The following is a 57,671-nucleotide window of genomic DNA, read 5'->3' as shown; positions in this document are numbered from 1 at the left end:
CGGCCTGTCAGGCCGAGGCGCCCTGCCGGTCGAGGATGCGCTCGGCGCTGTCGTTCCAGACCTCCATGGAGACGATCAGGCCGTCGCGCACGGTGAAGCGATCGACGTAGCGGTTGCCCTCGAAGGCAGTGCCGTCCGGCCATGCGCCGTAGAGCGTGCCGAGGCTGTAGACCGTAGTCAGCCCGTCGCCGGGCACCACGTCGAGTCGCTCCATCCGCTTCTTGACCCAGGCGTAGCGACCCGCGTTGAAGGCCGTGACCTCGCGCGGATGCCGGAACACCCGGCCGCCGGTGAACACGATGGCGATGCCCGGCGCCATGTAGCGCGCCGCCGTCTCGGGATCGGGCACCATCGAGGCCTCCAGATAGGCCGTCACCGCCGCCGCGTCGCGCGCGGCCCCCTCGTCCTTCGCGTCCATCCGCACTCTCCTCGGTTCCTGTCTGCCGACCATGGCGGAGCCGTCGCAGCCGTGCATGCAGAAAGTGTATGCACTTTGACGGAGATTTGTGCACACTTCTTCCATGGGTCACCAGCGATTCGAAAAACCCGAGCGAAATTAACGGCGGACCGGCTGGCACGGCCGTTGCCGACATGGGTCGACCAGATACGGGGACCGGAACGCCATGCCTCGACGCCTCACTGCCGCCCGCTCCCTCACGCGGCGCCTCGCCCTCGCCGCGCTGCTGGCGGGCTTTGCCGGGTTCAGTCCGGTTCAAGCCGCGGAGCCGATTCGGCTCGGCCTCGTCACCGCGCTCAGCGGCCAGTCGGCGAAGTCGGGCGAGGCGATCTCCCGCGGGATCGGGCTGGCGATCGACGAGATCAACCGGGCCGGCGGCGTGCTCGGGCGTCCGCTCGAACTGGTGGCCCGCGACGACGAGGCCAACCCGTCGAAAGGCGTGCTCGCCGCCCGCGAGCTGATCCAGCGGGCCGGCGTCGTGGCGCTCATCGGCGGGCTCGACACACCGGTCTCGATGGCGATCGTGCCCATCGCCAACCAGATGAAGGTGCCCTTCGTCGGGCCTTGGGCGGCGGGCACCGGCATTACCCGCAACGGGGCCGCCGACAACTACGTCTTTCGGGTCTCGGCGGTCGACGCCCTCGTTGACGAGGCGCTGGTCGCCTACGCGGTGAAGACCTACGGCGCGAAGAAGCCCGGCGCGATCCTCGTCAACAACGCCTGGGGCGAGTCGAACCAGCAGGGCATTGTCGCGGCGCTGAAGGCCGCGAACCTCCCGAGTGCGGGAATCGAGAAGTACGAGGCCAACGACATCGACATGGTGCCCCAGCTTTCCCGGCTGCGGGAGGCCGGCGCCGACGCACTGTTCCTCGTCGGCAATGTCGGCCCCTCTGCCCAGGTGGTGAAGTCCCTCGACCGGATGGGCTGGACCGTGCCGGTGATCTCCCATTGGGGGCCGGCGGGGGGGCGCTTCGACGAACTCGCAGGGCCTGGCGCGGCGCGGGTCCACTTCGTCCAGACCTTCACGTTTGCCGGCAACGACAGCCCGAAGGCGAAGGCGGTGCTCGACGCGCTGAAGGCGAAGTACCCGGCGATCAAGTCCATGGCCGACGTGACGCCCGCCGTCGGCATCGCCAACGCCTACGACGCCACGCACCTGATCGCGCTGGCGATCCAGGCAGCGGGCTCGACGGAGGGACCGAAGCTCCGCGACGGCTTCTACAAGGTCCCGGCCTATGCCGGCCTGATCAAGAATTACGAGGCGCCCTTCGCCCCGGACCGGCACGACGCCTTGAAGCCCGACGACTACATCTTCGCCAGCTTCCGCAACGGCGAGATCGTCGCGGTGGCGAAATGAGCGGCCTTCGCGCGGGGAGGCGTCCATGCTGATCGGAACCCTCGTCAGCGGGCTCGGCCTCGGCAGCATGTACGGGCTCGTCGCGCTCGGCTTCCACATCACCTTCGCGGTGTCCGGCACCGTGAACTTCGCGCAAGGCAGCGCCGTCACCCTGGGGGCGGTGCTCGGCTACGTCTTCGCGGTGCAGCTCGGCTGGCCGATGCCGCTGGCGGCCGCCGCCGCGCTCGCGGGTTGCGCGCTGCTCGGGTTCGCGGTGGAGCGCCTGCTGGTGCGGCCCTTCGTGGTGCGCGGCTCCGATGCGTGGCTGCTCGCCACGGTCGCCGGCGGCATCATCCTCGACAACGTGCTGCTGTTCACCTTCGGCAAGGAGCCGCGCGGCCTGCCCTCCGCCCTGGTCTCGGCGCCGATCCAGGTGCTCGGTGCAGGGATCTACCCGTTGCAGATCGTGATTCCCGTGGTCGGCATCGCGGCGGCGCTCGCGATCCGCGCGGTGTTCCGCCGGACCGAACTCGGCCGCGTGCTGCTCGCCGTGGCGCAGAACGCCGAGGCCGCGCGGCTGATGGGCATCGATGTCGCCCGCACCGTCGCCTGCGCCTTCGCGCTCTCGGCGGTGCTCGCGGGCGCCGCGGGCCTGCTGATCGCGCCGCTCTTCTCCGTCTCGGCCGAGATGGGGGCGCTGTTCGGCATCAAGGCGTTTGCCGTCGCGATCCTCGGCGGCATCGGCTCGGCCACCGGCGTGGTGCTGGCGGGCCTGCTCTACGGCCTGGTCGAGGCCGGCGTCACCGCGACGCTCGGCTCCGGCGCGACCCAGATCGTCGTGTTCTCGGTCATCATCCTCGCCCTCGCGCTGCGCCCGAACGGGCTGCTCGGCCGCGCCGCCGTCAACAAGGTCTGATCATGCGCGCGCTTCTCCGGGCGCCAGCCGCGATGCCGCTCGCCATCCTGGGCCTGACGCTGGCCGCCCTCGGCCTCGTCGGGCTGACGAGCGGCTACAGCCACTTCGTCATCGCGCTGGTGGCGCTCACCGTGCTCGCCGGCACCGGCCTCAACGTCCTGCTGGGGCTCGGCGGGTTGATCTCGTTCGGCCATGCCGGGTTCTACGCTCTGGGCGCCTATGCCAGCGCGATCCTCACGCTGAAGGGGTTCAGCTTCTGGCTGGCGCTGCCCGCGGCGGCCGCCCTCTCCGGCCTCGTCGGCGCGGCCCTCGCCGTGCCGGCGATGCGGGTGCGGGGCCCTTACCTCGCCATGGTGACGATCGCCTTCGGTTTCCTCGTCGAGCACGCGCTGATCGAGGGCGGCGAACTCACCGGCGGGCAGAACGGCCTCGTGGTCGCCACCGGCCCGAGTTTTTTTGGGTTCTCCCTCGGCGAGCGCGACCTTGCAGGACTGGCGGTGATCCTGGCGGGCGCGAGCCTCTACGGCTTCCACTGCCTGCGCTACGCCCGCCTCGGCCAGGCTTTGCGCGCCGTGCGTGACGCGGACGTGGCCGCCGCCTCGCTCGGCTTCGATCCGGTGCGGGTGAAGACCGCCGCCTTCGCGATCTCGGCGGCGCTCACTGGGCTCGCGGGCGCGGTGCTGCCGCCCCTGATGCTGTTCATCGCGCCGAGTTCGTTCCCGTTCACGCAGTCGATCCTGTTCGTCCTGGCGGTGGTGGTCGGCGGCGCCGGCACCGTGCTCGGGCCGCTGTTCGGCGCGCTGGTGACGGTGCTGCTGCCCGAGGCGCTGGCCGGGCTCGCCGAATACCGCCTGCTGTTCTTCGGCCTGACCACGCTGGTGGTGCTCTGGCTCGTGCCCGTCGGCCTCGTCGGCAGCCTCGCTCGGCTGTTGCCGCGGGGCGACGAGGCGCGGCCCGACGCCGGGGCCGAGCCGCCGGACTTCCTGAACCGGAGCGAGGGCGAGGGGCTCACGGTCGAGGGCCTCGGCATCGCCTTCGGCGGCATCCGCGCGGCCGAGGGCGTCGCCTTCGAGGCACAGCCGGGCGCCGTCACCAGCGTGATCGGCCCTAACGGGGCAGGCAAGACCACCGTCCTCAACATGATCTCGGGCTTCTACCGGCCGAGCGCGGGCAGCATCCGCCTCGGCGACCGGGAGCTGGCCGGGCGACCGGCCCACGCGATCGCCCGCGCCGGCATCGCCCGCACCTACCAGACCACGCGGCTTTTCGGCTCGCTCAGCGTCGTCGAGAACGTGACGCTCGCCCGCGCCCCCGGCCGCCTGCTACGCCGGGCTCAAGCACGGGACCGGCAGGAGGCGGCGGCCTTGCTCGCCTTCGTCGGCTATGCCGGCCCCCTCGACCGCCCGGCTTCCGAACTGCCCCATGTCGATCGCCGGCTGGTCGAGATCGCCCGTGCGCTGGCCGGCGCCCCGCGCGTGCTTCTCCTCGACGAGCCCGCCGCCGGACTGTCGCGCGCCGAGACCGACCGCCTCGGGAGCCTACTGCGGCGGATCGCGGCCTGTGGCATCGCCGTGATCCTGGTCGAGCACGACATGCCGCTGGTGATGGGTCTGTCCGACTGCATCCTCGTCATGGATGCGGGCCGCCCGATCGCCCAGGGCACGCCCGCCGAGATCCGCCGGGATCCGGCCGTGCTACGGGCCTATCTCGGCGCCGCCGAGACGCCGGCCCGGCCCCGCGCCGCGCCCTGGAGCGGTTCGGCCGACGCGGTGCTCTCCGCCCACGGCCTCACCGCCGGCTACGGCGCCGCGCCCGTGCTCGACGACGTGGCGCTCGCGGTGCGGCCCGGCGAGACCGTGGCCCTGCTCGGCTCGAACGGGGCCGGCAAGTCGACGGCGATGCGGGCGCTCGCCGGGCTGCTGCGCCCGGTCGCGGGCTCGATCGTGCTGGCCGACGCCCCCGTCGCCGCGCTGCCGGCGCACAGGATCGCCCGGCTCGGCCTCGCCCTGGTGCCGGAGGGGCGGCAGGTCTTCCCTGAACTCACGGTCGTCGAGAACATCCGCCTCGGCGCGTGGAGTCGCGGCGGCCGGGTCGATCCGGCCGAGGTCGAGGCCCTGCTCGACCGGTTTCCGCGCCTGCGCGAGCGGGCGGGCAGCCGCGCCGGCCTGCTCTCGGGCGGGGAGCAGCAGATGCTCGCCATCGCCCGCGGGATGATGGCGCGCCCCCGCATCCTGCTCCTCGACGAGCCCTCCCTCGGGCTGGCGCCCGCGATCATCAACAGCCTCTACGCCACTGTCGCCGAACTGCGCGACCAGGGCACGACGATCCTGATCGTCGATCAGATGGCCGCCCTCGCGCTCACCGTGGCGGACCGCGGCTACGTGCTGGAGCAGGGACGCGTCGCCGCAGCGGGCACGGCGATTGAGCTGAAGGCCGACGCCGCCTTGGAGGCGGCCTATCTCGGGGCGGCGTGACCGCCCCTCAACCACAGGACCGAGACCCTGATCGTGACGACATCGGACCAGACCTCGCCGAGCCATGGCCGCTACGCCTATTCCGCCCTGCCGGACCGGCCGGTCTACGATTGGCCGGAGGGCAAGCGCCTCGCGGTCTACCTCGCGCTCAACCTCGAGACCTTCGATTTCGGCGAAGGGCTCGGTGCCGAACTCGCACCGGGCGGGCCGCAGCCGGACGTGCTGAACTACGCGTGGCGCGACTGGGGCAACCGGGTCGGGGCGTGGCGCCTGCGCAACCTGCTCGACGAATTGCGGATGCCCGCGAGCATCCTCGTCAACAGCCGGATCTACCGCGACTGCCCGGGGCTGATCGAGGCGTTCCGGGCACGGGGCGACGAGATCGTCGGGCACGGCCGCACCAACGCCGAGCGGCAGGGCGACCTGTCGGAAGACGAGGAGCGGGCGCTCATCGCCGAGGCGACCGCAACGCTGACGCGGGAGGAGGGCCGGGCGCCCGCGGGCTGGCTCGGCCCGTGGATCTCCCAGTCGCGGGTCACGCCGGACCTGCTGGCGGAAGCCGGCTACCGCTACCTGCTCGACTGGTGCCACGACGACCAGCCGACATGGTTCTCCACCCGCGGCGGCGGGCGAATCCTCTCGGTGCCCTATCCCCAGGAGCTGAACGACATCCCAGCCATCGTCGCCCGCAAGGATACGGGCCGCGCCTTCGCGGACGCCCTCCTCGACGGCTTCGAGGAGATGCTGGAGCAGTCGCGTAAGGCGCCGCTGGTGATGGGCATCGCGCTCCATCCCTACATCGTCGGCCAGCCGCACCGCCTGCGCCCGCTGCGTCGGGCCCTCGAACGGATCGCGGCGGAGCGGGACACGGTCTGGCTCACCACCGCCGGCGCCATCGCGGCCCACGCCGCTCGGATCATGGAGTAGCGTTCATGGATCGCCGCGAAGCCCCTCCAGCGATTGCGCCGCCCCCGTCGCGGCGCGCGCTTCTCCTGATCTCCGCGGCGGCCCTGGGGGCCTCGACCATGCCGACCCATCCGTTCGCCGAGACCCGCGGGGCCCTCGCCCGGTCGGCCACCGGCATGGTGACGAGCCCGCACGAACTCGCCAGCGAAGCCGGGCGGGACGTCCTGCGGGCGGGCGGCAACGCCATCGAGGCGGCCATCGCCATCAACGCCGTGCTCTGCGTCACCTACCCGCATTTCTGTGGGCTCGGCGGCGACGCCTTCATGATCGTCAGCGACCGGAAGGGCGCCGCCTTCACCCTGTCCGGCATCGGGCAGGCGGCGGCGAAGGTTCCGCAGGACGGCCGGCCGATCCCGACCCGCGGCCCCGGCTCGGCGATCACCGCGGCGGCCGCCGTCGATACCTGGGAGCAGGCCTTCACCTACAGCCAGCGGGCCTGGGGCGGGCGCCAATCGTGGAAGGGATTGTTTCAGCGCGCCATCGCGCATGCGACCGACGGCTTCCCGATGACGCCGTCGCAGCGCTTCTGGACGAATTTCCGCGCCAACGAGATCGGCCACTGGCCCGATGTCGTGCGCGCTTTCACCGCCGACGGCCGCGTGCCCGATGTCGGCGAGACTGTCCGCCTGCCCGAACTCGCCCGCTCGCTCACGATGCTCGCCGAGAACGGCGGACGCGACTTCTACGAGGGCGAACTCGCCCGCCGGATCGCCCGCGGGCTGGAGCAGGCGGGCTCGCCCCTCACCATGGACGACCTCGCCCGCTGCCGGGCGCGAAACGAGAGCGCGCTGCGCGTGCCCTATCGCGGCGGCGAACTCGTCAGCCTGCGACCGCCGACGCAAGGGCTGACCACCCTCGAAATCATGGGCATCCTCGACCGCTTCGACGTGGCCGCGATCCCGGAAGGCAGCGCCGACTACTACCATCTCCTCGTCGAAGCGGTGAAACGCGCCTTCATCGACCGCAATCGCTTCATCGCCGACCCGGACTTTTCCGACGTTCCGGTCGATCGGTTGCTGTCGCCGGCTCACCTCGATGCCCAGGCCCGCAGCGTCGACCTGAGGAAGGCCGCGCCCTGGCCGCACGTGTTCCAGACCGGCGACACCGTCTTCATCGGCGCCGCCGACCGGGACGGGAACTGCGTCAGCCTGCTGCAGACGGTGTATTTCGATTGGGGCAGCGGGGTCGTGGCGGGGGACACCGGAATCCTCTGGCACAATCGCGGCGCGGCCTTCAGCGCCGATCCCGGCAGCATCAACGCCGCCCGCCCCGGCAAGCGCCCGTTCCACACCCTGAACCCCGGCATGTATTTCGAGCAGGGCCGCCCAAGACTGCTCTACGGTACGCAAGGGGCGGACGGGCAGCCGCAGACGCTCGCGGCGGTGCTGACGCGCCTGATCGACTACCGCATGGACCCGCTGACCGCGCTCGCCCGGCCCCGCTTCCTGCTCGGAAAGACCTTTTCGGACAGCCGCGACAGCCTGAAGCTCGAACTCGATGCCGGCGAGGCGGTGTTCGCCGACCTCGCGGCGCGGGGCCACGAGATCAGCCTGATTCCCGCGCAGAGCCCGCTCGCCGGCCATCCGGGCGCGATCCGCATCGAGGACGACGGCGGCTACATCGGCGCCCACGATCCCCGCAGCGACGGCCTCGCGCTCGGTCTCTGAGGCTGCCGGCACGCGGAACGGCTTTCGGCGGCTTAGGCCATTTTTGCTTGTTCAAGAGCTCGCCAGGGCTCGGCAAGACCGACAGACATTTACCATGAATTAATCAGCATCTGTCCGTCGGAGCGACGGATACGACGCAGGCCTATGCGGTCATTATCCAGGCCTTAACACTACTTGTTCATGAAGGGCGGCGGGGGAACGAAGCACAGCCATCGTCGAGAGATCACAGACTCTCTTGAATAGCCGTCGTGTCGCGTCGCTGCGCCGAGGCGGCCGGAGGCGTCTCGCGACGCGCACCGTGGCTCCGACGGGCCCCCATGTCGTCCTCAATGGATCTCGTCGGCATGTCGGCCCTCTCTCGCTTTCCGCGCCTGATGCGCTTCCAGCCGAACGGCTGCGACCTTCTGGCGACCACCGCGCTCACGCTCGGGCTGGGCTGTCTCTGCGCCGGGCCGGCCCTGGCGCAGACGGCGAGCGGCGGGAACGCCACCGCGGTCGGCCCGAATTCGACGGCGAGCGGCCACGAGGCGGTCGCGGGCGGCTACAATGCGAACGCCCCGGGCGCGCGCTCCGTGGCGATCGGCTCCGGCGCGAACGCGGAATCGGCCACGACCAATCAGGGCATCATCAATTACCGCGACGGGTCCCGTGTCGGAAACAGGTCCGCCGGCACCGACGGCGACATCGCCACGGGCGCGAACGGCACGTCCACGCCCCCCAACGAGCCCAACGGCAGCGCGGGCGCGATCCCGACGGGCACGGCAATCGGCGCGAACGCGAAGGTCGGCAGCGGCGGCGGCGTCGCCGTCGGCATGAACAACACCGCCGGGATGACCGGCTTCAACTCGACCGCCATCGGCGTGGACAACGATGCCGCCGGCCGGTTCTCCACGGCGATCGGCTACGGCAACATCGCCAGCGGGCGCTCGACCCTGTCCTTCGGCACCAACAACCTCGCGCAGGGCGACAGCGCGATCGCGATGGGCCGCCAGTCCTACGCCATCGGCGATTTCTCGTTCGCGCAGGGCTTCGTGACGAGCGCCTACGGCACCGACGCCATCGCGCTCGGCAGCCTCGCTGTGGCGGGCGAAGCGAGCGGTACGCCGACGAAGGGCAACGTCGCCATCGGCGACCGCAGCACGGCGCTCGGCGGTTCGGCGGTCGCGCTGGGCAGCGGCGCCAGCGCGGGGAGCGCCGGGTCGGTGGCGATCGGCGCGGGCTCGGTCGCCTCGCGCGCCGTGGGCAACCGCAACGAGCTGTTCAGCGGCACCGGGCTCACGAGCGCCAACACCGAGTTCTCGGTCGGCTCCGTCGGCAGCGAGCGGCAGATCACCAACGTCGCGGGCGGTACCGCAGACACCGACGCCGTGAACGTGCGCCAGCTCCGTAGCGTCGGCGGCAGCCTCGCCACCACCATCGGCAGCAGCTTCGATCCCGTCACCGGCACCTACGCCCCCCCGGCCTATCGCTACGGCGGCGCCACCTTCGACACCGTGCCGGGCGTGATCCAGGCGATCGACGATTTCGGCCTGCGCTACGACCGGGACGGCAGCGGCAACCCCACCAACAGCATCGATCTCACCCGCGGCCGCACGGTCGGCGGCGGCGGGACCGTGGCGATCAGCGGGCTCAGCGCCGGAGCCGTGAACACGGCCTCGACCGACGCGATCAACGGCAGCCAGCTCTACGGGACGGCGAACAGCACCGCCGCCATGCTCGGCGGTAGTGCTTCGGTCAACGCCGACGGCACACTGAGCGCGCCGCGCTACACCGTTCAGGGAACGACCTATCGCAGCGTCGGCGAGGCCCTCGTGGGCACCGATCAGGCCATCTCCACTCACGCCTCCAACATCGCGACGAACACCACGAACCTGTCCGACCTGCGCCGCACCATCACCGACGGCACCATCGGCCTCGTCCAGCAGGATGCGGCGAGCCGGGCCCTGACCGTCGGCTCGGCCACCGACGGCACGCAGATCAACTTCGCCGGCACAGCCGGCCCCCGCCGCCTGTCGGGGCTGGCCGACGGCGTGGTCGATTCGGACGCCGCGACGCTGGGCCAGTTGCGGCTGAGCGGGGGCGCGCTGGCGAACGGCCTCGGCGGCGGCGCGTCCTACGATCCGGCGACCGGCACGCTGAGCGGGCCGACCTACAGCGTCGGCGGCAAGAGCTACGACAATGTCGGCGCGGCGCTCGCCGCCACCAACGGATTGGCGGTCCAGTACGTGCCGGACGCCAACGGCGAGGCGACGAACACGATCGACCTCGCCCGCGGCGGTCCTCGCGGTCCGGCGTCGCTGCGGGGCGTGGCGAACGGGCGGGTCGTCGCCGGCTCGACCGACGCGGTCAACGGGGGCCAGCTCTTCACCACCAATCAGGCGGTGGCGGCCAACGCCGGTAACATCGCGACGAACACCACGAACCTGACCGACCTGCGCCGCACCATCACGGACGGTACGATCGGTCTCGTCCAGCAGGACCCGACCAGCCGCACCGTCACCGTCGCCGCGGCGACGGGCGGGACGCAGGTGAACTTCGCCGGCACCGCGGGCAACCGCCGCCTGTCGGGGCTCGCCGACGGCGTCGCCGATTCGGACGCCGCGACGCTCGGCCAATTGCGGCTGAGCGGCGGCGCGCTGGCCAGCGGCTTCGGCGGCGGTGCGATCTACGATCCGGCGACAGGCACGCTGAGCGGGCCGCGCTACAGCGTCGGCGGCCAGAGCTACGACAATGTCGGCGCGGCGCTCGCCGCCACCAACGGGCTGTCGGTCCAGTACGTGCCGGACGCCAACGGCGCAGCGACCCGCACGGTCGATCTCGCTCGCGGCAATTCCGGCGGTGCGGTGGCCCTGCAGGGCGTGGCGAACGGGCGGCTCGCCGCCGGCTCGACCGATGCCGTCAACGGCGGCCAGCTCAACGACACCAACGCGGCCGTCGCCCAACTCTCGAGCGCGGTCGGCACGGGCAATCTCGGCCTCGTGCGCCAGGACGCGGCGAGCCGCGGGCTCACCGTCGGGGCCGGCACCGACGGCACGTCGGTCAGCTTCGCCAACGGCACCGGTCAGGCCCGCGTGCTCGGCGGCGTGGCGGCCGGCTCCGTCGCGGCGGGCAGCCTGGAGGCGGTCAACGGCAGCCAGCTCCGGGGCAGCGTGGCAAGCGTCGCCGCCGCCCTCGGCGGCGGGGCCAAGGTCGGTGCCGACGGCACGCTGAGCGCGCCCGCCTACACCGTGCAGGGCCGGAGCTACGGCAATGTCGGCGCCGCGCTCACCGCGACCGACCGCGCCGTGACGACCAACACGACGGCGATTGCCGGCAACACGGCCGCCATCGCCGCGGGCGCCACCCAGCTCGCCGCCCTGGAGACCGGCCTCGATGCCGGCACGGTCGGCCTGCTGCGCCGCGACCCCACCGACGGCAGCCTGACGATCGGCGCGCAGGCGAACGGCACGACCCTGAAACTCGCCAACAAGGACGGCCGGGGCCGCACGGTCAGCGGCGTCGCCGCGGGCCGGCTCGCGTCGGGCTCGACCGAGGCCGTCAACGGCGACCAGCTGTTCGAGACCAACAATGCGGTGGCGCGCCTCACGAGCGAGGTCGGCTCCGGCACCCTCGGCCTCGTACGCCAGGATCCGACGAGCCGCCTCATCACCGTCGGCGGCGCAACGGACGGTCGGATGGTGAGCCTCTCCAACGCGGCCGGTGACGCCCGGCAGCTGACCGGCCTCGCCGATGGGCGGGTCGCGGCTGGCAGCCGCGACGCCGTCAACGGTTCTCAGCTCGCAACGACGGCCGCCTCGACCGCCGCCGCGCTCGGGGGCGGTGCCAAGGTCGGCCCCGACGGCAAGCTCGGCGCGCCGGCCTACACCGTCCAGGGCCAGAGCTACGGCAATGTCGGCACGGCGCTCGCCGCCACCGACCGCGCGGTGAGCACCAACGCCGCCGGGCTGGCCGCGACCGGCGCCAAGGTCGCCGCGCTGACGACGGGCATCGACAAGGGCACGGTGGGGCTGGTGCGCCAGGACCAGACCGGCCGCGGCCTGACGATCGGTGCCGAGACCGACGGCACGACGCTGAGCCTCGCCAACAAGAGCGGCCAGGACCGCGTCGTCTCCGGCATCGCCGCCGGCAACCTCACGGCCAATTCGACGGAGGCGGTCAACGGCGCCCAGCTCAACGCCACCAACCAGACGATCAACAATCTGACCCAAGCCGTCACCCAAGGGACGGTCGGCCTCGTGCGCCAGGACGCCACCGGCCGCGGCCTCACCGTCGGCGCCGACACCGACGGCACCACGGTCGGCTTCGCCAACGGGACCGGTCAGGCCCGCACCCTGACCGGAATCGCCGACGGCCGGATCGCGGCGGGCAGCCGGGAGGCGGTCAACGGCGGTCAGCTCCAGGCTGGCCTCGCCGCGACCGCCGCGGCTCTCGGCGGCGGGGCCAAAGTCGGCGCCGACGGCAAGCTGATCGGCCCGAAATACGACGTGCAGGGCAAGACCTACGGCGATGTCGGCTCGGCGCTGAGCAACCTCGACGTGGCGGTCACCAACCTGACCAATTCGGGAAGCCGCTACGTCGCGGTCAAGAGCACCGGCAAGGCCGCGCAGGCGACCGGCGGCGACAGCGTCGCGATCGGCGGCGGAAGCCAAGCGCGCGCGGCGGGCGGGGTCGCCCTCGGCTCCGGCTCGGTCGCCGACCGGGCGGGCCTGCGCGGCGGCACGGAAGCCTTCTCGGGCACGCGCGTCGCCTCGACGGCGGGTGCCGTCTCGGTCGGCAGCGCGGGGGCCGAGCGCCAGATCACCCACGTGGCGGGCGGCACCGCCGACACGGACGCGGTCAACGTCCGCCAGCTCAAGTCGGCGGGCAACCAGTTGGCGACGGTGCTCGGCGGCGGGGCCGCGTTCGGTGCGGACGGGCGCCTGACGAAGCCGAGCTACGGCGTGAAGGGCAAGAGCTACGACAATGTTGGCGCCGCGCTCGGCGCGCTCGATACCTACGGGGTGACCTACGACGTCGATCCGGCGAGCGGCGGGCGCGGCCAGTCGCTGACGCTGTCGGGCGGCGATCCGAACAAGCCCGTGCTGATCCGCAACGTCGCCGACGGCGTCCTGGCGACCGACGCCGCCACCTTCGGGCAGGTGAGCCGGGCCAAGGCCGAGAGCATCGCCTACACCGATGCCAAGGCGATGGAGACGCTGAACGCCGCCACGGGCTACACTGACAAGCGGATCGCACCGCTGGAGGGCCAGATGGCGAGCTTCGGCAGCCAGCTTGCCGACCTCAACCGGCAGGTCGGCGACGTCCGCACCGAAGCGCGGCGCGGTGCGGCGATCGGGCTCGCGGCGGCGGCGCTGCGGTTCGACGACAGGCCGGGCAAGCTCAGCGTCGCGGCGGGCGGCGGCGTGTGGCGCGGCGAGTCGGCGGCCTCATTTGGCCTCGGCTATACCCTGCCCGACGGTTCGGCCCGCGTGAACGCCACCGGCGTGACGGCGGGGCGCGACTTCGGCATCGGCGCCGGCGCCAGCTTCACCCTGAACTGAGTCCCGTGACCCGGGTGCGCCCCATGGATCGAAGCCGACCGTCCCGAACCCTCGGGACGGTCGGCTTCGCCGTGGCGGCATCGTTGCTGGGGTCGATACCGGCGGCGGCGCAGCTTCGCGGCAGCCTTCCCGACGGCGAGGTCGCGGTCACGGACGCGCTTCCGCCGCGGGCGGGCTTCCGGCTCAAGCCGACCGAGGGGGCGCCGACCGATTCGGGCGTGCGGCGGGTGATCCAGACCTTCGCCGGCTGGACCCTGATCTGCGACGAGGCCAAGCGGACCCGCGTCTGCAACGTCTCGCAGACGATCCTCGACCACGACGGCGCCTTCGCCTTCAGCTGGTCGCTCGCCGCGACCTCGGGCGGCGAGCCGGTCTTCGTGGTGCGGGCGCCGGTGATGGATTTCCCCGCCCACACGGTGACGGTCGCGGTCGAATCGACCGAGACCGTGATCCGCCTCGACCGCTGCGACGCCCGCCTCTGCCTCGGCTTCCTGCCCCTCGACGCCGCCCTGGTGAAGGGGATCAAGAATCGCGGGAGCGCCGCGATCCGCTACCGGATCGCCGAGGGCGCCCGCCCGGTCACGTTCACGACCTCCCTCGACGGGCTGAAGGCCGCGATGGCGAGTCTGCGCTGATACCAATCGGCGATGATCGAGACTCACGTGGTTTCCTTTCGGTGGCGGTTCTGATTCGATGAGGCGAACCGGGAGGGTTTGCCATGTCAGCTGCCGTGCCGCTGCGGGATGACTTCAGCGCCGATGATCTGCCCGTTTGGCCCGAGAGAGCCGGGACGCGGGCCAGCGTCGTCGGTTGCTGACGCTGGCTGCGATCTACGACGGTGCCAGCCGCATGGACGCGGCCCGGATCGGGGCCGTGGGCCTGCAGACGTTGCGTGACGGGGCGCTGGCCTTCAACGCACAGGGGCCGGCAGGCCTGATCGACCGCAAGGCGCCCGGCAACCCGACCAAGCTGGACGCCGCGCAGCGGCGGGCGCTGGCGCATCGTCCTGGATATCGTATCCAGGACGATGCGCTACGTTCTTGTGCCGCATCGGCTTTTTCCGAAAGCCGGCGACCACCTTTCGTGCCGATGCTCTAGCCCAGGTCATCGAGGCTGGACCGGACCCGGATCGGGACGGCGTCGTGCGCTGGCGGTTGAAGGACCTGGCTGCCTGGATCCACGCGCGCTTCGGGGTCAGCCTGGACGAGAGCTCGCTCGGCCGCCTCGTCAAGCAGAGGGGCTTCCGCAAGCTGTCGGCCCGACCGCGCCACCACGAGCAGGATCCGGCCAGCCTGACGGCGTTCAAAAAAAATCTACCGTTCGCCGTGAGGACGATCCGGGCCGACTTGCCGCCCGGCACAGTCATCGAGCTGTGGTGGCAGGACGTCCTTCGAGAGCCTCAGGATGAGGGCCCGTGTCGGACAGAAAAACACGCTCCCGCGGCGCTGGGCCCGCAAGGGCAGTCGGCCCTGCGCTCCCAAGGATCGGCGCACGGGCTACGCCTACATCTTCGGGGCCATCTGCCCGGAGAAGGGCAACGGCGCAGGCCCTCATCCTGAGGCTCTCGAAGGGCGTCCTGCCGCGCTGCGACAGCGAGGCGATGAACCTGCACTTGGCCGAGATCAGCCGCAGCGTCGACTCGTGCGCCCACGCCGTGCTCATCCTCGACGGCGCGGGCTGGCACGGCGCCCACGACCTCGTCGTGCCCGACAACATCACCCTGCTGTCGCTGCCGCCCCGCGATGACGGTATGCGGTGGAGGAGTTCGGCCGGGAACGGCTGCCTTCAAACGATCAGACCGCGGCGCAACCCCTCGGCGACGGCCTGAGTGCGGGTGACGCAGCCGAGCTTGACCCGGGCCGAGCGGAGATGGAAGTCGGCGCCGTGCTGCGAGATGCCCATCAGCTCGCCGATCTCCCAATCGGTCTTGCCCTCGGCCGCCCATTGCAGGCTCTCGCGCTCCCGCGGCGTCAGGCCGATGCGGTGTTTCGTGGGGCCGCCGTCGATGAGCAGGGTCTGGCCGACGACGTAGGAAGCGAGCAGGGTCAGCACCCCGCGCTGGGCCGGGCCGATCTCCAGGCGCGGGCCGGCGAAGGTCAGGCCGCCGCGCTCCTCCTCCAGGGTGGCGAGCGGCACGGTGAAGCCGTCGCCGAGGCCGAACTCGCGCGCCTCGCCCATGAGCCGGCGCGCCTGCGGATCGAGCGTGTCCGCGCCCCCGACCTCGCCCCAGGCGAAGCCGGTCGTGCTGCGCAAAGTCGCCTGCACGATCGGGTCCTGGTACATGTAGCCCTTGGAGAAGTAGAGCTTTCGCCATTCCTCGGAGGTGTTCTCGAGGATGACGAAGTTCTTCTGCGCCCGGGCCGGCAGACGGTTCTGAGGGATCATCGCCGAGATGATGTATTCGATGCCGAAGCCACTCAGGCGCGGCATCAGGGCCCGCAGAATATCCTCACGGGAATGCGCCCGGTCGAGCGACTTGAGGATGTCCAACGTCAGGTCGAGTGATTTTCTGGACATGGCTTCGGGCAATCGAACGAAAATAATGCCGTTTCATCAGGATAGGTCGCGGCTGACCGGCTGGGAAGATCAGGGGAAATTTTCTTTCAGGTTGCCGCATGAGCGCGCATGAGACTGCGCGCGAGCGGGACGGTTCCGGCATGCCCCGGACGATGCTCCGCGGCAAGACGCGGGCGCTGCTGAGCCGGCGCTGCGAACGGCGCTTCTGCGTCGGTCGATGATGGATCGGACGAGTACGCGTTGCGCGACCGGCCGCCTCAGCCCTTCCAGTTCTTCAGCGCCCCGAACGGGCTCGCCGACGGATCGGGGGCAGGGGGGTTGAGCACCGGCTCGACCTGGGCGAGGGCGTCGGCCAGCGAATGGGCGCTGCCCTGCGGAAGCTTGCCGCCCGCCGCGTCGCGGTGGCCGCCGCCGCGGAAGGCGCGGGCGCCGTCGAGCGCGGTGCCGTCGATGGAGCGGAACGAGAGCGTGCCGGTCCGTTGGACGTTGACGACGCGCTTGGCCCGGCCCGTCTCCATCACGAGGTCGGAGACCCGTTGGAACGTGCCGGAATCGAGCCCGAACGAGAGCAGCGTGCCGTCCGAGAGCGGGTGGAACATCGTGTCCGAGCGGGCGAGCATGCGGGCGAGCCGCATGCGGGTGGTCAGCGCCGGGTCGTCGCCGGGCTCGTCGGCCATCAGAGCATCGACGATGGCGGCCCGCAGGCCGCCCGCGCGCCGCTCCAGTTCGGCCGCGGTCGCGCCGTCCGCGAGGCAGCGCGCCGCCGCGAGCAGCAGGTCGGACAGGAAGCGGTCGTGCCGGGGGTGGCTCACCGGCACCAGCGGCGAGACGCTGTCCCAGAAAATCTCGTCGAGGGCGAGCCCGCCGGTGAAGGCCGGGTTGGTCTTCTGCCAGAGGTCGAGCGCCTCCACCGCCTCGATCAAGGTGACGAGTTCGGCCGGTCCTTCCGCGCCCCCGGGGGCGTAGAGGGCACGCTGATCGAAGGTCATCCGCGTGGCGCAATGCGCCTCGTCGATGAGGACGAACACGGCCGGATCGCCGAGATCGGTGCGGATCAGGCCCGGACGCTCCGGATCGGGGGCGGGCTCCAGCCCCTGGCGGCGGAGCTGGTCGAGGGAGGAAGCGTGGTGGTCGAGCACCACGAGGCGGTGGCGCGTGCCCTCGTCGCGGTTGCGGTTCATCGCGGCGAAGCGCCGGAAGAAGGCGATGGCCGGTTCCTCCAGCCCGAGATCGGTCATCAGCAGCGTCTCGGGCGCGGTCGCCTTGCGCAGGCGCTTCAGCTCGTCCTCGACCACCGGGCCGACATCGCTGTAGCGGGCGACGTGCACCACACGCTGCACGGGTGCGAGGCTCGCCGCGACGGTGGAGGCGCCGTAGCCGTCGAGGTCGTTGTGGGTGATCTGGACGAGAGTCATGCGGCTTCCATAAGCGCGCCGGGGCGCGAAGGCCACGGCGATAAGGCACGCGGCTTGCCATTGAGGCCCCGGCAGGCAACACGCTTCCGCAACCTTAACACCGGGTTCAGGCGTTGAGGGCTATCCGCGGCCAATTCGACTTCGAACCGGCGAGGGCATGACGCATCCGACCGACCTCACCCGCCATGCCCGCTCCGATCTGCGGACGGGCCTGAGCCGCCGCGGGCTGATCGGCGCCGCCGCGACCGGCGCTGCCGCGGCCCTGTTGCCCGGAGGCGCCCTGGCGCAGGAGGCGGCCCCGGCGCTGCCGGCGGCGGGTTCGCCGTTCTCCGACGCGACGGTGCCGGACCTCGCCCGCGCCTACGGCAACCGCCCCTTCGCCGCGCTCGCCACCGACGATGTGCCGGAGAGCCTGAAATCGCTGTCGCGGGAGCAGTACGAGGCGATCCGCATCCGCCCGAACGAACTGATCTGGGGCGGCGAGCCGCACGGCTTCGCCCTGGAGCCGCTGGTGCGCGGCTTCTACTACACCGACCGGGTCGCGCTGTTCCTCGTCGAGGACGGCGTGGTGCGCCCGGTCTCCTACGATCCGGCCGGCTACGACAGCGGCGGCGCCTCCCTGCCCGAGGCCACCAAGGGGACGGGAACCACGCCCGGCTTTTCGGGCCTGCGCATCCGCGCCAAGATCGGCGAGGCGCATCAGGATTTCGCGATCCTTCAAGGCGCCTGCTTCTTCCGCCTCGCGGGCCGCGACCAGATTTTCGGCGTCAACGGCCGCGCCCTGATCCTGCGCCCGGCCGATTCCCGCGGCGAGGAATTCCCGCGCTGGCGGGCCCTGTTCGTCGAGCGCCCCAAGGCGCCGGGGGCGCCGCTGGTGATCCATGCGCTGATCGATTCCGAATCGCTCGCCGCCGCCTTCCGCCTGGAGATGACGCCCGGCGACACCGCGTCCGTCGCGGTCACCGCCACGCTGGTGACGCGCAAGCCGGTGGAGCATCTGGGCCTCGGCGGCATGCAGGCGCCGTTCCTGTTCGGCCCGCACGACCGGCGCGGGTCCGACGACGCCCGCGCCGCGGTCTACGCCGCGGAAGGGCTGCAGATCCGCAACGGCGGCGGCGAGGCGATCTGGCGCCCGGTGCGCAACCCCGAGACGCTGCAGATCTCGAGTTTCGTCGATACCGGGCCGAAGGGATTCGGATTCGTCCAGCGCGACCGCAGGTTCGAGACGTTTCAAGACGATGCGCATCCGTGGGAGCGCGCCCCCTCGCTCTGGGTCGAGCCCGGCGAGGCGACCGGCGTCGAGGGCCTGTGGGGCGAGGGCACCGTGACCCTCATCGAGATCCCGAGCGACGCCGAGATCAACGAGAACGTGATCGCCTATTGGCGCCCGAAGGCAGCGGTGCCGGCGGGCACGGAAGTGCGCCTCGGCTACCGCCAGGCCTGGGGCCGCGAGCCGGAGATCGGCCCGATCGCCCGGGTCAGCAGCACCCGCAGCGGGCGCGGCGGCAGCGACCAGCGCCGGCTGTTCCTCGTCGACTTCACCGGCGACATCCTGTTCACCCCCGAGGGCCGGGCGGTGCCGCTGGAGACGGTGCTGATCGCCGGCCCCGGCAAAATCGTCGAGGGCGCGACCCGCTGGTACGTGCGCCCCGAGCGGCGCACCGTCCGCGTCGCGTTCGAACTCGATCCCGCGGGCGCCAAGGGCAGCGAGATGCGCCTCGCGCTCAAGACGGAAGGCCGCCAGATCACCGAGACGTGGCTGTATCGCTGGACGCCGTGAGCGTTCGGCGCCGCGCGCCCTAATTTTTTGGACGAAGCGCCCGCTGCGCTGCCGGGCGGCGCCGAGCGGGTGTTTCGTGAGACCTGCCGAGCGCCGGTCCGACCGGAGAGACGATGTCACAGACTGCCCAGATCGCCCGGGATGTCGCGCCAGCGCCCGCACCCGCTCCCGCGATGCCCCCGCGGGCGCCGCTCGCCATGCCGGTGCAGGACCTGCGCACGGCGCAAAAGCCCGCCCGGCGCGGCGGGGGCGGGCCGCTCGCCGCCCGGCTGTTCGTGTTCGGCGGTGCCCTGCTGCTCACGGCCTACGGCGCGTGGCAGATGTACGAGGTGATCTCGGTCTCCGGCGGGGCGACGTGGCTGCAGTACGTGCTGCTGGTGCTGTTCGTCCTGAACTTTTCCTGGATCGCGCTCGCCTTCACCGGCGCGCTCGTCGGCTTCGTTGCCCTGCTGCGCTCCGGCGCTGCCGGGCCGATGCCGACGCGACTGACCACCCGCACCGCGGTCGTCATGCCGGTCTACAACGAGGGCAGCGCGCGGGTCTTCGCCGGGCTCCAGGCGATGCACGAATCGGTGGCCGCGACCGGATTGGGCGCGCATTACGAATGGTTCGTCCTCTCGGATTCGACGCAAGCAGACGCCTGGGTCGCCGAGGAGCGCGCGTTCCGGCAACTCCGTGAAGAGCTGGGGCCGGACGCCCGCCTCTACTATCGCCATCGCGAAAAGAATCACCACCGCAAGGCCGGCAACATCGCCGGCTTCGTCACGGGCTGGGGTGCAGCCTACGACCACATGCTGGTGCTCGATGCCGACAGTCTGCTCACCGGCGAGTGCATCGTGCGCCTCACCGCGGCGATGGAGGCCGACCCCGACGCCGGCATCGTCCAGAGCCTGCCGCTCATCATCAACCGCAACACCCTGTTCGCCCGGCTCCAGCAATTCGCCGCGCGCATCTACGGGCCGGTCATCGCCACCGGGCTCTCGGTCTGGTCGGGGCGCGACGGCAATTACTGGGGCCACAACGCGATCATCCGCATGCAGGCCTTCGCCGAGGCCGCGGGCCTGCCCGACCTCAAGGGCAGCCCGCCCTTCGGCGGCCACATCCTCAGCCACGATTTCGTCGAGGCGGCGCTGATCCGGCGCGCCGGCTGGGGCGTCACCATGCTGCCGCGGCTCGCCGGCTCCTACGAGGAGAGCCCGCCCTCGCTGATCGATCTTTCCGTGCGCGACCGGCGCTGGGCGCAAGGGAACCTCCAGCACGCCCGCGTCATCGGCGCGACGGGGCTCGCTCCGGCCTCGCGCCAGCACTTCGCCACGGGCATCGCCGGCTACGTCGCCTCGCCGCTGTGGCTGGCGCAGCTCGTGATCGGCCTGATCATCGTGCTCCAGACCGCCTGGGTCCGCCCCGAGTATTTTAGCGCCGAGTTCGGCCTCTACCCGGTCTGGCCGCGCTTCGATCCGGTGCGCGCGCTCCAGCTCTTCGCGCTGACCATGGGCATCCTCCTCGCCCCGAAGTTTCTGGGGCTGATCCTGGCGCTGATGGACGGCCGCGCGCGGCAGGCGAGCGGCGGCGCCGGGCGCCTGACGCTCTCGTTCCTCATCGAAATCCTGCTCTCGGCGCTGATCGCGCCGATCGCGATGGTGGTGCAGTCGGGCGCGGTGTTCCAGATCCTGGCCGGACGCGACACCGGCTGGAACCCGCAGCGGCGCGACGACGGCTCGATCCCGCTCTCGGACATCGTCCGCCGCCACCACTGGCACACGGCCCTCGGGGTCGTCACCGGCATCGGCGCCTTCGCCATCGCGACCTCGCTGTTCCTGTGGATGTCGCCGACGATCCTCGGCCTCGTGCTGGCGATCCCGCTCTCCTGGGCGAGCGGCCAGCTCGCGCTCGGCCTCGCGCTCAAGCGGCGCGGCCTGCTCGTCACGCCCGAAGAGGAGACGCCGCCGCCGATCGCGCTCCGCGCAGGCGAACTCGCCGCCCGCAACGCCGCCCGCGGCTTCGACGACGCGGATGCGCTCGCCGCGCTCCACGCCGACCCGAATCTCGCCCGCGACCACGCCGCGATGCTGCCCGAGGGCCGCTCGCGCCCCCGCGGCCAGATCGACCCCGACCACACGCTCGCGCGCGCCAAGATCGTCGAGGCCGAGACCCTGCCCGAGGCGCAAGGCTGGCTCTCCCCCAAGGAGCGCTTCGCCCTGCTCCACGACCGCGCGTTGCTCGACCAGCTCACCCGCCTGCGCCCGGCCTGAGCGACAAGCGTTGCGCTGCCCCGGCCGTCGCCCTAGACAGGGAGCGGTCGCGGATGCGGCCTCGGAAGGGTGGCCGAGTGGTTTAAGGCAGCGGTCTTGAAAACCGCCGTGGGGGCAACTCCACCGTGGGTTCGAATCCCACCCCTTCCGCCACTTGATTGACCCAAGCGCTTGGAAACGCTACGGTTTTCCTAATAGAGACCAGCAGTCACCCACAGTCTAGCCCACATTTCGAATCGGCTTGTATCGGTCGGTTTCGGACGACCATGGACCATGCTCACGCCGTCGAGAGGGGCGACGAGAGAACGGCTCCTGAGTCCGCGCTCGGGAGTAGGCCAGGATGTTGGGCTCAGCCTTATCCAACAGAGCGGCAAGCTTACACAGCAGCAGGTGGGACCGACTGACTTTCGATTATCCATCGTACTCAAGGGAGGTTTGGTAGGTCTCGCCAACGTCCCAGTGCCCCCGCCCGGCAACCGGGGACAACCTTCGGCCCTGTGGGGGAGCTGACGACGCGTAACGCCGAGAAAGCCCGCCACGTCGGCCGTTTTGCCCAGAATCGACAGTTCCTTAATTCGAATTGTTGTCGGTCGTGTCGGACATGCTCACTCCTCCGGCTGATCGGGACCGGCAAACTGGCGGGTCAGGGTCAGCGAGAGGTTGAGGCGATCCGCCGGATAACGGTCGGCGCAATCGGCAGGGCAGGCGAATGAACGGGCTCCGGTGGTGGATCGCTGCGATGGTCGTCGGGGTTCCGTTCGGTCTGGCAGCGGTCCGATCGGCAGCCGGACGGCGTACGCGCCAGGGGCGCCAAGGGCGCCTCGCAGCGAGACGCGACTGCGTCGGCGGCATCACCGTGCATGCCCGCGTTTCGGTCGGCCCCGTCCCGGATGACCGCGTGCCGGTGATCCTGGTTCACGGGCTCGGGATGTCGAGCCGCTACATGATCCCGCTGGCAGGGCATCTCGCCCCTCACCTGCGGGTCTACGCACCCGACCTGCCCGGCTTCGGCCTGAGCGACAAGCCGTCTCGGGCGCTCACGGTTCGCCAGTTGGCCGATGCGCTGGCGGCCTGGATGCACAAGGTCGGCCTGCAGCGCGCAGCCTTTGTCGGCAATTCGCTCGGCTGCGAGGTGTTGGTGGAACTGGCCGTCGTTCACCCGCATCTCGTCGATCGCCTGGTCCTGCAGGGGCCTACGCCGGACCCGGAGGCGCGTGGCATCGCCCGGCAAGTCGTGGGCTTCTTCCTCATCGCGCCCTTCGAGCGCTGGTCGCTCGCCTGGGTCGCGCTGACGGATTATGCCCGCTCCGGGATCCGGCGCTACCTCCAGACCCTGAGGAGCATGATCGACAACCATATCGGAGAGAAGGCGCTCCGGGTCTCCCAGCCGACGCTCGTGGTCTGGGGCACGCGCGATGCCATCGTCCCCTACGCGTTCGTGACGAGCCTTGCCGCCTCTCTGCCTCGGGGGACTCTTGCCGTCATCCCCGGCGCAGCCCACGGAATCAATTACTCGCATCCGGAGGCGTTTACGGCTGCCTTGCTGCCATTTCTTCTGGCCCCGCAAGAGAGGCCCTCGGTTGAAGACCGATCCATGAAGGCCGACGCAGATTGAGATGCTTCGGCCGGGTCCGACACGCTCCAAAGACGACTATCCGCCGACACTCCGTCGGCCGCGCGGCCCAGCGGGTGCGGGTGTGTTGTCACGGTTCTCATCGAGGAGCTTGCGCCAGCGGATGAGGCGCACGGGGTCGAGTCGGCCGTCGGCGACGGCGGCTTGCACGGCGCAGCCGGGCTCGTGCGCGTGCGTGCAGTCGCGGAACCGGCACGAGGGCGCGAGTTCGGTGATCTCGGCAAACAGCGTCGCGATCCCGTCCCCGGCGTCGCTGACGTGCAGCGTCCGCATCCCCGGCGTGTCGATCACCCAGCCGCCCCCTGCGATGGCGTGGAGCGAACGCGACGTCGTGGTGTGGCGTCCCTTGGCGTCGTGCTCGCGAATGCCTCCGGTTTCCTGGGGAAGCGCCTGCCCCGGACCGGCGAGCGTGTTCACCAGGGTCGATTTGCCGACGCCCGATGAGCCGACCAGCGCCACGGTTTGCCCCATCCCGCACCACGGGGCCAAGGTCGCTGCCGCCGCCGGCAGCCGGGGATTGACGGTCACGACATCGAGCCCGCGCTGCAACGCGGCAGCCTGACGGCGGTAGGCGTCCCCGTCGGCCGCCATGTCGGCCTTGGTGAGCAGGATCACCGGGTTGGCGCCGCCCTGGTTGGCCAGAGCCAGATAGCGCTCCAGGCGCGCCTGATTGAAATCGGCGTTGCAGGAGCTGACGATGAACAGCGTATCGACATTGGCTGCGACGGGCTGCAGGACCCGGCTGCCTTCGGGGCGTCGCTCCAGGACCGTCCTTCGGTTCAGACGGCGGTGGAGCATCAGGGTCTGGGGGTGAGCCAGAACCCAATCGCCCACGGCGAAATCACTGGTGTTGGTATGAACCGGAAGCGTCAGCTCGACCGATCCCGCCTCCGACAGCCCGGTCAGGCGTGAGCGGTGAACCGTGGCGATCCGCACGGGCACGAGATCCGCCTCGTGCGGTTCGCGCTGTTCTTCGAAGAAGTCGAGCCAGCCGAGGCTCGCAAGCGGCGCAGGCGGGGGGAGGTCGGGATGATCGGTCACCGGCCTGCACATGACACGGCACCGGTCGCGTGACCAGCGGCGCGTAGGGGCGTGCCGTTGAGACGCGATCGGCAGCCCCTTCACCCAGACCTCGCCCCATGACGGCTCGGAGGTCTCCTTCGAGGCGGACTTCAGGCGACCTGCAGCCTTCGGACGCGGGCGAATCCGACTAGCCTTCGTGCGTCCTCATCCCACAGTGCGAGGTTCAGGCAACCCAGGCTTTCGCGCAGCGTCAGGCGGCCGACGCGGCCGAGGATTGCAGGCGGTAGTTCGGAATGCGGCTGTTCAGATGGTGGACGTGGTGCAGGCCGACATTGCCGGTGAACCATTGCAGGACGCGCGGCAGGACGTAGTACGAACTGCCGCCCAGCGCCGCGCGGTGGAAGTCCCAGGCATCGGCCTCCTCCCAGACGGTCTCCTCGTACTGGTGCTGGACGTAGAACAGCCAGCCCCCGATCCAGGCAGCGACGCTGATCACCGGCAGGAATACCCAGAGCACCGGCCCGACGCCGCCGGCCGCGAGCGCGAGAAGCGCCAGGCCGGCGAGCAGCATCGCATCGAGCGCCAGCACCTCGCGCCACGCCGTCCGCCACGGAATCCCGACGCCGGAGGGCAGCCGCTGCAGCAGGAGGAAGTTGAGCGGAGAGCCGATCACGATCAGGATGAACGGGTTGCGGTAGAGGCGATAGCGGAGCCGACTCATACGCGGCAGGGCGAGGTACTCGCGCACGGTCAACGTATGGATGTCCCCGGTGCCGCGGCGGCTGAGATCGCCGGTGGAGGCATGGTGCAGGGCGTGGGCCCGCTTCCAGCCGTCGTAGGGCGTCACCGTCAGAAGGCTCAAGGCACGGCCGAGCCAGTCGTTGCCGCGGCGTGAGGGCAGGAACGAGCCGTGCCCGCAATCGTGCTGGATGATGAAGAGCCGGACCAACAGCCCGCCCGCCGGCACGGCGAGCGGCAGGGCCAGCAGCGCGTAGCCGTTCGCCGCCATGCCGAGCATCAGCGCGCACAGGATCAGGTACGGCAGCAGGGTGTCGGCGACTTGCCGCACAGCCAGCCTGCGTATCGGCTCGCGGAACGCGGCGCAGTGTCGAGCCACGTCCCGCGCGAGCTGCGCCGGATCGGGTCGCGATGCCGCGTCGGCGAGCCTGGACGTCGCGGGCGCGTTCGGGGTCGCTCCGGTCACGATGGTCGATGATCCTGTCTGTTGCGCGTTGTGAGAGGCGAGACCGACGAGTGGTGGGACGGCTTTAGAACGGGACCGCAGAGCCGAGAAGCATGGTGCCGGCGGCCAGTCATGGCCGGACGTCGATCAGGCCCGTCCAGGCCTCGGCCAGAATCCGCTTGCGGCGGTCGGCGCGGTCGGGAGCGGCGTCGCAAATCCGGCGCAACACCGCCTCCAACCCCTCGCACCCGCCCGCCGCGACGGCTTCCTCGCCTTTCCGACGGATCGCCGCCCGATAGGCCTTGGTGGCCGGCCCCGCAGGCAGCGTCTCGACGGCCGCGACGAGCGAGAGAAGCGCCGTCACGGCGGCCTCGATCGCGGCGCTTTGCTCAGGCTCGGCCGCGGGCGCTGCACGCGGGGGCTGCGGTTCGGCCAGATGGCCGGTGGTGCGGGAACGCTTCATCGCAGGGTCTCCGGCCAACATCACGCGGTCTCAGCCGAAACCCTGCATCGCGAGGCGCTTCCGCCGCTCCTCCAGTGCGAGCCGCCGGTCTACTCGTTCTCGGCCTCGCCCTCGGGCTTGGCGGCGACCGGCGGCTTGCTCGGCCGCGGTGCGTTGCGGCGCTTTTCCGGCGGCTTCTCAATCGTCGGCGTCTTGGCCACGGCGCGCTTCGCCCGCTCGTTGAAGTCGGCCATGGACATGGTCGCCGAGCGACCGGTCGAATTGGATCCTGCCATGTTGGGCCTCTGCTGCGCTGCCCAAGGCACGGGATGATGCAGTGGGATTGTTCGTCGTGTGCGCGTGCCGGCCGCACCCTTGGCTGCCGGCACGAACGATCGTCTAGCCGACCTTGAGGTTCTCGGCCGAGGCTTTGCCACGGCGTTGATCGACCACCACCTCATACGAGATCTTCTGGCCGTCCGCGAGGTCGCGGAGGCCCGCCTTCTCGACCGCGGAGATGTGCACGAACACGTCCTGGCCGCCATCGTCGGGCTGGATGAAGCCGAAGCCCTTGGTCCCGTTGAACCACTTCACCGTACCGGTTGCCATAGGCGTCTCTCCCTTGCCGGATGTACGCTCTACCCGATCCGGTGGCGAGCCGTCTCCTGAACAATTTTCTCCCGCAAGCGCGTAGCCGAGCCTGCACCTCCATAGGGCGGCCTCTCTCTCGCGGGATCGATCGCGCAGCGCGTGCGGCTCGTCCCCGGTGATGACGCTCCGAAGCCGATCCGCGTGCGCCGGTTGCGGATAGACCAGGGATGCCACTTCGCCGAACGCGGTCCAGACCGGAAGCGAGCCCTCGCGCACGAACATGGTGACGGCCTCGACAGCCTCCCACCGATCGAGGTCGTCGGGGCTTCGGGTCGCTCGACACACGATACGGGCGCGCAGAAACGGATCTTCGGCTGTCGGCGCGGTCTCGAGGGACAGGATCACGCCTGACCGGTCAGGCCTCAATGCGTCCGGCAGCACACCGATCTTGCGCCAGAGACAGAACCATCCGGCGCAGGCCCCCGGTCTGATACTGTGAATGCCGCAGGACATGCCGGTGTTGTGCTTGCACTCGACGCCAGCCGGTTTGGCAAGAGCCTGAACCGCAAAAGCTTGGCAGCACGCTGTACAAGAACCACAGACGCGATCCGGAACGAGGTGCTGCGCCATACGTCAGTTTCGAGCGTCCAGCTCGTGGTCTACCGTGGCCGCCTCGCCCGCTGCCTCAACCTCAGGTCGCTGTGAATTATGGATGGGGGGAAACAGCTCGGCCAGCCCACCCGCAACGCCGTGCAGAACGGCGTCGTAGTCCGAGCCGAGGTCGTGAGGATGGAAAGCCGGGGTGGTGGTGAAGGCGACGGGCATGACTTCGGGCGTAGCCTTCAGGGAAGCGAGGAGGCAGCCACTCAGCGCCGCTTGGTGTTCGTCAACGCGGACGACCGTGTCCGGTTCAGGCAGATCCTCTTTTACCGCAGCCGTCGGATCGGCATCCCCCGGCGCCGGCAGGGATGCACCGTCAGAGTTCGTTGACTTTGTTGGCTGGGCGCGGAAACGAAGTCGCTGTCGGGCCCGTCTATCGGCGGCGGCAGACCTGCGGGAGATGGTCAACGGCTGCCTGTATCTGGAGAAGATCGGCTGTCCCCGGCGCTACCTGCCGACCGACTTCGGTCGCTGGAACGCACCTGCCGCCGAAGCCGTTCGGGATCGACCGACTGGCGGAGAAGCAGCGCGTCGCCTCGACGGTTGACGGATCCGGTGGCCGGGACGAACGCCATGAAGCCCGAAGACGGGAGTGGACTTGAGCTATCTACCCATCGTCCTGAAGGCGTTCGCGGCGATGCTGATCGCGGCGAGCTTGCTTCCCCTCGTCCCGACGAACTTCGGCTTCGTCCGCACATTCGATTTCCCACGACTCCAGTTCGCGATCGCGCTGCTCGCCTGCATCGTCGGGCTCCTGTCGCTCGAACGTGATGCAGGCGCGCTGATCCTAGCCTCAGCGATGGCGGGCGCCCTTGTCATGCAGGCGAGCCATATCCTGCCGTTCACCCCGATCTGGGCCACCCAGGCGAAGGCCGCGCGATCGTGCGATCCCGGCGAACGGATGAGCCTTCTCGTCCTCAACGTCCTCCAGTCGAACCGGGACTACGGCGCAGCCCTGGACCTCGTCGCTTCGAGGTCACCCGACCTCGTTCTCCTGCTGGAGACGGACGAGGGCTGGCAAGAGGCGATGGCTCCCTTGCGGGACCGATACCCCGAACGGGTCGAGCAGCCGCAGGACAACACCTACGGCCTCCTGTTCTACTCACGCTTCCCGCTCCGCGATCCCACGGTCCGATACCTGCTGCAGGAGGATGTTCCCTCGCTCCGCACGGCGATCGTCCTGCCCGATGGCGAGCCCGTAACCTTCCACGGCTTGCATCCGCGTCCGCCCCATCCCGGGCACAGCAGCGCGCCGCGGGACGCCGAGCTCGTGATGGTCGCGCGCGAGGTCGCCGAGACGAGGGGGCCGACGATCGTGGCGGGCGACCTGAACGACGTGGCTTGGTCGCGTACGAACGCGCTTTTCCAGAACATCAGCGGGTTGCTCGATCCCCGTCAGGGACGCGGTCTGTTCTCCACCTTCCACGCGCGGTATCCGTTCGCGCGCTGGCCCCTCGACCACGTGTTCTACAGCGAACATTTCCTGCTCAGCGGAATGGAGCGCCTGGGCGACGTGGGATCCGACCATTTCCCGATCTGGGTCGAACTGTGTCGGGCTCCGCATGCCCCGGCCAAGCAGGAGACACCCGAGGCGACGGCAGAGGATCATCGCGACGCCCAGCAGGCGATCGAGGCGGCACGATGACAACTGTGGGCAGCAGCTTTGACCTTGCCGATGGCGGCTCAAAAGGAGGATGGCTGTTACAACGCCGCATGTGTCGGCGACAGCCGGAAGAAACATGACCCGCCCCCTGACATCACGGTGTTTTCGCCTCGATCAAGTCATTGCCCGCAAATATTGTCACTGATTTTTATCGCCCTTATGTCGAACGCGCGGCGCCACATCGCTGGATCCGCTACCTCGGCATGATATCACAGCCGCCTGGATCTACGGTTTTACATTCATGGCAGCTGTAGAAATTCAAGCGGCCATATTTTCAGCTTCGCCCCAAGCTCCCTCCTGTGGCGCAAAACGGCACATTTCCTTCATACGGGTCGAAACCGAAGCGGACTTGTTGCATCAGGCCTCAATTCGGGTGGATTGGCTTCCGAACGGAGCGTGAACGAGACTATTTTCTTCGCAAAGCCTGTCCGGGCACACCAATACAGCTCTTACGCATGGATGGTGTCGCAGAGGGGGGCACCATTTGTGCACCGATCGGCGCCGAAGCAGTACCCGCCTCTGTAGGCTATAAGACAAAGTCTTTTAAGCGCTTGGACACGAGCGGCCGGTGAGTTCGCTTTGGAGGCAGATCCACAGATGACGGGCCATTACGGTCGACAGGCAAGCTCGCCGCCGCGGAATGCGTCAGGGACTGCTTGAACCGTCGTGTCCGAGCGAGACGAAATCCAGGGCGCCATGCTCGCGAACACAGCCCGGATGCATCAGACGTCCATAGCGTCGGCCCCGGGGCTTCATCGGTCGGTGCGCCGGGCGAACTCGGCGAAGCGGTCGCGCCAGTCCGGGTGCCAGCGCGAGAGCGCCGGGCGGTTCTCGATGATGTCGCCCGCCGCCCAGGCGATGCGGCGCTCGTCCTGCGCGCGGGTGGTCTCGCCGTCGGGGCAGAGGATGTAGAAGTCGCCCGCCTCCAGCCGCTCCAGCAGGAACGCCACCGTCTCCTCCGGCGTCCAGGCGCCGTCCGGCTTCTCCGTCATGCCGCGGGCCTTGGCGAGCCCGGTATAGACGAAGCCGGGGATGAACAGGTGGGCGGTTACCGGCGCGCCGCTCTCGCGCAGTTCGTGCGCCAGCGCTTCGGTCGCGGCCTTCACGCCCGCCTTCGACACGTTGTAGGGCGCGTTGCCCGGCGGCGTCGTGATGCCCTGCTTCGAGCCGGTGACGATGACGGCGCCCGGCTCCCCGCCCGCGACGAGGCGGGGGGCGAAAAGGCGGATGCCGTGGATCACGCCCCACAGGTTGGTGTCGAGGATGCGCCGCCACGTCGCCTCGTCGGAGAAGAGGCGCCCGCCCGCCTCGATGCCGGCGTTCAGCATCACAATGGCCGGCGGGCCGTCCTGCGCGGCCACCTCGGCCAGAGCCTCCATGGCGGCGCCGTCGCCGACATCGGTCGGGACCGCTCTCACCGCGGCACCCGTCGCTTCGAGATCGGACGCGGCGCGCTCCAATGCCTCGCCGGGCAGGTCGGCGAGGACGACGCGCAGGCCGCGGGCCGCGAAGGCCTGCGCCGCGGCCAACCCGATCCCGCTCGCCGCGCCGGTGACGACGGCGGTGCGCCCCGCGGTGAAGGGTGTGGCGCGGTTCGGCTCTGCCATGATGGGGTTCCTCGAGAAGCGATGGTCGGCGGGTCGGCAAGGGCCCCGCTGCGGATGCGTAACGCCCAATCGCCGGGCCAGCCCGGCGTTCCCTAGAGCATCGTCCTGGATATCGGATCCAGGACGATGCTCTCTATCCTTGTGCCGCATCGTCTTTTTCCGAAAGCCGGAAACCACCTTTCGGGACAATGCTCTAAGCCGCGGATGACTGGACCTCGCACCGGATCAAATCTGCGTCGGACATGACGCGGCGGCGAACGTCAAATTTTCGCGTGTGCGCAACTCGGAAGCGGACAAGTCGTTGACGCCCGACATTCGGAGGTTCGAGATGCGGAAGTTGTTCGGCGCGGCGTTGCTGGTTCTCGGAGCGGGCTGTGGTGGGGCGTTCGCGCAGGCGACGGCGCCGGCGGAGCCGCGGGCAGTGCCCGAGGCCGCCCGCCCGGTCGAGGCCCCTGCCGCGGCCGTGCGGCCGGGGGAGACGGCGCCGGCCCGGCCCCTGAACGATCCGAACCGCACCGGCGACGACAAGATCAACGGCCTCGACGTGCCGCAGATGAAGGGCGAACCGCCGACCCCGCGCTGATCGCTCAGCGCTTGGCGAGCGGGACGACGTGGAGGCGGAAGGGGAGGGTGGGTTTGATGCCCTTCTTGGCCGCATCCAGCACGAGGGGAAGCTGCCCCTCGCTGACATAGGCCGTGTCGCCCACCTGGGCGACACCGGTCGCCCCGCCGCCGATGCCGTCGCGCAGGGTCTCGATCCGCGCCGCGTCGCCCTCGATCGTCACCCGGTCGAGGCTGCCGCCGCCTTCCGCGAGCAGGAACGAGCCGTCCGCCGTCAGCCGCATCCCGTCCGCCTGGACCAGCGGCCGTGACGTGGTCAGCCGCGTGATCGGGCCCGCCGCCCCGTCCTTCAGCGTGACGCGGAACAGCTCGCCCTTGGCGAAGGTGTTGACGTAGAGCTGCCCGTCGGCGCCGAAGGCGATGCCGTCGAGGCCCGCGCCCTTGCCCGGATCGAAGACCCGATCGGTGCTCCACACCTCCAGGGCCTGCGCGCCCGGCTTGAGCTTCAGGATCTGAGGGCTCAACGTGCTGGTGACGTAGACCGCGCCGTCCGGCCCGATCGCCATGTCGTTGCAGATGGTCGGGCCGTCGCCCGGCAGCGGGGCGCTCAAGCGGCCCTCGCCGGTCTTGAGGTCGAAGGCCTTGAGCGCGCTGCCCTTGGCGTCGCCGGGGCCGGGGATGCCGAGGAAGCTCAGGTCGTTCGAGCAGAGCCAGAGGGTGTTGGTCCTGGGGTCCGGCAGCAGGCCGAAGGTCGAGCGGGTGCCGAAGGCGCCGGGCTTGATCCAGACCTCGCCCTTGTCGGCACCGGGGGCCACGCGGATCACGCCGCCCTCGACGAAGCTGCTGACATAGAGCGTGCCGTCGGGGCCCGCCGCCACGTTCTCGGGGTAGGTGGCCTCGCCCGGCAGGGTCACGGTATCCGGGGCGGCTTGCGCGGCGCCGGCCGACAGGAGGAGCGCACCCGTGAGGAGCGCGGCGCGGACCGTTCCGCGTCGGAGCCCGATCAGGCTGCCGATCGCGGTCTTGGCTCCCGCTTCACCGACGTGTCGCATCTGTGATTGCCTCCCTGTGGTTGGTCGAACCGCCCTCGGCGCATGCGGCCGGGCAGGCGCGGGCACGCCTCCGGCCGACCGGTCGCGGTCGCTCCCTAAGCCGGCCGAGTACGGCGGGGATGACGGTCATCCATGCTCAAAAAAATCGAGCGCTCGCTCGACATATCGGCCCGACCGAGGCAAGGCAACGGCCGGACCGCGGATTCGGCGCGATGGGTCGGGGGCCGGACGGGCTCTCGACACCGGGGTATCCGGCGGCGGTCGCGAGGCGGCGGACGGCGGCGAGCACGGCGAGGAGATGGCGATGGCGCGTACGATCGACCTCAACGACGATCCGTCCTCCTGCGCGGCCTGGATCGCCCGCTTCCTCCTGGCGCGCGGGATCGACCGCATCTTCGGCCTCCAGGGCGGGCACATCCAGCCGATCTGGGACCACGCCGCCCGGCTCGGCCTGCGCATCGTCGACGTGCGCGACGAGAAGGCCGCCGTCCACATGGCGCATGCCCATGCCGAGCTGACCGGCACCCTCGGCGTCGCGATGGTCACGGCGGGGCCGGGCGTCACCAACACCGTCACGGCGATCGCCAACGCCTCGCTCGCCCGCGCGCCCGTTCTGCTGATCGGCGGCTGCCCGCCCCGGCCGCAGGTGAACATGGGTCCGCTCCAGGACATCCCGCACGTGGCGATCCTGCAGCCCGTCACCCGCACGGCCCGCACCGCGCGCGTGCCCGAACAGGTGCTGCGCGAACTCGACGAGGCCGTGGCCCGTGCCACCGGCGACCTCGGCGAGCCGGGTCCGGTCTACGTCGAGATCCCGACCGACGTGCTGCGCGAGAGCCTCGCCGCCGGCCTCGTCCTCGACGACTGGATGCGCCCCAAGCCCCCCCGCCGCCTCGCGCCCGATTCCGCCCTCGTCGAGGCGGCGGTCGCGGCCCTGTGGTCGGCCGAGCGCCCCCTCGTCATCGCCGGGCGCGGCGCACGCGGCTGCGGCGAAAAGCTCTCCGCCCTGCTGGAGGCCTGCGGCGGCGTCTACCTCGACACGCAGGAGAGCCGCGGCCTGATCGATGCCGATCACCCCGCCTTCGTCGGCGCGGCGCGCGCCGCCGCCATGGCGGAGGCCGACCTCGTGGTCACGGTCGGGCGCAAGCTCGACTACCAGCTCGGCTACGGCTCGCCCGCCGTGTTTCCGCGGGCGCGCTTCCTGCGCATCGCCGACAATGCGGGCGAACTCCTCGACAACCGCCGCGGCGACCCGGAGCTGCTCGCGAGCCCCGATCTCGCGCTCGCGGCGATCACGGCCGCGGCGGGCAACCGGGCGCCGGCCACCGACCGCGCCTGGGCCGGGCGCCTGCGCGAGCGGCATCGGGCGCGGATGGCCGACACGCCGGTGCCGGCGACGGGGCCGGACGGGCGCATCCACCCCCTGCGCATCTTCGAGGCCCTGCGGGCGGTGGCGGCGCCCGACCATATCGGCATCGCCGACGGCGGCGATCTCCTGAGCTTCGCCCGGATCGGCCTGACGAGCCGGACCTACATGGATTCGGGCGCCTTCGGCTGTCTCGGCGTCGGCGTGCCCTTCGCCATCGCCGCCGCGCTCGCTTTTCCCGACCGGCAAGTGATCGCGGTCAACGGCGACGGCTCGTTCGGCTTCAACGCCATGGAGATCGACACGGCGGTGCGCCACGGGGCCAAGGCGGTGTTCGTCGTCTCGAACAACGCCGCCTGGAACATCGAGCGCTACGACCAGGAGACCAATTACGGCGGGCGCGTCGTCGGCACGACCCTGCGCCACTCGGACTACGCGGCCCTGGCCCGGGCGCTCGGCGCGCATGGCGAGCGGGTCGAAGATCCGGCCGAGCTGCCCGCCGCCCTGGAGCGGGCGCTGGCGAACGCGCCGGCCGTCGTGGATGTCGTCACCTCGCAACAGGCGGTGTCGTCGGACGCCAACAAGGGGCTCGGCTTCGTGCCGAGCTATCAGGCGCTCACCGCCTGGGACGAGGCCGAGCAGCGCCGCCGCGACGCGTGAGCCGCCGCACGAAAGGCCGCGGCTGAGGAAGACCGCGAGAAGGATCGAAGAGGGACCATGACGGTGACGGACCAAGCGACCGGCGGCGCCACGCAACCGGCCGAGCTGCGGCGACAGGGGCGCGTCGGCGTGATCACGCTGAACGCGGCCCCGGTGAACGCGCTGGGCGCGCGCTTACGCGCGGCGATCCGGGCGCGGATCGAGGAGGCGGAAGCCGATCCCGAAATCGGCGCCGTCGTGCTCACCGGCGCGGGCCGGCTGTTCAGCGCGGGCGCCGACATCGCCGAGTTCGACGGCGCGGCCGACGGCCCGGACCTCGGCGAACTGATCGACCGGGTCGAGGACACGGAGAAGCCGGTCGTCGCGGCGATCCACGGTCAGGCGCTCGGCGGGGGCCTGGAACTGGCGCTCGCCTGCCATCACCGCCTCGCGACCCCCTCAGCCAAGCTCGGCCTGCCCGAAGTCAAGCTCGGCCTCGTGCCGGGCGCGGGCGGCACGCAGCGCCTGCCCCGCCTCGTCGGCCCGCGCATCGCGGCGGAGATGATCGTGACCGGCAAGACCGTCGGCGCGAAGGCGGCCCAGGCCGCCGGCCTGCTCGACGCCGTGACCGCCGAGGACGGGTTGATCGCCGACGCGGTCACCTTCGCCGAGGCGCTGCTCGCCGAGGGCAAGCCGATCCGGCGCACGCGCGAGCGCGACGAGCGGTTACTTGAGGCCCGCGACGAGTCTGGCCTGTTCGACGCGGTTCGGGCCGACAATGCAAAGCTGTTCCGCGGCTTTGAGGCGCCGCAGGCCTGCCTCGACTGCGTGCGGGCGGCGACCGATCTGCCGTTCGCGGAAGGCCTCGCCTTCGAGCGCGACACCTTCCGCCGGCTGATGCGCGGGGCGCAGTCGATCGCGCAACGCCACGTCTTCTTCGCCGAGCGCGAGGTCGCCCGCATCCCCGACCTGCCTGCCGACACCCCGACCCGGCCGATCCACCGCGTCGGCATCGTCGGCGCCGGGCTGATGGGCGGCGGCATCGCGATGAATTTCCTCAACGCCGGCATCCCCGTCACGATCGTCGAGGCGGCACCGGAGGCTTTGGAGCGGGGCCTCGGCCTCATCCGCAAGAACTACGAGGCGAGCGCCAAGAAGGGCCGGCTTCGCCCCGAGGATGTGACGACCCGCATGGCGCTCCTGACCGACAGCCTCGACTTCGAGGCTCTGGCCGCGTGCGACCTCGTCATCGAGGCGGTCTACGAGAATAGGGACCTCAAGCGCTCGATCTTCGAGCGGCTCGACCGGATCGCCAAGCCCGGTGCGATTCTCGCCACCAACACCTCGTTCCTCGACGTCGATGCCATCGCCGCGGTGACCAGCCGCCCGCAGGACGTGATCGGCCTGCACTTCTTCTCGCCCGCCAACGTGATGCGCCTGCTCGAAGTCGTGCGTGCGGAGAAGACGGCGCCGGACGTGGTCGCCACCGCGATGCGGCTCGCCCGCACCATCGGCAAGATCGCCGTGCAGGTCGGCGTCTGCTTCGGCTTCGTCGGCAACCGCCTGCTCGACCAGCGCCAGCGCGAGGCCGACCGGCTGATTCTCGATGGGGCGCTGCCGCGCGACGTGGACCGGGTGCTCCAGGGCTTCGGCCTGCCGATCGGCCCGTTCGCGATGATGGACCTCGTCGGGCTCGATCTCGGCTGGTCGCGGGAAGCCTCGAAAGGCGAGAGCGTGCGCGACATCCTGTGCGAGCGGGACCGGCGCGGGCAGAAGACGGGTGCCGGCTTCTACGATTACGACGAGAGCCGGCGGGCGACGCCCTCGGAAGAGGCCGAGGCGATCATCCGCGAGGTCGCGCAGCGCCGCGGCATCACCCAGCGCACAGTGTCCGATCAGGAAATCCTGGAGCGCTGTCTCTATCCGATGGTCAACGAGGGCGCCAAGATCCTGGCCGAGGGCAAGGCGTGGCGTGCCTCCGACATCGACGTGGTCTGGATCAACGGCTTCGGCTGGCCGGTCTATACCGGCGGGCCGATGCACTGGGGCGATGCGGTCGGCCTCCCGACCATCGTCGAGAGCCTGCGCCGCCTGGAGGCGGAGCACGGCCCGGATTTCAAGCCCACACCGCTGCTGGAGCGCCTCGCCGCCGAGGGCAAGAGCTTTTCGGAGTTCGACCGGGAGCGGAGTGCCAAGCGGGGCTGACATCCTTTCCTACTGATCGCGGCCGATGCCGCGCATCCCCTCTCCCCGCCCGGCGGGGAGAGGGGGAGCGGCTGCTCTCGATGCGGTCACTCGGACAGCTCAAAGCCCGCGGTTGCCGAGCCAGTCGATCAGCACCCGCGCCCCCGCCGCGCTCCTGTGGCCGAGCATCGGGCAATGGCCGGCGCCGGCGATCCGTTCGAGGGTGCCGCCGTGGTAGAGCGCGGTGCGGGAGGCGGCGGCGGTGTCGACGAGGCGGTCGTCCGAGCCGTGCAGGACGAGCGTCGGCAAGCCGAGAGTCCAGGCCGGCAGGACCGGCAGCGGCACGTAGGCCTGGGCGAGGCTGGCGAAGGAGCCGAGGCACAGCGGCAGGACCATGTCCGTACCGATCCGCGCCGCGTAGGCGGCCGCGGCGGCGGGCTCGACGCCGGCGCCGAACATCGCGTCGCGATGGCCGACATCCGGCAGCCGGCCAGGGCTACCCGCCAGCGCCTCCAGCCACAGCGACAGGCCGAGTTGCGGCCCGACCAGCGCCAGCCCCTCCGGCGGCAGCGAGCCGACGAGGACGAGCCCGCGCAGCCGCACCTGTCCGAACGCGACCGCGGCGAGCAGATGCTGGGCGATCAGCCCGCCGATCGAGTGGGCGACGAGGACCGGCGGGGCCGGCATCGCCCGGATTGCCCGGATCAGATCCTCGGCGAAATCGTGCAGGCCGGTCCAGGGGAGCGCCGCGCGGCCCTCGCTGTGGCCGTGGCCGCGCAGGCTCAACGCCGCGGCGAAGCGGCCGGATGCGCTGAGCGCGGGCATCCAGCTCTCCTGCCAGCACCACGCTCCGGTGAAGGCGCCGTGCAGCAGCAGCACCGGGGCACCGCCCGAGGGGCGTTCCGGGCCGAGCGTCAAAAATTCCAGGGACGGCCCGAACGGGCGGTCCAGCCGGCCGGCGACGGGCCGGGTGGACCGCGCCGGGAGGCCGGCGGCTTCGATCTCGAACATGATTGCGACGCTCAAGCTGCCGGGCCGAGCCAGTCGACGACGATCCCGACCTGATCCGCGTCGAGGAGTGCGGGGGCGTGGCCGCAGCCGGGGATCGTCACGAGGCGGGCGCGCGGGCCGCGGCGGGTCATCTCCTGGGCGGTCTCGGCCAGCAGCAGCTCCGACGACTCGCCCCGCAGGAGCAGGACGGGGCAGGGGATCGCGTCCCACATCTCCCAGAGCGTGACGTCGTAGACCCGGCCGGGGCGAAACGCGTTGCCGATGCCCGGATCGTAATGCGGGCGGTACCCCCCGCTGCCGTCGGGCACGATGCTGTGCTCGGTGAGGTGGCGCCATTGCGGCTCGGTCAGCGGCCCGAACGGCGCGTGGATGCGGGTGAGCCGCGCCTGCGCCTCGTCCAGGCTGGCGTAGCGCGGGGGCGCCTCCAACAGGTTGTTGCCGATGGCGCGCACCGGCGCGTGCGGCAGGAACGGCCCGATATCGTTGACGACGAGGCGGCGGATCGGCGAGCCCTCGGCGGCGGCGAGCGCCATGCCGATCATCCCCCCCATGGAGGTGCCGACCCAATCGACCGTCTCGACGCCGAGATGGGCGATCAGGAGCGCCATGTCACTCGCGTATTGCGGCAGCCCGTAGGCCTCCGGGTCCTTGAGCCAGCCGCTATGGCCGCGCCCGACCACGTCCGGGCAGACGACGCGGTAGCCTTGTGCGGCCAGGGCCGCCGCCAGCACGTCGAAATCGCGCGCCTGCCGGGTGAGGCCGTGGACGCAGACGACGACGCGCTCGGCGTCCGGCTCGCCCCACTCGACGTAGGAAATGTCGTGGAAGCGGCCCTGGCACAGGCCGCGGGTGCTCTTGCGGCGGAAGCTCTTGTCGATTGCCGAGGTGCCGCTCCCCTGTGCGAAGGCTTGGGCCCAAGGTGAGGTCCAGGGGGCGCGCCACGGCACCGCTTCGCTGTTCGACAGCGCCCCGCCCGCGACGCGGTGGAGATCGGCGATCTGCTGGTTTGAGCGCTGCGACTGGTCGCGCAGGTAGGCCGCCTGGATCGCGAGGAACTCGCTCGGGTTCGAGGCCCTGAGCAACTGCTCGGCGCAATCGAAGCCCGCCTTCAGGTTGGTGTCGGAGGCGACCAGCATCTGCCGGGTGAGGTCGCGCAGGCCGCTCCAGCCGCGGTCGGTCCCGCCCATCGCCGCCGGGCCGACGCTCGTGCGGCCGACCGAGGATTCGAGGACCTGCGCCGCGCTCTCGGCGGCCTCGGCCATCCAGCGATAGGCCGATCGGGTCGCCTGGAGCTGTTGCAACGCGACCCGGCCCGCGAAGGTGGTTCTTTTGCTGATCTCGGGCTCGTGGCCTGCCGCCGTCATTCTGATCCTGCCGAGAGCACCGTGAGCCCATGCCGCGTTGGGCAGGGCTGCGGCGTGAGGTCGTCGCACGCGTCTCGAAAAAAAATCGAGCGAGCGCTCGCTTTTTGTTTAGCGCCGGTCTATCGTCCTGACAACGGGAGACGCCCATCGATGCCCGAGAACGGCACGATATTGCAGGAGGACGGCACGCGCTCGAAGCGAGCGGTCGGCTCGTGCCGTGTCGCCGGGCGCGTCCGGGAGTTGGCGTCAGCGCAGGCGGCGCGTGAGGGAGCGATTGCGGCTCTCATCCTTCGCGGCGCGGCGCAGATCCTCGATCTTCGAGACGAACTTTGCCGAGGCGCGGCGGATGTGCTGACGACCGAGCCGTTCGGCGGTCTCCGGGTCGTTGCCGACGATGGCGTCGAGGATGGCCACGTGCTCGTCCCAGACCAAGCTGTCCACGCCGCGATCGACCCGCAGCACCTCGCCCATGATCCGGCGCATGTGGTGCCAGTAGGGCCGGGTCGCCTCCTCGATCGCCCGGTTCTGCGACAGGGCGTTGACGAACTGGTGGAAGGCGATGTCCTCGGAGATCTGCGCGCCGACGGCGCCCTCGGCCACCGCGGCGCGACCGCGGCGGATGATCTCGAGGCCCGCCGCCGCCTCGCGGGGCGAGCGCTCCGCGGCGAGCCGGCAGGCGAGGCCGTCGAGGACCTCCCGGATCTCGTAGGCGCTGCGCACGAATTCGACGTCGAGTTCGGCCACGACGACCCCGCGCTTGGGCGCGTCGGCGACGAAGCCGCGGTCGCGCAGCAGGGCGAGCGCCTGCTGCACCGGCTGACGCGAGACGTCGTAGGCGGCGGCCAACTCGTCCTGGATGAGGCGGGTGTTGGCCGGCAACGTGCCGTCGCAGATCTCGGACAGAATCCGATCGCAGATCTGCCCGACCAGCGTCGGCACGAATGTCACGCTTGGCATCGAACCCGGTCCGGTCATCCTGCTGTATCGTTCGATGCGCTATCCGATCCGCTTGCAGGAAAGTTCGAATTCGGTATACGATTTTCGAATTCGAACCGTGCGGTCCAGAGCATGCGCTCATGCTGTCCCTTCATCAGCACTGGCCGCGCGGCAGGCAAGTCCCCCTTTTTCGGCAAGGCCTCGGGCCGGTCCGCTCGGTCCGCCGCAAGACAGCGGCCGGCGGTCGCGGAATGTTCGCTCGTCCCCATACGCATGAATACAGAGCGGCGTCCGCTCAGGGAACGGCGACCGCGCTGAACAGTCTTGATCGCACCGGCCCCGCACGAGGGCCCGGCGGTCGAAAAGTCGAACATCGACTGGGAGGAACCATTGAACGCACCCTTGGCGAACTATATCGGCGGTAAGCTGATCGACAGCCCGTCGCTCGATAGGCTTCCGGTGCTCAATCCTTCGACCGGCCGCGTCATCTCGGAGATGCCGGTCTCGAAGAGCGATGCCGTCGACGAGGCCGTTGCCGCCGCGCGCAAGGCGCAGGTTTCCTGGGGACGGCGCCCGGCGATCCAGCGCGCCAACCTGCTGCGCGCGATCTCGGCCCGCATCCGCGAGCGCGGCGAGCCGATCGCCCGCCTGATCTCGGAGGAGCAGGGCAAGCTTCTCGGCCTCGCCAAGGTCGAGGTCGCGTTCGCGGCCGACTATCTCGACTACATGGCCGAGTGGGCCCGCCGCATCGAGGGCGAGATCATCGAGAGCGACCGTCCGGGCGAGAACATCTTCCTGTTCCGCAAGCCGGTCGGCGTCGTCGGCGCGATCCTGCCGTGGAATTTTCCGTTCTTCCTGATCGTGCGCAAGCTCGGGCCGGCGCTCGTGACCGGCAATTCCATCGTCATCAAGCCGAGCGAGGAGACCCCGCTCAACGCCGCGGCGTTCGTCCAGCTGCTCGACGGGCTCGACATCCCCGAGGGCCTGATCAACTTCGTCTACGGCACCGGCGCGTGCGTCGGCGAGGCGATCTGCGCCCACCCGCATGTCGATCTGATCAGCTTCACCGGCAGCGCCGCCACCGGCTCGCGCATCATGGCGACGGCGGCGCGCAACATCACCAAGGTCAACCTCGAACTCGGCGGCAAGGCCCCGGCGATCGTCCTCAAGGATGCCGACCTCGACAAGGCCGCCAAGGCCGTCGCCGCCTCGCGCTGCCTGAACAGCGGGCAGGTCTGCAACGCGGCCGAGCGGGTCTACGTCGAGCGGCCCGTCGCCGAGGACTTCGCCGCCCGCGTCACCGCGGAGATGAAGCGGATGCGCGTCGGCGACCCGCTCGGCGCCTCCGAGATCGACATGGGGCCGATGATCAACCGCTCCGGCGTCGAGAAGGTGGACGAGCTGGTCCGCTCGGCGCTCGATAGCGGCGCCACCGTGACGACCGGCGGCAAGGGCCGCTCCGACGAGGGCACCTATTACGAGCCCACCGTCCTCACCGGCTGCCGCCAGGACATGGACGTGATGCGCAAGGAGATTTTTGGTCCCGTGCTGCCGATCATGAGCGTCGACAGCCTTGAGGAAGCGATCGATCTGGCCAACGACACCGAATACGGCCTCACTTCGTCGATCTACACCGAGAGCCTGTCCGCAGCACTCAAGGCCAGCCGCGAACTCGGCTTCGGAGAGACCTATATCAACCGCGAAAACTTCGAGGCGATGCAGGGCTTCCACGCCGGCAACCGGAAATCCGGCATCGGCGGCGCCGACGGCAAGCATGGACTGTATGAGTACACGAGCACGCACGTCGTTTACATGCAAACTTGAGTCACGATCTCTGTGACTATTGCATAATTGCCACAGAAAGTTTGCGAAAACTGTGAAATATAACACAGGTGAACCAGATTAAGGGGGGCTCGTGTGAATAAAGTTGCAGCTTTCGCGGTCTCGGCGGCGGTGGGTCTGGGGGCGGTCGCCCTTCACTCCACCGCCGCGACGGCGGCCGACATCACCTTCGGCATTCTCGGCCCGCGCGAGTACGAGCTGCCGGTCAACTACAAGGACTTCTTCGCCTTCGTGCAGTATTCGGGCACGAACTCGACGTCGCAGTTCTTCGACAACAAGGGCAACCTGTCGAGCATGCCGCGGCAGAACCTCACGGTGGGCCTGAGCAAGTTCGTCTGGTTCACGACCCTCGATTCGCTGCCCGGCGTCGGCATCGCCCTCGAAGCGATCCTGCCGGAGGTCTATCTCGGCACTCGCGGGGCCAACGAGCGCTTCGGCTTCGGCGACACGATCTGGGGCGTCGCGACCTGGGTCAAGCCGACCGCGAACACCACGCTCGGCATCCAGACCTTCATCCAGGCGCCGATCGGCAACGACTACTTCACCAACAACTACTACGCGAACTACACCAGCATCCTGTTCGACGCGCAGAGCGAGAAGTTCAGCTTCACCGGCGATGTCGGCGGCGTGTTCCGCGGCGAGCAGCGCACGCCCGGCGCCCCCGTGGTCAATCCGGGCACGACGTTCCACACCAACCTGCGGCTGGGCTACAAGCTCGGCATCCCGAGCTTCCCGGTCGAGCCCTTCGCCGCGCTCGACTATCAGTACACGACCGGCAGCCGACTCGCGCTCAGCAACACCAACATCCTGAACAGCCAGAATCAGGATCTGGCGCTCGGTGCCGGTCTCGCCTTCCTCTACGACCCCAAGCAGTCGTTCACGATCCGCTATTCCCGCTCGGTCTACGGCGAGAACCTGCCGCCGACCAACGCAGTCTATCTCAAGTACGTCTACATACCTTGACTGTAAAAATTCCTTGCAAGATTGTCCTGAATTAGGATAGCAAGGACGCAATCGAAGTTCACGGACATCCCGAAAACGGATGTCCGGGCTCGGCGAAGCGGACGATACGATCCGCAAGGCCGGGCCTGCCGCGACGCGGTGGTTCGGACGACGCTCTGACGTCCCCCGCCCCCGCATCCGGTCAGCAGAGGAAACGCACAGGATGTCGGGTCAAGACAACGACAAGTTCATGATCGACCGCCGTGCCGCGCTGCTCGGCGTGGCCGGCTGCTGCCTCGCCGGCCCGGTCTGGGCCGGCCCGGAGGAGGACCTTCCGGCCAAGGGCGACACCCTCGTGTTCGACGACGGGCCGCTCGAAGGCAAACCCGTCACCCTCGACGCGATCAAGGTGGGCGAGCCGGCGCTGGCGATTGCCGTCGACACCGCCACCGGCACCAAGAAGACCGAGTCGCGCTTCGCCAAGATCGTCCTCGTGCGCCTCGCCGCCGAGGACATCGACGAGGACACCAAGCCCTACGCCGCCGACGACGTGCTGGCGCTCTCGGCGATCTGCACCCACCAGGGCTGCACCGCCAACGGCTGGAACCCGGAGAACAAGTCGCTGCTGTGCTTCTGCCACGGCTCCGAGTTCGTGCCGGGCGAGGGTGGGCGCGTCGAGAAGGGCCCGGCCCGCAAGCGCATCCCGATCCTGCCGCTCGCCAAGGGCGAGAAGGGCGAGGCGGTCGTCGCCAACAGCTTCCGCGGCAAGCCCGGCCCCGGCGCCTGACACGGATGTCGCGCCGGTCCGAACGGTCGGCGCGCCTCGCGATCTCGATGGGCACAAGAGACCCGGCGCCGCGCGTCGGGCGATCGGACAGTCATGTCCGGACCGGAGCACAGATCAACGACACCGATAAACCAAGAATACTTCAAGATACCGGGAGATCATCCATGTCGCAAACGTCACACCGTCCTCGATCCGGGCGCGCATTCGCGCGTCTCGCCGCCGCCCTGAGCCTGAGCTGCGTGACCGTCGTGTCGGCGCAGGCCGCCGAGGGCATCCAGAACTACAAGCCCGTCACCGACGAGCGCCTCGCCAACCCCGAGCCGGAGAACTGGCTGCAGTACCGCGGCAACTACGCCGGCTGGGGCTACAGCCCGCTCGACAAGATCACGCCCGAGAACGTCAAGCGCCTCGTGCCGGCCTGGACGCTGTCGACCGGCGTGATGGACGGCCACCAGTCGCCGCCCACCGTCAACAACGGCATCATGTTCATCTCGACGCCGCAGGCCCAGGTGCTCGCCGTCGATGCCCGCGACGGGCAGGTGCTGTGGCGCTACCAGAAGGACCTGCCGCCGGAGCTGTTCCAGCTTCACCCGACCAACCGCGGCGTCGGGCTGTACGGCGACAAGGTCTACGTCGCCACCACCGACGCCTGCGTCGTCGCGCTGGAGGCCAAGACCGGCAAGGCCGTCTGGACCAAGTGCGTCGCCAAGTGGAAGGACGGATACTACATGACCTTGTCGCCGCTCGTGGCGAAGGGCAAGATCGTCGTCGGCGTCTCCGGCGGCGAATTCGGCATCCGCGGCTTCATCACCGCGCTCGATTCCGAAACCGGCGCGGAAGCCTGGAAGACCTACACCGTCGCCGGCCCCGAGGATCCGGGCTTCGCCACCTGGAAGGGCGATTCGTGGAAGACCGGCGGCGCGCCGATCTGGATCCAGGGCAATTACGACGACAAGACCGAGACCGCCTATTTCGGCACCGGCAACGGCGGCCCGTGGATGCCCGACACCCGTCCCGGCGACAACCTCTACTCGACCTCGACCGTCGCGCTCGACATCAACACCGGCAAGATCAAGGGCCACCACCAGTACCACTACAACGACGCGTGGGACTGGGACGAGGTTTCGGCGCCGCTGCTGATCGACGTCAAGAAGGACGGCAAGACCATCCCGAGCCTGGTCCATGCCGGCCGCAACGGCTACCTCTGGACGCTGGAGCGGACCAAGGAAGGCCCGATCAACTTCGTCGATGCCAAGCCGTTCGTCTATCAGGACGTGTTCTCCGGCGTCGATCCGAAGACCGGGCGCCCGACCTACAAGGAGGACAAGGTTCCGCAGACCGGCAAGAAGGCCGAGTTCTGCCCGAGCCTGTGGGGCGGCAAGGACTGGCCGCCGGAGGCCTACAACCCGAAGACCGGCCTGCTCTACGTCCCGGCCAACGACAACCTCTGCGCCCAGATCGCGGGCGTGCCGGTCAAGGCGCGCAAGCCGGGTGAGCTCTACATCGGCGTACCGGTCGAGGAGATCCTGTCGAGCCTGCACATCCGCAAGGACGTCGATGTCAGCAAGCCGGTCAATATCGGCCAGCTCCAGGCCTGGGACATGAACACCGGCAAGAAGGTGTGGCAGCACGACTTCATGGACTCGGCCACCTGGGGGCCGGTCCTGACGACGGGCAGCGGCCTCGTCTTCACCGGCGGCACGAGCGACCGCAAGTTCCGCGCCTTCGACGGCAAAACCGGCAAGGTGGTGTGGGAGATGCGGCTGAACTCCGGCGTCATCGGCGTGCCCTCGTCCTACATGGTCGACGGCGTCCAGTACGTCGCGGTCCAGTCCGGCTGGGGCGTGGACGCCGACCGCATGCTCGGCGGCATCAACAACGCGCTGCCCGAGGATCGCCGGGTCCGCATGGCCCCGCAGGGCGGCGTCGTGTGGGTGTTCAAGGTGATGGATCAGGAGGTCTCGGCGAAATGAGCCGCGCCCGCCTCCTCCTCCTCGCGGCCCTGGCCGGCAGCGCGAGTGGCCTGACCATGGCCCCCCTGACGACCCTCCCGGCGCTCGCCGCGCCGGAGGCAACCTCGGACCGGGCGGCTCTGCCGTCCGATCCCGACGGGCTCGTCGCCTTCGTCACCAAGGCGCTCGACGACCACGACGAGGGCGCCTTCGAGCGGCTCGTGAACTGGGAGGGCGTGCGCCCGCCGCGCAAGCGGCTCACGCTCCACCAGATCCGGACCACCTTCGGGCGGCCGGTCAAGGCGATGACGGTCGAGGACTTCCCCGAGGACGGCCTCGCCGAGGCCGAGGCGCGGGGCACCTACAAGATCAACATGCCTGTGACGAAGCGCCTGCGCGTCGTCTTCGACGAGGAGGTGGGCCAGCCCGACGCCGAGTCGGCCAACGTCTTCCTCCTCGGCCAGAAGGACGGCGTCTACCGCATCGCCATCCTCAACTCCGTCGGCGCGCCCCGCGGCAAGTAGGGACACCATCCACCCCGCGCCGGACCGGCGCGGGGTTCGACTCCGACAGCGACGGCCCGGCCGTCCCGCCACGAAGGCCCGCACCGGCCGGTCCGATCCCCATGCATCCGCATCCCGCATCCGAGGCTGACGGCCGCGCCCCGAATCCGGGCCGCCGGGACCTCCTCAAGGCCGGCCTCGGCGCCGCGCTCGCCGGCGGTTCGAGCCTCGGCCTGCTGCGCGGAGCGCGGGCGGATTCCGCGGTCGTGCGGCTCAAGCTCGGCAACGACCTGCCGGCCTCGCACTCGGTCAACCGGCGCCTCGGCGAGGCGATCGCGGCGATCACCGCCGAGACCCAAGGCCGGCTCGTCATCACGCTCTTTCCGAACAACCAGCTCGGCGGCGATCCGGGCATGATCGCGCAGTTGCGTGCAGGCGCGCTCGAACTCGCCACCATGCCGGGCACCGTGCTCTCGACCCTGATCCCGGCGACCGCGCTGACCGGCGTCGGCTTCACCTTCACCGGCTACGAGAAGGTCTGGCCCGCGATCGACGGCGCGGTCGGCGACCATGTCCGCGAGCGGATCGCCGCGTCCGGCATCGTCCCGTTCCGCGCGGTGTGGGACAACGGCTTCCGCCAGATCACCAGCAGCACCCATCCGATCCGCTCGCCGGAGGATCTGCGGAACTTCAAGATCCGCCTGCCGACGGTGGCGCTCTGGGTCTCGATGTTCCACGCGCTCGGGGCCGCGCCCACCAGCATCCCGCTGGCCGAGGCCTATCCCGCGCTCCAGACTCGCGTCGCCGACGGGCAGGAGAATCCGCTGGCGCTGATCAACGCGGCCAAGTTCTACGAGGTGCAGCGCTACTGCTCGCTGACGAACCACGCCTGGGACGGTTTCTGGCTGCTCGCGAGCGGCAAGGTCTGGGCGCGCCTGCCCGAAGGCCTGCGCGCCGTGATGGCGAAGCACTTCGACGCGGCGGCTTTCCGCCAGCGCGAGGACAACGCCGCTGCCACGGCCACCCTGCGGGCGACGTTGGAGGGCCGCGGCCTCGTCTTCAACGGCACCGACCCGATCCGCTTCCGCCAAGCGCTCGCCGGCACCGACTTCTACGTCCGCGCCCGCCAGCGCTTCGGCGGGGAGGCCTGGGACCTCCTCGAACGCCATGTCGGCGCGGTCGGCTAGCGCCATGCACGTCGCCCACGACATCGCCATCGAACCTCTCGACCGGGACCGCCCGCGCTGGCTCGCCGGGGCCGATTCCGCGCTCGGCGCGGGCGTGGCGGTGGCGGCGTCCCTGCTGGTCGTCGCCGAGATCGCGGTGCTGCTCTCCGGCGTGCTCGCCCGCTACGTCTTCCGCGCGCCGCTGATCTGGACCGACGAACTCGCCGCGATCCTGTTCCTGTGGCTCGGCATGCTCGGCGCGGTGATCGCGCTGCGCAAGGGCAGCCACATGCGGATGACGGCTTTGCTCGGCCGCGTCGGCCCGCAGACGCGCGCCGCGCTCGATCGGTTCGCCCAGGCCGCCCCCATCGCCTTCCTGCTGCTGGTCCTCCCCGGCGCGATCACCTACGCCCACGAAGAAGCCGCGGTGACGACCCCGGCGCTCCAGATCTCCAACGTCTGGCGCGCCGCGGCCCTGCCGGTCGGGCTCGTGCTGATGCTCGGGGTCGGGACGCTGCGGGCCCTGCGCGGTCGCGAGCCCGGCCGCATCCTCGGGCTCGCGGTCGCCATCGCCGCCCTGGTGCTCGTGGCGGGCGCCGTCGGGCCGCCGCTGGAGGCGCTTGGAAACCTCAACCTGTTCCTGTTCTTCGTCGTGATCCTGGCCGGCCTCGTCTTCGCCGCCGTGCCGATCGCCTTCGCCTTCGGACTGTCGAGCCTCGGTTACATCGCGCTCGCGACGCCGGTCCCGGTCGAGGTGATCGCGGGGCGGATGGAAGAGGGGATGTCGCCGCTCATCCTGCTCGCCGTGCCGCTCTTCGTCTTCCTCGGGCTGCTGATCGAGATGACCGGCATGGCCCGCGCCATGGTGGCCTTCATGGCGAGCCTGCTCGGGCACGTGCGCGGCGGCCTGTCCTACGTGCTGATCGGGGCGATGTACCTCGTCTCGGGCATCTCCGGCTCGAAGGCCGCCGACATGGCCGCCGTCGCCCCGGCCTTGTTTCCGGCGATGCGCGAGCGCGGCGCCGACGAGGGCGATCTCGTGGCGCTCCTCTCGGCGACCGGCGCGCAGACCGAGACGATCCCGCCCTCGCTGGTGCTGCTCACCATCGGCTCGGTGACCGGCGTCTCCATCGCCGCCCTGTTCACCGGCGGCCTGCTGCCGGCCCTCGTGGTCGGCGCCTGCCTCTGCTTCGTGGTCTGGCGCCGCGCCCGCGGCCCCGGCGCGGCGGCCCCCTTCAAGCGGGCAAGCGGGTCCGAGATCGGCCGCGCCTTCCTCCTGGCCCTGCCGGCGCTGGCGCTGCCTTTCGTGATCCGCGCCTGCGTGGTCGAGGGTGTCGCCACCGCCACCGAGGTCTCGACCATCGGCATCGTCTATTCCGGCCTCGTCGGCTTGGTTGTCTACCGCCAATTCGACTGGCGCCGTCTGCACCCGATGCTGGTCGAGACCGCCGGCCTGTCGGGGGCGATCCTGCTCATCATCGGGGCCGCCACCGCCATGAGCTGGGGCCTGACCCAATCCGGCTTCTCGGCCGCGCTCGCCGCCTTCATGGCCGGGCTGCCCGGCGGCGCGCCGGTGTTCCTCGCCGTCACGGTCCTGTTCTTCGTCGTGCTCGGCAGCGTGCTGGAGGGCATCCCGGCGATCGTCCTGTTCGGGCCGCTGCTCTTCTCCGTCGCCAAGCAGCTCGGCATCCACGAGGTGCACTACGCCATGGTGGTGGTGCTCGCGATGGGCATCGGCCTGTTCGCGCCCCCCTTCGGCGTCGGCTACTACGCCGCCTGCGCCATCGGCCGGGTCGATCCCGATGCCGGCATCAAGCCCATCGGCGGCTATCTGCTCGCGCTTCTGGTCGGCACCGCGCTCGTCGCCGCCATCCCCTGGATTTCCACCGGCCTCCTCCACTGAACGCCGCCCCCCGCGGCCCCGTGCGCCGCATCGCCCTGCGGGAGTCATGCTCCATGAAAGACCTTCTCACCTTCGGCCAGATGCTCTCGGTCCACGCCCGGCTGAGCCCGGAGCGCATGGGCGCGCGCGATCTCGAGCGCGCCATGACCTTCCGGCTCTGGAACGAGCGCTCGTGCCGCTTGGCCAACGCACTGCTGGGCCTCGGCCTGAAGAAAGGCGACCGGGTCGCGGTGCTGGCCTACAACTGCGTCGAGTGGGCCGAAATCTACGCCGCCACCGCCAAGGCCGGGCTGGTCTCCGTGCCGATCAACTTCCGCCTCGTCGGCAAGGAAGTCCGCTTCATCCTCGATAACGCCGAGGCCGCCGCCCTGATCGTTCAGGACGAACTTGCCGGCCTCGTCGAGGAGATCCGCGCCGAGATCACGATCCCCGACGGCAACATCGTCCATTTCGGCGCGAGCGCCTGCCCGGCGGGCTTTCGCGACTACGAAGACTTCCTGGCGCAGGGCAGCGCCTCGGAGCCGGACGTCGCGGTCGCGGCGGCCGATCCGTGGATGCTGATGTACACCTCGGGCACCACCGGCAACCCGAAGGGCGCGATCCGCAGCCATCGCGGCGGCAGCAACCTCTCGCTCTGCACCGAGATCGAACTCGGCATCCACCGCAACGACGGCGCGCTGCTCGTCATGCCGATGTGCCACGCCAACTCGCTCTATTTCTTCGGCGCCTTCAGCTACTGCGGCGGCGGCATCTCGATCTACTCGCGCAAGAGCTTCGATCCGGAGCACTGCCTCAAGACCCTGGCCGAGGGGAATTCCACGTTCACGTCCCTCGTCCCGACCCATTACATCATGATGCTCGGCCTCTCCGGCGGCGTGCGGGAGAAGTACAATCTCGATCACGTCACCAAGCTGATGATCTCCTCCGCGCCTGCGCGCCAGGAGACCAAGCGCGCCGTGATGGAGCTGTTTCCGAATTCCGGCCTGTACGAGCTGTACGGCGCCACCGAGGTCGGCTGGGCCACCATGCTCCACCCCAAGGAGCAGTTCACCAAGCTCGGCTCGGTCGGGCGCGAATGCGTCGGCTCGGCCCCGATCAAGATTCTGGACGAGGCCGGCAACGAGGTGCCGGACGGCGAGGCGGGCGAGCTCTACTGCTCGAACCCCTACCTGTTCGACGGCTATTGGAAGCTGCCGGAAAAGACCCGCGAGGCGTTCCGCGGCGAATACTGCACCGTCGGCGACATGGCGCGGCGCGATGCCGACGGCTTCATCCAGCTCGTCGATCGCAAGAGCAACATGATCATTTCCGGGGGCGAGAACGTCTACCCGTCCGAGGTCGAGTCGGCGCTGGGCCGTCATCCCGCGGTGCGGGACGTGGCGGTGATCGGCCTGCCCGACGCCAAGTGGGGCGAGCGCGTCCACGCCGTCGTCGTCCTGCAGGACGGGGTGAGCCTCGACGGCAAGGCGCTGATCGATTGGAGCAAGGATCATCTGGCCGGCTACAAGCGCCCGCGCACTTGCTCCTTCGTCGGTCACGACGACGTGCCGCGCAACGCCACCGGCAAGGTGCTGCACCGGGTGCTCAAGGCCCAGGTGATGGAAGACGAAGCAAAAGCCAAGGGAGATTTGGCCGCCGCCGTGAAGGCCGCCGGTTGACGCCGCCGCGCCCCGATGACCGGCACGCCGACATCACGGATCGCACCGCCCCTTCGGGGCCGTGCGACCGTGCGCGCCAGACAATGCGGGAGCGGCGATGCAGGCGGTCCTGAACGCGGCCCTGCCGATTTTCGGGCTGATCCTGACCGGCACCCTCTGCGGCTGGTTCCGGGTGTTCTCGAAGGCGGCGGCCGACAGCCTGAACAGCTTCGTCGTCACGCTCGCGCTGCCGGCCCTCGTCTTCGTGGCGATGGCCCGGATCACGCCGGAGCAGCTCGGCCATGTCGGCTTCATGGTCGCCTATGGCGGCTGTGTGCTGGGGAATTCCGCCCTCGGCTTCTGGCTGAGCCGGCGCCGCGGCGAGCCGATGGCGGACGCCACCATGACCGGGCTCAACGCCAGCTACAGCAATGTCGGCTTCATGGGCCTGCCGCTCTGCCTGATCGTGTTCGGGGCGGACGGGCTGCCGCCGGCCATCGTCGCGACCCTGTTCACCGCCTGCATCCACTTCCTCGGCGCGATCCTGCTGATCGAGGCCGATCTCAAGAAGGGCGTAAGCTTCGGGCGGCGCTTGGCCGACGTGGGACTCTCGCTCCTGCGCAACCCGCTGTTCCTGGCGCCGATCGCCGGGCTCGCCGTCGGTCTGTCGGGCCTCGGCCTGCCGCTGCCGGTCGCCCGCTTCGGCGAGCTGTTGGGGGCGGCGGCGGCGCCCTGCGCGCTGATCTGCATCGGGCTGGTGCTGGCCCAAGAGGCGCTCGACGTGCGCGAATTGCCGCGGATCGGCGTCTTGGTCGCGCTCAAGCTCGTGCTTCAGCCAGCGCTCGCGGCCTTCCTCGTGTTCCGCGTCCTGCCGATGCCGCCGGTCTGGGCGAGCGTCGCCGTGATCCTCAGTGCGCTCCCGACCGGCCCCGGCGCCTTCTCGCTCGCCAAGGCCTACGGCCTCCAGCCCGCGGCGACCTCGGGCGTCATCCTCGTCTCGCATGTCGCCTCGGTGGTGACGCTCTCCCTCGTCCTCGCCTGGCTCGTCTGAACGGGCCCGCGCTGTCCAAAAACAACGAAAACGGAGGTTAGCCCCATGCAGATCAGCTCCGACAGCGTCGCCGCCGTCGTCGCCCGCTCCCTCAAGGCGCGCGGGGTCGATCGGGTCTTCGCGCTCTGCGGCGGGCACATCATGGCCCTGTGGATGCGCCTCGACGCGGAAGGCATCCGCATCGTCGACGTGCGCGACGAGCGCGCCGCCGTCCACATGGCGCAGGCCCATGCCGAGGTGACCGGGGGCTTGGGCGTCGCCCTCGTCACCGCCGGCCCCGGCATGACCAACGCCATCACCGGCATCGCCAACGCCAACGTCTCCCGCGCCCCCGTTCTGGTGCTATCGGGCACCAACACCCGTCCGCAGGAGAACCGCGGCGGCTTGCAGGACCTCGACCACACGCATCTCGTGCGCACCATCACCCGCTACGCCCGCACCGTGCGCGAGCCGGCGCTGGCGCTCGCCGAACTCGACGAAGCGATCTCCCGCGCGTTGGGCGAGGGCGGCGAGCCCGGCCCCTCCTACATCGACTTCCCCGCCGACACGCTGCGCGGCCTCGTGCCGAAGGCGATCCAGATGGCCGAGCACATGGAGGCCAAGCCCCGTGTCGCCGTGCGGCCCGATCCGGACCGGATCGCGGCGGCGGTGGAACTGCTGTGGTCGGCGCGTCGCGTGCTGGTCATCTCCGGCCGCGGCGCCCGCGGCGCGGGGCCGGAACTGGTGAGCCTGCTCGACCGCCTCGGCGCGGTCTATCTCGACACCGGCGAGAGCCGCGGCCTCGTGCCGGATTCCCACGCCTCCGTCGTCGGCGCCATGCGCGGCGCGGTGATGACGGACGCCGACGTGGTGCTCACCGTCGGCCGCCGCCTCGACTTCCAGCTCGCCTTCGGCTCGCCCGCGATCTTCGGCAACGCCAAGTTCGTCCGCATCGCCGACACCCCGGCCGAACTGCGCGACAACCGCCGCGGCGCCGTGGAAATCCTCTCGGATGCCGGCGCCGCCCTCAAGGCCATCGTCGAGGCTGCGGGCAACCGCGAGAGCGGCGTCGACCGCGACTGGGCCGGCAAGCTCCGCGCCGGCCACGAGCAGCGCGCGCAGAAGCTCAAGCAGACCATGGCCTCGGCCCCCGCCGGCAAGGACGGGCGGCTGCATCCGAACCGGGTCATCGCCGCGTTGCAGGACGCCATCGACGACAATTCCATCGTGGTCACCGACGGCGGCGACTTCCTGAGCTTCGCCCGCATCGGCCTCTCGGCGCCGATCATGCTCGATCCGGGGCCCTTCGGCTGCATCGGCGTCGGCGTGCCCTACGGCATCGCCGCGAGCCTCGCGCATCCCGACCGCACCACCCTGGTGGCGACCGGCGACGGCTCGTTCGGCTTCAACGCCATCGAGATGGACACCGCCGCCCGCCACGGGGCCCCGGTCCTGATCGTGGTCGCCAACAACGGCGCGTGGCAGATCGAGGTCCACGACCAGACCGTCACACACGGTAAGGTGGTCGGCACCAAGCTCGCCTTCAGCGACTACGCCGCGATGGCCCGCGCGCTCGGCATGCACGGCGAGCGCGTCGAGCGGGAAGAGGACCTCGGCCCCGCCATCCAGCGCGCCCTCGCCAACCGCCCGGCGCTGCTCGACGTGGTGGTGACGCCCGAAGCCGTCTCCTCCGACGCCAAGACGGGTCTGGCCTGGGTGCCCGATCTCCAGCCGCTCGCGGCCTGGGACGACGCCGAGCGCCAGTGGCGCGCGGGCGGCTCCGACGAGGCGTGAGGAAGTCCACGATGTCCCACCTCGATCACCCCTTCGAGGCCGGCCTCGACCGCACGGGCGCCAACTACGTTCCGCTGACGCCCGCGAGCTTTCTCGCAGGCGCTGCCGCTTCGTACGGCGCCAAGGTCGCGGTGATCGACGGCGAACGGCGGCTCACCTACGGCGCGCTGTACGCCCGCTGCCGCCGCCTCGCCTCGGCGCTGCGGGGGAGGGGGATCGGGCGGCTCGACACCGTGGCGATCCTGGCCTCGAACATTCCGGAGATGATCGAGGCGCACTACGCCGTGCCGATGGCGGGCGCCGTGCTCAACCCGCTCAACACCCGCTTGGACGCGGCGACCATCGCCTTCTCCCTCGACCACGGCCGGGCCAAGGTGCTGCTGATCGATGCCGAATATGCCGGCCTCGTCGCGGAAGCGCTTCGGCATGTCCGCCGGCGCCCGCTGGTCGTCGGCATCCCGCTGCCCGGCGAGGGCGAGGCCGGTATCGGCGATCTCACCTACGACGCCCTGCTCGCGGAGGGCGACCCCGACTTCGCCTGGGAGGGCCCGGCGGACGAGTGGCAATCGCTCTGCCTGCTCTACACCTCGGGCACCACGGGCGACCCGAAGGGCGTCGTCTACAGCCATCGCGGCGCCTACCTGCAGGCGCTCGGCAACGCCGTCACCTTCGGGCTCAACGCCGACAGCGTCTATCTCTGGACGTTGCCGATGTTCCACTGCAACGGCTGGTCCTATCCGTGGGCCGTTGTGGCGGCGGGCGGCACCCAGGTCTGCCTGCGCAAGGTCGAGCCCGCGGCGATCTTCCGGCTCATCGCCGACCACCGGGTGACGCATCTGTGCGGCGCGCCGATCGTGCTGTCGATGATCGCGCACGCGCCGGAAGAGGTGCGGGTGCCGTTCTCCCACGCGGTGGTGCGCTGCGCGACCGGGGGCGCGGCCCCGTCCTCGACCATCCTGCGCACCATGGAAGAGCTGGGCTTCAAGGTGACCCACCTCTACGGCGCCACCGAGTGCTACGGCCCCGGCACCGCCTCGCTGTTCCAGCCCGACTGGGCCGCGCTCCCGACCGAGGAACGCTACGGCCGCATGGCCCGCCAGGGCGTGGCGCTGGCGACCCTCGGCTCCGTCATGGTCGCCGACCCCGAGACGGGGCAGCCGGTGCCGCAGGACGGCGCGAGCCTCGGCGAGATTATGATGCGCGGAAACACCGTGATGAAGGGCTACCTCGCCAACCCGGCCGCGACCGAGGCGACGCTCCGCGACGGCTGGTACCGCACCGGCGACCTCGCCGTCTGGCACGCCGACGGCGCCGTCGAGGTCCGCGACCGCTCGAAGGACATCATCATTTCAGGGGGCGAGAACATCTCCAGCCTGGAGTTGGAGGAGGTGCTGACGCGCCATCCGGCGGTGATGCTGGCCGCCGTCGTCGCCCGGCCCGATCCGACCTGGGGCGAGACCCCGTGCGCCTTCGTCGAACTCAAGCCCGGCGTCGGCACGCCCACCGACGACGAGGTGATCGCCTTCTGCCGCGAGCGGATGGCGCGGTTCAAGGTGCCCAAGGCCGTGGTGTTCGGGCCGCTGCCCAAGACCTCGACCGGCAAGATCCAGAAATTCGTCCTCCGCGAGCAGGCGCGATCGCTATGACCGGAACCCGAGACGGCGGCCCGCAGGCCGCGACCGACCCGTTCGGCCTGTTCGGCGCCTCGATGGAGGCGATGCAGGCGTGGTCGCAGACGTGGCAAGCGATGCTCACGGCGCGGGGCGGCCCCTCGGCCTCGCTGATGCTCGGCGCGATGACCGACCCGGCGCAGTGGTCGCAGAGCGTCGCGCCGCTGATGGAGGAGTTCCGCCGCGCGCTCGCGCTCCCGCGCTTCGCCGACCTGCCGAGCCTGGACGCCGAGGCGATGCCCTCGCCGGAATCGGCCGTCGATCTGACGATCATCCTCCAGCAATACCTCGCCGCCGTGGTGCCGGTGTGGATGAAGGCCTGCGAGACCTTCCAGGAAGAGGTCGCGACCCGCCGCGCCCGCGGCGAGAGCATCGATGGGCTCGGCGAGGGCATGGACATCTGGAACGGCGTCCTCGACCGCACCCTGATGGCGTTCAATCGCTCGGACGACTTCGCCGCCCTGCAGCAGCGGATGCTGCGGCTCGCCATGCGCCAGCGCGAGGAGACCCGCCGCCGCGGCGAGGCGATGGCGCAGACCCTCGACCTGCCGACGCGCAGCGAGATGCTCGACGTCTACGCCCGGCTGCACGGCCTGATGCGCGAGGTGCACGGCCTGCGCCGCGAGGTGCGGGCGCTGAAAGCGCAAGCCGTGGGCCGGCCGGCCGAGGCCGGCCACGACAATCCTTGATCACGGGGGAGGCCGCCATGGCGCAGGGCATGACGATTCCGGGGCTGAAGGAACTGGCGGAGTTCTCCAAGCGCGCGGCGCAGGCCGCCGGGCAGCTCGGCGCGGTGCGCGCCGAGGACGTGGACCTCGCCACGACCCCGCGGGAAAAGATCACCGAAATCAACGGGCGCACGCTCTACCGGATCGATGTCGGCTCACCCAGTCGCGTCGAGACGCCGATCCTCGTGCTCTACGCCATGGTCGGCAACTGGCAGATCCTCGATCTCCAGCCCGACCGCTCGTTCCTGAAGAGCTTGGCGGAAGCCGGCAGCACCGTCTACGTCGTCGATTGGGGCCATCCGACGCCGGCCGACCGGTACGACGACTTCAGCGACCTCGTCGACATCTACATCGACCACTTCGTCGAGGCGATCCGCGCGCGCCACGCCATCGACAAGATCAACCTGCTCGGCATCTGCCAGGGCGGGGTGCTGTCGCTCTGCTACACCGCGCTCCACGCCGACAAGATCCGCAATCTCGTCACCTGCGTGACGCCGGTCGACTTCCACGCCGACCGTTGCGAGGCGAAGCTCGAACGCGGCTTCATGAACGTCTGGACCCGCAACCTCGAGGCGGGGGACATCGACCTGTTGATCGACACCATCGGCAACGTGCCGGGCGGCGTCGGCGGGGTGCTGTTCTCGATGATGACGCCGTTCCGCAGCCTCGCCAAGTACAACCTCACCCTGATGAAGGCGGGGCAGGACCGCGACAAGCTGATGAACTTCCTGCGCATGGAGAAGTGGCTCGCCGACCGGCCGGACCATCCCGGCGCCGCCGCACGGCAATGGTTGCAGGACCTGTATCAGGACAACAAGCTGTTCAAAGGCACCTTCGAAATCGGCGGCCGACCGGTCGATCTCGGCGCCATCACCATGCCGGTGCTCAACTTCTACACCGAGACCGATCACATCATCCCGGCCCCGGCCAGCAAGGCGATGGGGCAGGTGATCGGCGCGGGGGACTACACCGAGGTGCCGATCACCGGCGGCCATATCGGCGTGTTCGTCAGCCGGGGGCAGGCCAAGTTCAGCGACCGCATCCTCGGCTGGCTGGAGACGCGCTGAAGCACCTCTCCCATCAAACCCCCTCATCCTGAGGTGCGAAGCGAAGCGGAGCCTCGAAGGAGGGCTCCAGAGATCGCGCGATACGCTGAAGCCCTCCTTCGAGGCTGCTTCGCAGCACCTCAGGATGAGGGGGTGGGTTGGAGCGAGTTCTTATCGATACAAATTTTAGGGAGACGATATCATGACCGACATCTTGCAAGGACTGCGCATACTCGCCGTCGGCGCAGCCCTGGTCCTGCCGGCTGCGGCCCAGGCGCAGACATCGACCCGCGCCGCCGAGCCGGAGGGCGAGAAGGCGCCGGCCGTGACGGTCACCGACGGCTCGTTCAAGTGCCTGCTCGACATGAAGAAGGTCCGCCACTTCTACGTCGACAACCTCTCCGGCCGCCTCGACGAGACGGTGAAGGTCGCCGAGGCCGGCGAGGGCGAGTACCCGGAGGGCTCGGTGGTCCAGCTCGTGCCCAACGAGGTGATGATCAAGCAACAGAAGGGGTTCAGCCCGATCACCCGCGATTGGGAGTTCTTCTGGATCGATGTCGACGGCGACGGCTCGAAAATCTTCCGCCGCGGCTTCGTCGAAGTGAACAACCGGTTCGAGATGAACTGCTTCGCCTGCCACGTGAAGGCGGACGCCAAGAACGACTTCACCTGCGGCGCCGACGGGGGCGGCTGCGACCCGATCCCGCTCACCCGCGAGATGTTCGGCGCGCTCCAGCGCACCGACCCGCGCTGCAAGAACGCACCCCCTGTGAGCGCGGCGGATCAGGCCGCGCTGAAGATGGTCGGCGAGGTCGTCGCGGCGATGAAGGAGGCCAACGCCAGCAACCGGACCATGAGCGAGGATGCGCCGAAGAAGTAGACTGAACGCCGCCCCTCGTCCGTCGAAGGACGAGGGGCGGCGCCTCGACTCAGCGCAGCCGCTCGATCCGGCGCGGCTCGGGGCGGAGATCGATGGAGCCGGTGGACTCGACGTCCTTCGGCTCGATGCCGCCGGTCATGCCCATCACGGTGAGGGGCCGCTCGGCGACCACGCCGTCCCGGACGATCTCGCCCCGGACGACGATGGGGGCCTCGCCGCGCGCCGGGACGGTCTGGGCGAGCGCGCCGCCCGCGGAAAGGGCGAGGGCAACGGTCAGGGCGGTCTTGGTGAGGGTTGAACGGGTCATGGCATGCATCCTTCAAGGGGCTTGGTTTGAGGACGGTCGAAAGCCGCCCGTGGCATGCGCAGGAGATGGGTCTCGATGCTGCGACGCAAAGTGCGCTGCGACACCTCGTTGTGCATTGCAGTGAAGGGTCAGTTCGTCTGCAATGGGATGCTCGACGGCGCGGCGACTGGAAAAGACGGGCCGACCTACGTCGCTGCCGGCCCAAAGCTTGAGAATGACGAGTTACGTCGCCGCAGCGTCGCGGCGAGC

43 protein-coding genes, 1 tRNA gene and 3 pseudogenes (1 of these 47 only partly in view) are annotated in these 57,671 nt (G+C 70.1%); 32 read left to right on the top strand and 15 right to left on the bottom strand.

Annotated elements, in window-relative coordinates; genetic code table 11:
• Positions 1–7: 7 nt before the first annotated feature.
• Positions 8–418, bottom strand: coding sequence for a nuclear transport factor 2 family protein (locus tag ASG52_RS08125; protein WP_056241459.1), 411 nt, complete (start codon positions 416–418; stop codon positions 8–10).
• Between the two features lie 205 nt (positions 419–623).
• On the opposite strand from ASG52_RS08125, the gene ASG52_RS08120 reads away from it, so the two are divergent.
• The 8 genes and pseudogenes from ASG52_RS08120 to ASG52_RS28745 all read left to right on the top strand — a co-directional run bounded on the left by ASG52_RS08120 (position 624) and on the right by ASG52_RS28745 (position 15,184).
• Complete coding sequence (locus ASG52_RS08120) at positions 624–1,814, top strand: ABC transporter substrate-binding protein (protein ID WP_056241456.1); 1,191 nt, start codon at positions 624–626, stop codon at positions 1,812–1,814.
• A 25-nt stretch (positions 1,815–1,839) separates the two neighbouring features.
• The gene (locus tag ASG52_RS08115; RefSeq protein ID WP_056241453.1) at positions 1,840–2,709 is read left to right on the top strand and encodes a branched-chain amino acid ABC transporter permease; all 870 of its coding nucleotides are present in this window, start codon (positions 1,840–1,842) and stop codon (positions 2,707–2,709) included.
• 2 nt (positions 2,710–2,711) lie between these two features.
• The gene (locus ASG52_RS08110) at positions 2,712–5,183 is read left to right on the top strand and encodes a branched-chain amino acid ABC transporter ATP-binding protein/permease (RefSeq protein WP_056241452.1); all 2,472 of its coding nucleotides are present in this window, start codon (positions 2,712–2,714) and stop codon (positions 5,181–5,183) included.
• 33 nt (positions 5,184–5,216) lie between these two features.
• Positions 5,217–6,110 carry a polysaccharide deacetylase family protein gene (locus ASG52_RS08105; RefSeq protein ID WP_056241450.1) on the top strand — a complete coding sequence of 298 codons (894 nt, stop codon included), beginning with the start codon at positions 5,217–5,219 and terminating at the stop codon, positions 6,108–6,110.
• Positions 6,111–6,208: 98 nt separating this feature from the next.
• The gene (locus ASG52_RS08100) at positions 6,209–7,816 is read left to right on the top strand and encodes a gamma-glutamyltransferase family protein (protein ID WP_502691035.1); all 1,608 of its coding nucleotides are present in this window, start codon (positions 6,209–6,211) and stop codon (positions 7,814–7,816) included.
• Between the two features lie 344 nt (positions 7,817–8,160).
• Positions 8,161–13,356: a hypothetical protein gene (locus tag ASG52_RS08095; RefSeq protein WP_162249983.1), complete on the top strand. Its 5,196-nt coding sequence runs from the start codon at positions 8,161–8,163 to the stop codon at positions 13,354–13,356.
• A 71-nt stretch (positions 13,357–13,427) separates the two neighbouring features.
• Positions 13,428–13,991, top strand: coding sequence for an invasion associated locus B family protein (locus ASG52_RS08090; RefSeq protein ID WP_162249982.1), 564 nt, complete (start codon positions 13,428–13,430; stop codon positions 13,989–13,991).
• A gap of 83 nt (positions 13,992–14,074) precedes the next feature.
• Positions 14,075–15,184 (top strand): annotated as a pseudogene (locus tag ASG52_RS28745) (IS630 family transposase).
• Here ASG52_RS28745 and ASG52_RS08070 read toward each other — a convergent pair.
• Both ASG52_RS08070 and ASG52_RS08065 read right to left on the bottom strand, forming a co-directional pair.
• A complete protein-coding gene (locus ASG52_RS08070) occupies positions 15,142–15,873 on the bottom strand; it encodes a LuxR family transcriptional regulator (protein ID WP_056241436.1) in 732 nt (243 codons plus the stop codon). The pseudogene ASG52_RS28745 and the gene ASG52_RS08070 overlap by 43 nt on opposite strands.
• Positions 15,874–16,130: 257 nt before the next feature.
• Positions 16,131–17,288, bottom strand: coding sequence for a dimethylmenaquinone methyltransferase (locus tag ASG52_RS08065; RefSeq protein ID WP_056241435.1), 1,158 nt, complete (start codon positions 17,286–17,288; stop codon positions 16,131–16,133).
• Positions 17,289–17,445: 157 nt separating this feature from the next.
• Here ASG52_RS08065 and ASG52_RS08060 point away from each other — a divergent pair, with 157 nt between their 5' ends.
• The 4 genes from ASG52_RS08060 (at position 17,446) to ASG52_RS08045 (ending at position 22,935) form a co-directional block, all read left to right on the top strand.
• Positions 17,446–19,068, top strand: a complete 1,623-nt coding sequence (locus ASG52_RS08060) for a glucan biosynthesis protein D (protein ID WP_056241432.1) — start codon at positions 17,446–17,448, stop codon at positions 19,066–19,068.
• A 113-nt stretch (positions 19,069–19,181) separates the two neighbouring features.
• A complete protein-coding gene (gene mdoH / locus ASG52_RS08055; protein ID WP_056241429.1) occupies positions 19,182–21,320 on the top strand; it encodes a glucans biosynthesis glucosyltransferase MdoH in 2,139 nt (712 codons plus the stop codon).
• Positions 21,321–21,383: 63 nt separating this feature from the next.
• Positions 21,384–21,473, top strand: a tRNA-Ser gene (locus tag ASG52_RS08050).
• Between the two features lie 745 nt (positions 21,474–22,218).
• The gene (locus tag ASG52_RS08045; RefSeq protein WP_286158983.1) at positions 22,219–22,935 is read left to right on the top strand and encodes an alpha/beta fold hydrolase; all 717 of its coding nucleotides are present in this window, start codon (positions 22,219–22,221) and stop codon (positions 22,933–22,935) included.
• A gap of 36 nt (positions 22,936–22,971) precedes the next feature.
• Here ASG52_RS08045 and rsgA read toward each other — a convergent pair whose 3' ends face one another.
• The 6 genes and pseudogenes from rsgA to ASG52_RS27645 all read right to left on the bottom strand — a co-directional run bounded on the left by rsgA (position 22,972) and on the right by ASG52_RS27645 (position 27,260).
• Complete coding sequence (gene rsgA / locus ASG52_RS08040; RefSeq protein WP_056241420.1) at positions 22,972–24,006, bottom strand: ribosome small subunit-dependent GTPase A; 1,035 nt, start codon at positions 24,004–24,006, stop codon at positions 22,972–22,974.
• A 119-nt stretch (positions 24,007–24,125) separates the two neighbouring features.
• Positions 24,126–25,180: pseudogene (locus ASG52_RS08035) on the bottom strand (fatty acid desaturase).
• Positions 25,181–25,289: 109 nt separating this feature from the next.
• Positions 25,290–25,622, bottom strand: a complete 333-nt coding sequence (locus tag ASG52_RS08030; RefSeq protein ID WP_056241418.1) for a hypothetical protein — start codon at positions 25,620–25,622, stop codon at positions 25,290–25,292.
• Positions 25,623–25,711: 89 nt separating this feature from the next.
• Positions 25,712–25,897, bottom strand: coding sequence for a hypothetical protein (locus tag ASG52_RS27000; RefSeq protein WP_156383845.1), 186 nt, complete (start codon positions 25,895–25,897; stop codon positions 25,712–25,714).
• Between the two features lie 103 nt (positions 25,898–26,000).
• Positions 26,001–26,210, bottom strand: a complete 210-nt coding sequence (locus ASG52_RS08025) for a cold-shock protein (RefSeq protein WP_056241414.1) — start codon at positions 26,208–26,210, stop codon at positions 26,001–26,003.
• 615 nt (positions 26,211–26,825) lie between these two features.
• Complete coding sequence (locus tag ASG52_RS27645) at positions 26,826–27,260, bottom strand: hypothetical protein (RefSeq protein ID WP_162249980.1); 435 nt, start codon at positions 27,258–27,260, stop codon at positions 26,826–26,828.
• Between ASG52_RS27645 and ASG52_RS26085 the strand changes: the two are divergent.
• Positions 27,235–27,327: pseudogene (locus ASG52_RS26085) on the top strand (transposase); the annotation flags it as partial. The gene ASG52_RS27645 and the pseudogene ASG52_RS26085 sit on opposite strands and share 26 nt — an antisense overlap.
• 123 nt (positions 27,328–27,450) lie before the next feature.
• Positions 27,451–28,497, top strand: a complete 1,047-nt coding sequence (locus ASG52_RS08015) for an endonuclease/exonuclease/phosphatase family protein (protein WP_082552440.1) — start codon at positions 27,451–27,453, stop codon at positions 28,495–28,497.
• A 770-nt stretch (positions 28,498–29,267) separates the two neighbouring features.
• On the opposite strand, the gene ASG52_RS08010 is transcribed toward ASG52_RS08015, so the two are convergent.
• Complete coding sequence (locus ASG52_RS08010) at positions 29,268–30,122, bottom strand: SDR family NAD(P)-dependent oxidoreductase (protein ID WP_056241409.1); 855 nt, start codon at positions 30,120–30,122, stop codon at positions 29,268–29,270.
• A 328-nt stretch (positions 30,123–30,450) separates the two neighbouring features.
• On the opposite strand from ASG52_RS08010, the gene ASG52_RS08005 reads away from it, so the two are divergent.
• Entirely contained in the window at positions 30,451–30,705 is a 255-nt protein-coding gene (locus tag ASG52_RS08005; RefSeq protein ID WP_156383844.1) for a hypothetical protein, read from the top strand.
• Positions 30,706–30,709: 4 nt separating this feature from the next.
• On the opposite strand, the gene ASG52_RS08000 is transcribed toward ASG52_RS08005, so the two are convergent.
• A complete protein-coding gene (locus ASG52_RS08000; RefSeq protein ID WP_286158980.1) occupies positions 30,710–31,735 on the bottom strand; it encodes an SMP-30/gluconolactonase/LRE family protein in 1,026 nt (341 codons plus the stop codon).
• Between the two features lie 304 nt (positions 31,736–32,039).
• On the opposite strand from ASG52_RS08000, the gene ASG52_RS07995 reads away from it, so the two are divergent.
• Both ASG52_RS07995 and ASG52_RS07990 read left to right on the top strand, forming a co-directional pair.
• Positions 32,040–33,761, top strand: coding sequence for a 2-hydroxyacyl-CoA lyase (locus tag ASG52_RS07995; protein WP_056241404.1), 1,722 nt, complete (start codon positions 32,040–32,042; stop codon positions 33,759–33,761).
• Positions 33,762–33,818: 57 nt separating this feature from the next.
• Complete coding sequence (locus ASG52_RS07990) at positions 33,819–35,945, top strand: 3-hydroxyacyl-CoA dehydrogenase NAD-binding domain-containing protein (RefSeq protein ID WP_056241402.1); 2,127 nt, start codon at positions 33,819–33,821, stop codon at positions 35,943–35,945.
• A 99-nt stretch (positions 35,946–36,044) separates the two neighbouring features.
• Here ASG52_RS07990 and ASG52_RS07985 read toward each other — a convergent pair whose 3' ends face one another.
• From ASG52_RS07985 to ASG52_RS07975, 3 genes are all read right to left on the bottom strand, one after another.
• Positions 36,045–36,935: an alpha/beta hydrolase gene (locus ASG52_RS07985; RefSeq protein WP_056241399.1), complete on the bottom strand. Its 891-nt coding sequence runs from the start codon at positions 36,933–36,935 to the stop codon at positions 36,045–36,047.
• 11 nt (positions 36,936–36,946) lie between these two features.
• The gene (locus ASG52_RS07980) at positions 36,947–38,299 is read right to left on the bottom strand and encodes an alpha/beta fold hydrolase (RefSeq protein WP_082552430.1); all 1,353 of its coding nucleotides are present in this window, start codon (positions 38,297–38,299) and stop codon (positions 36,947–36,949) included.
• Between the two features lie 246 nt (positions 38,300–38,545).
• Entirely contained in the window at positions 38,546–39,256 is a 711-nt protein-coding gene (locus ASG52_RS07975; protein ID WP_056241534.1) for a GntR family transcriptional regulator, read from the bottom strand.
• Between the two features lie 369 nt (positions 39,257–39,625).
• On the opposite strand from ASG52_RS07975, the gene aldA reads away from it, so the two are divergent.
• The 14 genes from aldA (at position 39,626) to ASG52_RS07905 (ending at position 57,115) form a co-directional block, all read left to right on the top strand.
• Positions 39,626–41,059 carry an aldehyde dehydrogenase gene (aldA, locus tag ASG52_RS07970; RefSeq protein ID WP_056241529.1) on the top strand — a complete coding sequence of 478 codons (1,434 nt, stop codon included), beginning with the start codon at positions 39,626–39,628 and terminating at the stop codon, positions 41,057–41,059.
• 93 nt (positions 41,060–41,152) lie between these two features.
• Positions 41,153–42,040, top strand: coding sequence for a transporter (locus ASG52_RS07965; protein ID WP_156383843.1), 888 nt, complete (start codon positions 41,153–41,155; stop codon positions 42,038–42,040).
• Between the two features lie 202 nt (positions 42,041–42,242).
• Entirely contained in the window at positions 42,243–42,806 is a 564-nt protein-coding gene (locus ASG52_RS07960; RefSeq protein ID WP_056241395.1) for a QcrA and Rieske domain-containing protein, read from the top strand.
• A 164-nt stretch (positions 42,807–42,970) separates the two neighbouring features.
• The gene (locus ASG52_RS07955; RefSeq protein WP_056241393.1) at positions 42,971–44,779 is read left to right on the top strand and encodes a PQQ-dependent dehydrogenase, methanol/ethanol family; all 1,809 of its coding nucleotides are present in this window, start codon (positions 42,971–42,973) and stop codon (positions 44,777–44,779) included.
• The gene (locus ASG52_RS07950; RefSeq protein WP_056241391.1) at positions 44,776–45,282 is read left to right on the top strand and encodes a hypothetical protein; all 507 of its coding nucleotides are present in this window, start codon (positions 44,776–44,778) and stop codon (positions 45,280–45,282) included. Before ASG52_RS07955 ends, ASG52_RS07950 begins: the two co-directional genes overlap by 4 nt.
• A 101-nt stretch (positions 45,283–45,383) precedes the next feature.
• Complete coding sequence (locus ASG52_RS07945; RefSeq protein WP_056241388.1) at positions 45,384–46,448, top strand: TRAP transporter substrate-binding protein; 1,065 nt, start codon at positions 45,384–45,386, stop codon at positions 46,446–46,448.
• Between the two features lie 4 nt (positions 46,449–46,452).
• Positions 46,453–48,330 (top strand): TRAP transporter large permease, encoded by a 1,878-nt coding sequence (locus ASG52_RS07940; RefSeq protein WP_156383842.1) that lies wholly within the window; start codon positions 46,453–46,455, stop codon positions 48,328–48,330.
• A gap of 53 nt (positions 48,331–48,383) precedes the next feature.
• Complete coding sequence (locus ASG52_RS07935) at positions 48,384–49,988, top strand: class I adenylate-forming enzyme family protein (RefSeq protein ID WP_056241384.1); 1,605 nt, start codon at positions 48,384–48,386, stop codon at positions 49,986–49,988.
• 97 nt (positions 49,989–50,085) lie between these two features.
• Complete coding sequence (locus ASG52_RS07930) at positions 50,086–51,018, top strand: AEC family transporter (RefSeq protein WP_056241381.1); 933 nt, start codon at positions 50,086–50,088, stop codon at positions 51,016–51,018.
• A 45-nt stretch (positions 51,019–51,063) separates the two neighbouring features.
• Positions 51,064–52,791 carry a 2-hydroxyacyl-CoA lyase gene (locus ASG52_RS07925; protein ID WP_056241378.1) on the top strand — a complete coding sequence of 576 codons (1,728 nt, stop codon included), beginning with the start codon at positions 51,064–51,066 and terminating at the stop codon, positions 52,789–52,791.
• 11 nt (positions 52,792–52,802) lie between these two features.
• Positions 52,803–54,437 carry an AMP-binding protein gene (locus ASG52_RS07920; RefSeq protein ID WP_056241376.1) on the top strand — a complete coding sequence of 545 codons (1,635 nt, stop codon included), beginning with the start codon at positions 52,803–52,805 and terminating at the stop codon, positions 54,435–54,437.
• Positions 54,434–55,150 (top strand): poly(R)-hydroxyalkanoic acid synthase subunit PhaE, encoded by a 717-nt coding sequence (locus tag ASG52_RS07915; RefSeq protein WP_056241374.1) that lies wholly within the window; start codon positions 54,434–54,436, stop codon positions 55,148–55,150. Before ASG52_RS07920 ends, ASG52_RS07915 begins: the two co-directional genes overlap by 4 nt.
• A gap of 17 nt (positions 55,151–55,167) precedes the next feature.
• The gene (locus ASG52_RS07910) at positions 55,168–56,256 is read left to right on the top strand and encodes an alpha/beta fold hydrolase (protein WP_056241525.1); all 1,089 of its coding nucleotides are present in this window, start codon (positions 55,168–55,170) and stop codon (positions 56,254–56,256) included.
• Between the two features lie 181 nt (positions 56,257–56,437).
• Entirely contained in the window at positions 56,438–57,115 is a 678-nt protein-coding gene (locus tag ASG52_RS07905) for a hypothetical protein (RefSeq protein WP_200945585.1), read from the top strand.
• A 49-nt stretch (positions 57,116–57,164) separates the two neighbouring features.
• Here the strand turns inward: ASG52_RS07905 and ASG52_RS07900 are convergent, their stop codons facing one another.
• Entirely contained in the window at positions 57,165–57,422 is a 258-nt protein-coding gene (locus ASG52_RS07900; RefSeq protein WP_056241373.1) for a hypothetical protein, read from the bottom strand.
• A 75-nt stretch (positions 57,423–57,497) separates the two neighbouring features.
• On the opposite strand from ASG52_RS07900, the gene ASG52_RS26995 reads away from it, so the two are divergent.
• Positions 57,498–57,671 carry the 5' portion of a hypothetical protein gene (locus ASG52_RS26995; protein WP_156383841.1) on the top strand. Its footprint extends 69 nt past the window's final position, so 174 of the gene's 243 nt are visible here — the first part of the coding sequence; its start codon is at positions 57,498–57,500; its stop codon lies off the right edge, out of view.

Origin of the sequence: Methylobacterium sp. Leaf456 (assembly GCF_001425465.1) — a bacterium.
Taxonomy (GTDB): domain Bacteria; phylum Pseudomonadota; class Alphaproteobacteria; order Rhizobiales; family Beijerinckiaceae; genus Methylobacterium.
The sequence above is the reverse complement of the archived record's forward strand: the minus strand, read 5'-3'. Positions and strand labels throughout refer to the sequence as shown.

Bases quoted from the DNA above. Each gene is read 5' to 3' on its own strand.
- ASG52_RS08030 (WP_056241418.1), bottom strand. From the start codon at position 25,622: ATGAAGCGTTCCCGCACCACCGGCCATCTGGCCGAACCGCAGCCCCCG.
- ASG52_RS07920 (WP_056241376.1), top strand. From the start codon at position 52,803: ATGTCCCACCTCGATCACCCCTTCGAGGCCGGCCTCGACCGCACGGGC.
- ASG52_RS07925 (WP_056241378.1), top strand. From the start codon at position 51,064: ATGCAGATCAGCTCCGACAGCGTCGCCGCCGTCGTCGCCCGCTCCCTC.
- ASG52_RS08065 (WP_056241435.1), bottom strand. From the start codon at position 17,288: ATGACTCTCGTCCAGATCACCCACAACGACCTCGACGGCTACGGCGCC.
- ASG52_RS08120 (WP_056241456.1), top strand. From the start codon at position 624: ATGCCTCGACGCCTCACTGCCGCCCGCTCCCTCACGCGGCGCCTCGCC.
- ASG52_RS07995 (WP_056241404.1), top strand. From the start codon at position 32,040: ATGGCGCGTACGATCGACCTCAACGACGATCCGTCCTCCTGCGCGGCC.
- ASG52_RS07985 (WP_056241399.1), bottom strand. From the start codon at position 36,935: ATGTTCGAGATCGAAGCCGCCGGCCTCCCGGCGCGGTCCACCCGGCCC.
- mdoH (WP_056241429.1), top strand. From the start codon at position 19,182: ATGTCACAGACTGCCCAGATCGCCCGGGATGTCGCGCCAGCGCCCGCA.
- ASG52_RS07975 (WP_056241534.1), bottom strand. From the start codon at position 39,256: ATGCCAAGCGTGACATTCGTGCCGACGCTGGTCGGGCAGATCTGCGAT.
- ASG52_RS08010 (WP_056241409.1), bottom strand. From the start codon at position 30,122: ATGGCAGAGCCGAACCGCGCCACACCCTTCACCGCGGGGCGCACCGCC.
- ASG52_RS08125 (WP_056241459.1), bottom strand. From the start codon at position 418: ATGGACGCGAAGGACGAGGGGGCCGCGCGCGACGCGGCGGCGGTGACG.
- ASG52_RS08025 (WP_056241414.1), bottom strand. From the start codon at position 26,210: ATGGCAACCGGTACGGTGAAGTGGTTCAACGGGACCAAGGGCTTCGGC.
- ASG52_RS08005 (WP_156383844.1), top strand. From the start codon at position 30,451: ATGCGGAAGTTGTTCGGCGCGGCGTTGCTGGTTCTCGGAGCGGGCTGT.
- rsgA (WP_056241420.1), bottom strand. From the start codon at position 24,006: ATGTGCAGGCCGGTGACCGATCATCCCGACCTCCCCCCGCCTGCGCCG.
- ASG52_RS07910 (WP_056241525.1), top strand. From the start codon at position 55,168: ATGGCGCAGGGCATGACGATTCCGGGGCTGAAGGAACTGGCGGAGTTC.
- ASG52_RS08070 (WP_056241436.1), bottom strand. From the start codon at position 15,873: ATGTCCAGAAAATCACTCGACCTGACGTTGGACATCCTCAAGTCGCTC.
- ASG52_RS07905 (WP_200945585.1), top strand. From the start codon at position 56,438: ATGACCGACATCTTGCAAGGACTGCGCATACTCGCCGTCGGCGCAGCC.
- ASG52_RS07950 (WP_056241391.1), top strand. From the start codon at position 44,776: ATGAGCCGCGCCCGCCTCCTCCTCCTCGCGGCCCTGGCCGGCAGCGCG.
- ASG52_RS07980 (WP_082552430.1), bottom strand. From the start codon at position 38,299: ATGACGGCGGCAGGCCACGAGCCCGAGATCAGCAAAAGAACCACCTTC.
- ASG52_RS07900 (WP_056241373.1), bottom strand. From the start codon at position 57,422: ATGACCCGTTCAACCCTCACCAAGACCGCCCTGACCGTTGCCCTCGCC.
- ASG52_RS07955 (WP_056241393.1), top strand. From the start codon at position 42,971: ATGTCGCAAACGTCACACCGTCCTCGATCCGGGCGCGCATTCGCGCGT.
- ASG52_RS08110 (WP_056241452.1), top strand. From the start codon at position 2,712: ATGCGCGCGCTTCTCCGGGCGCCAGCCGCGATGCCGCTCGCCATCCTG.
- ASG52_RS07930 (WP_056241381.1), top strand. From the start codon at position 50,086: ATGCAGGCGGTCCTGAACGCGGCCCTGCCGATTTTCGGGCTGATCCTG.
- ASG52_RS07990 (WP_056241402.1), top strand. From the start codon at position 33,819: ATGACGGTGACGGACCAAGCGACCGGCGGCGCCACGCAACCGGCCGAG.
- ASG52_RS07935 (WP_056241384.1), top strand. From the start codon at position 48,384: ATGAAAGACCTTCTCACCTTCGGCCAGATGCTCTCGGTCCACGCCCGG.
- ASG52_RS08095 (WP_162249983.1), top strand. From the start codon at position 8,161: ATGTCGGCCCTCTCTCGCTTTCCGCGCCTGATGCGCTTCCAGCCGAAC.
- ASG52_RS08000 (WP_286158980.1), bottom strand. From the start codon at position 31,735: ATGCGACACGTCGGTGAAGCGGGAGCCAAGACCGCGATCGGCAGCCTG.
- ASG52_RS08100 (WP_502691035.1), top strand. From the start codon at position 6,209: ATGCCGACCCATCCGTTCGCCGAGACCCGCGGGGCCCTCGCCCGGTCG.
- ASG52_RS07960 (WP_056241395.1), top strand. From the start codon at position 42,243: ATGTCGGGTCAAGACAACGACAAGTTCATGATCGACCGCCGTGCCGCG.
- ASG52_RS27000 (WP_156383845.1), bottom strand. From the start codon at position 25,897: ATGGCAGGATCCAATTCGACCGGTCGCTCGGCGACCATGTCCATGGCC.
- ASG52_RS07940 (WP_156383842.1), top strand. From the start codon at position 46,453: ATGCACGTCGCCCACGACATCGCCATCGAACCTCTCGACCGGGACCGC.
- ASG52_RS08115 (WP_056241453.1), top strand. From the start codon at position 1,840: ATGCTGATCGGAACCCTCGTCAGCGGGCTCGGCCTCGGCAGCATGTAC.
- ASG52_RS07945 (WP_056241388.1), top strand. From the start codon at position 45,384: ATGCATCCGCATCCCGCATCCGAGGCTGACGGCCGCGCCCCGAATCCG.
- ASG52_RS07915 (WP_056241374.1), top strand. From the start codon at position 54,434: ATGACCGGAACCCGAGACGGCGGCCCGCAGGCCGCGACCGACCCGTTC.
- ASG52_RS08060 (WP_056241432.1), top strand. From the start codon at position 17,446: ATGACGCATCCGACCGACCTCACCCGCCATGCCCGCTCCGATCTGCGG.